Source organism: Haloarcula sp. CBA1127, assembly GCF_001485575.1.
GTDB lineage: Archaea > Halobacteriota > Halobacteria > Halobacteriales > Haloarculaceae > Haloarcula.
This window is the reverse complement of the sequence record NZ_BCNB01000006.1, coordinates 2,399,071-2,456,741: the sequence shown is the minus strand read 5'-3', so window position 1 is coordinate 2,456,741 and position 57,671 is coordinate 2,399,071. Positions and strand designations below refer to the sequence as shown.

Here is a 57,671-nt window from a genome sequence, read left to right as displayed (position 1 = left end):
ATCCCACCTGAGGCGTTCGAATCGTTCTCTGAACTGTCTGGTATCTGTGTATCTCCTGAACTCATACTTAGCTCCCTCCAAGCGAGCAGTTAGCCGCTGGACCGCTATCGCAGGCGTACTGTACATCCGCTGGCTCCCCAACTAGGCCGTAGTAGCTGCCATAGGACTGCCGTACCTCTGGCTTTCCTCTCACAACCGGCACTTGACGCATCGCCTGGTGATCACACGCTCGGAGCGTCTGCGGTCCAAGACCGGCGTCGTACTCGTGCCCTTCGAGCGCCCCGATGACATCGATCGGATTGAACGTTCCCGCCCGCTCGACTGCGCTGGCGTATTGTAACGTTTGCGTGTATGCGATGTGGGCTGCTCCTGATGGGGACGCCGATTTCGAGGCCCCCGTCGAATTACCGTACTCTTCACGGAACGTCTCTCGGAAAGTATTCGACAGCGGCGAGTTGATCTCCGGACTCCAGGCGACCGTTCCGATAACACCCTCTATCGCATCGCCTGCGGTCTGAGCAATATCTCTCGAGGCTACCGGAAGGACGATATTTGACTCCGGGAACTCCTCCCGGAACGCTCTGAGTGCGTTTACTGCGTCGAGGCCCCCGAGACCGAGCACGACCACGTCGAAATCAACCGACTCGAGGTCTTTTGCGTACTGAGAGTAGTCGGTCGTCCCGACCTGTGCAGTCGTGTCCCAAACAGGAGCCCAGCCGAGATTTCCGAGGACTGTATCCATATCATCCCGGAGCGTCCGTCCCCACTCGTTGTCCTGGGAGATTTTGACGTAATTGACGTCGTCTCCGAACTCGTCACTGAGGGCCGGGGCCAGCGCTTCGGCCGCCATGCGGTTGTTGAACATCTCGCGGAAGGAGTATCGGTTGCAGTCGGCACCCGTCAGCGAGTTCGCGTTAGCCATCGTCGCCATATACACGACCTGATTCTGTGCGGCAACCTCCTGGTTGGCCAGGCCGGAACTGCTGGACGTGCCACCAGCAAGCATAATGGCCTCCTCACTATCGACAAGGCGCTGTGCGTTACTCCGGGCGGTATCTGAATTACCACCCGTGTCTTCGACAACGAACTCGACATCCGTATTCAGAAGCCCGTCACCGTCCAAGGGCGAGTTGTACTTCTCGCTCGTTACCCATCCACCACCGTTGTTGATGTGCTTGACTGCGAGTTTGAAACCTCGTAGCTCCTGCTTGCCGGCCGTTGAGTACGCCCCCGAGGAAGCGACGTTGAAACCGAACGTCACCGAATCCCCGGACACCGGAAAGTTTCCAACTGGAGTTGGGGTCGGCGTCCCGTCCCCATCTGTCACACCCTCGCTGCCACCACAGCCCGCAAGTCCGGCCAGTCCGGCCGCACCAATCGAACGGAGTAGGTTCCGCCTAAAGACCGACGGTCCACCTCCATCTCTCCCTGAATCCATACTGGCGTGTCTAAATTACTATAGCACATAAACTTTTGGAGAAAACTTATACTGTCCATACTCTATGACGAAAAATACGAGCTAACGCCCTTCGCTCCAGTAGGGTGTGATTAACGGGGCCATTAGACGACTGGTTCTCCGGGATTTATACCAAGCCAGTGAGCAACGTCGGATATGACGGAGTTAGTTACGTTCGGTGAGACAATGTTGCGGTTGTCGCCGCCTGACGACGAGCGACTGGAGACCGCAGACCAGTACACCGTCAGGGCTGCTGGTGCGGAATCAAACGTCGCGGTCGCTGCGCAACGGCTTGGACTCGATGCATTGTGGGCCTCAAAGCTCCCCGACTCACCGGTCGGTCGCCGAGTTACGGGAGAACTCAAACACCATGGCGTATCGGTCGATGTCGCCTGGGACGACTCGGACAGCGCCCGACAGGGAACCTACTATCTGGAGCAGGGTAGTCCACCGCGGGGCAACGACGTTATTTACGATCGACAGAGCGCCAGTGTCACGACCGCCACACCGACGGAGCTTCCGACGGAGACCATCGCGGACGCTGCGGGATTCCACACTTCCGGTATCACACCGGCGCTCTCGGAGACGCTCGAATCAACCACTGCTGACCTCCTCTCGCTCGCACAGGACGCGGGCACGACCACGAGCTTCGACCTGAACTACCGCTCGAAGCTCTGGACGCCGGCGAAAGCCCGCTCGGTCCTGACCGAGCTATTCCCGTCTGTCGACGTACTCGTCGTCGCCGAACGCGACGCAAACGTCGTGTTGGACAGGACCGGCGACGCGGAAACGATTGCTCGGGACCTCGCCGCCGAGTACGGGTTCGAAGCGACAGTGATCACCCGCGGCAGCGACGGAGCGCTCGCGCTCGCCGACGGGACTGTAACGGAGCAACCGACGTTCGAGTCGACCGACGCGCATCCGGTCGGGACCGGAGACTCCTTCGTCGGCGGCTTCCTCTCGCAGTATCTCTCCGGTGGCAGCGTCGCGGACGGGCTCGCCTGGGGTGCTGCGACGGCTGCACTCAAACGGACGATCCCGGGCGATATTGCTGTCGTGTCACCCGACGAGATCCGTTCGATTCTCAGCGGCGACACGGAAGCGATTTCGCGGTAGCTACGCCGTCCAGCAAGCTTCTTATCCCTTCGCGGGGAACGGCAGGGTATGATTAACTATGAACGCTGTAAACTGTGGCTCCCCGGAGACGGAGGTCACAATGCGTAGCGCAAAGATCGTCTGTACGCTCGGTCCCGCGTCGGACTCGGTCGACGACATCGCGTCGCTTGCAAAGGCCGGTATGTCCGTCGCCAGACTGAACGCCAGTCACGGCTCGCCGGAACACCGCCGTGAAATGATCGACCGCATCCGTGAGGTAGACGAGGCGGTCGAAGAGCCGGTCGCGGCCATGCTCGATATGCCGGGGCCAGAAGTCCGGACTGCGGAGATCGACGCGCCGATTCAGCTCACAGAGGGGTCCACCATCCGGTACGTCGTCGGTGACGACGCGACGCCCGAGGAGGTCGGCCTCTCGCAGTCGATTACGGCAGTCGAGCCGGGCGACCGCGTGCTGCTTGATGACGGCCGCATCGAGACCACCGTGGAGCGCGTCGAGGACGACACAGTGTTTGCGACCGTCGAGAACGGCGGCGAGCTGGCCGCCCGCAAGGGCGTCAACGTTCCCGGCGTCGAACTCGACCTGCCGACCATCACGGAGAACGACAGGCAAGAACTCGACGTGGCCGCCGAGAAGGAGCCCGATTTCGTGGCCGCGTCGTTCGTCCGCGACGGCGAGGACATCTACGAGATCAGCCAAGCGCTCGAAGAGCGCGGCGTCGACATCCCGATCATCGCCAAGATCGAACGGGCCGGGGCCGTCGAGAATCTCGATTCGATCATCGACGAGGCCTACGGCGTGATGGTCGCCCGCGGTGACCTCGGCGTGGAGTGCCCGCTCGAAGACGTGCCGATCATTCAAAAGCGCATCATCCGTCGGTGTCACGAGGCCGGCGTCCCGGTCATCACGGCAACCGAGATGCTTGACTCGATGGTCCACTCCCGGCGGCCGACACGCGCGGAAGCCTCCGACGTGGCTAATGCCGTGCTCGACGGAACTGACGCAGTGATGCTCTCGGGCGAGACGGCGATCGGTGACCACCCGACTCGCGTCGTCGAGACGATGGATCGGATCATCCGCGATGTCGAGGGCAGCGAGGAGTACGCTGAGTCCCGCGAACAGCGCGTGCCAAACGCCGGTGACACCCGGACAGACGCGCTCGCGCGCTCCGGGCGGTTCCTTGCCCGCGACATCGGGGCGTCGGCGATTGTCGCCGCGTCCGAGTCCGGCTACACCGCCCTGAAATCGGCGAAGTACCGCCCCTCGATCCCAATCGTCGCGTCGACGCCGAGCGAGCGCGTCCGCCGGAAGCTCGCGCTTTCGTGGGGCATCACGCCCGTAACGACCGAGTACACCACTGAAGGGGCCGACGCCGTCATCCAGACGGCAGTGCAGGCAGCCCTCGACACCGAAGCCGCGGACAGCGGTGACACGGTCGTCGTTCTCTCCGGGATGATGACTGAACTGGAGGGGATGAACACGGCGAATATGCTGAAAGTCCACGTCGCGGCCGAAACGGTCGCCAGCGGTCGGTCCATCGTCGACGGCCTGGTGACTGGCCCCGTCCATCGGATTTCGACGGCCCCGCCCCGGGAGTCGCCAGGCGACCTCTCGAACGTCCCCGATGGGGCGATACTGGCGGTTCCGGAAGGGTTCGACGGCGAGTTCGTCGGCGACACCAGCCGTATCGGTGGCATCATCGACGGTCACGAGGGCGTCACGAGCTACGCAGCTATCGTCGCCCGCGAGCTTTCGATTCCGATGATCTCGAACGCGGACCTGCCTGATGCTGTTTCCGACGGGTCGACCGTCACATTGGATTCCGAGCGCGGCGTCGTCTACGAGGAGTCCGTTGGACGAGAGGACATCTCAGGGAGAGAACGAGACTACTGACCGCAGTAGAATCTGTGTAGTTAAGTATCGGTGGGGCAACCCTTCGACCAGCATGGGCGCTTACGCAGGGGTCGACCTCGGAGCGACACATATTCGCGCTGTCATCGGTGACGAGACAGGCTCGATACTCTCGTCACACAAAACTGAAACACCACGTGGACCGGCGGGTATTGCGGTCACGGAGGCGGTCCTCGACGCGATCCGGCAGGCCTGTGACGCCGCCGACATCGCCCCCACAGACGTGGTTGCCGCCGGTATCGGCTCCTTCGGCCCGATGGATCTGGCCGAAGGCGTCGTGGAAAACCCAGCGAACCTTCCCGACACCATCGACCGGATTCCGCTGACTGGGCCGGTCGAAAATCTCATCGGCAGCGAGCGGGTGTCGTTGCACAACGACGCCAACGCCGGGGTCATCGGCGAGCGGTTCTACTCGGACCGGAGCCCCGATGACATGGTGTATCTCACTATCTCATCCGGAGTCGGCGCCGGGGTCGCCGTTGACGGAAATATCCTGTCAGGCTGGGACGGCAACGCCGGCGAAGTCGGGCATCTGACCATCGATCCGCACGGGTTCATGACCTGTGGCTGTGGGCACGACGGCCACTGGGAGGCATATTGCTCGGGCGAGAACATTCCCCGATATGCCACACAGCTGCACCGAGAGGACCCCGTCGAGACGGCGCTCCCAATCGAGACTGAGGAGTTTTCGGCGGCAGATATCTTCGAATATGCTGGGGAAGACGAGTTCGCGTCACACGTCCTCGATCAGATCTGTCACTGGAACGCGATCGGCGTCGCGAACATCGTGCACGCATACGCGCCACTCGTCGTTTATGTCGGTGGGGCCGTTGCACTCAACAACCCCGAGCAGGTGCTAAATCCGATCCGCGACCGGCTCGATGACATGGTGATGTCGAACATCCCGGACATCCAGTTGACGCAGTTCGGCGACGACGTCGTGGTTCGCGGCGCACTGGCGTCCGCGCTGACTGGCGGCACAGGTGACCCGTCACAGCGCGTCTGAAAAACGTCGACCTGACCGCGGAACGTCGGGCTACTGTTGCAGGTCGTACAGCCGCCGGAAGGCCGTCGGCGGGAACCGCGGCTCGACACGACTCGGCGGGCGTCCCTGACCGTTGGTGGCCGTCGCCTCGACACGTTCGACGACACCGGACTCGGCCATCTCGTAGAGAAAACGCTTGACGGTCCCGGCCGAGAGATCGACTGATTGTGCCGACGCAATCGCCTCCGTCGTTGCCGTTACCGAGGAGCGTTCGCTCTCCTCTAAGTCGATGAGTTCCCTGAGAACGCTCTGTCGGTTCGTCGGCAGAGAGAGGACGACGCCTAACGAAACACAGGGGTCGGGCACCTCCGCGATGGCCGCGTCGACGTTAGCCTGTGTGATTCGGTCCTGACCCCGTTCCTCGGCCAGTTCTGCAGCGATAAACAGTGCGGCAAGGGCATCGTGGGCGTTTCCATCCGCCCAGTCGGCGATATGCCTCGCCTGACTGTGATCAAGTCCCTGCTGGGCCAGCCCGTTCGAGGTTCTGGTCATCAACACGTCGACGAGCATCTGCCGCTGATAGCGGTCGATACTGATCGACTCGGCGGTGTACCGCGTCAGTTCAGTCGTCGACGGGTCGTCGCGACCGATTGCGAGCCAGCTAACGTTGCTCGGTAAGCCAGCAAACAGGTCAACGAGGGCCGGGGCCTGGATGCTCTCCGGTTCGCTGATGTGGTCGACTGCAATGACGATGCCTGTGCGTTGTTCTCGGACCAGGTCATGAAGCCGCGACTTGAGCGTCTCCGTCCCGATCCCATGCTCCGGCACCGAGTCGTCAACGAGTGCGTCCAGAACCGCGTGGTAGAACGCGAACTCGCTTGCGGTCTCTCTGGCGTTCACGTAGACGAACGACGGAGAGGTCGGTGGCTGTGCACGGGTCGTCGTGTGGATGATCGCCTGTTGTTCCGTCGGGAGCTGTTCTAAATTGGCGAAAAGCGCCGTGATAACTGCGGACTTCCCTGAACCACAGGGGCCGTACACGTACGCGTTCGGCGGCAGCTGCCCGTCGAACACCGGATCAAGGTGGTCAAGAAGCCGTTCAAGCACCGGACCGCGGTCAGCCGGCTCCTCTATGTGGACGACCGGTGAGATCGACTCGTAATCCTGAATGAGCCGTGGCTCACCGTTCCGGCGTTGTCGACGCTTGATTCTCGCTTCGATGTCCATGCTTGGAAATTAGATCGTGTGTATATTCGATTGGACCTGTAAATAAAAAGCCGTATGAGTTCTTACGGCAGGGGGATAGCGGCGGACGTCGTGAACACTCCAGCCAGTGCCAGAATGCCCAGGATGAGGGTCGTCGTAATGATCGATGCGGCTGGCGGGTCAAAGTGCGTGTCCGAGTGCGCGTAGAAGATGCGCTGGTAGACCTCACCGAACAGCGCACCCAGGATACCGAAGAACGCGCCTAGGCCGAGCGCGACTAGGACACTCGCTCCGTCCGTCATCGCCATGCTGGCGACGAACGTCGCCGGGAGCGTCATGTGGTGTGTGACCGGGAATTTCTCCACGCCGAGGTTCAGGAACAGCAGACTCGCTGCTGAGATACCGAACGGGAGGAAGAGGCTCCCGGTCTTCGCGAAGATGTACGCACCGAGGATGCCGGTGATGAGCCCGAGCATTGCGACGTGGGTCCACTTGTACTGGTGTGGCAGCCACGGCTCGACAGCCGGTCGTTCGGCGGCCATTCCACCATCCGTTGCGACTTCTTCACTATTGCTCGACCGCATCTTTCCGCTCTCGAACGGCGACATATCAAGCAGGCCACTTCCGCGGGCACGGCCGATAACCGGGTAGCCAAAGACCAGACGGGCGATAACAGCCGTCAGGATGACACCTGCTGCAGGCGGGTCAATCGGAATCCCAAGTCCACCGGACGTCTGCCGGATTGCCATACCCAGGATACCGAAGACCCCACCGACAGCAAGGACATCCGGTCGAGTACCGAGGGCGTAGGCGATGTCCTTCGCTGGGTGGTAGTCACCGTCGTCCGGCTCGTACATACCGTCATATTTCGCGGCGTACGCGGCTGCTGCCACACCACCAGCGAAGGCAACGTGCGGTCCGAACACGGGACCGAAGGCCAGCGGGCCGACGATGCCGGCTCCGTACCCACCGGCGGCACCTGCAATGACGTCAGGAGAACCGCCAACGAACGACTCTGAGACGACGTTGCCGGCTTCTCCAATCAGCACCATGAAGCCGGTGAAACAGAACGCCGGGAGTGCACCGATAGATGCCCCGAACGCGCCGCCCGCGAACGCCGCGATGGCGAGGACGAGCATATCAACCGCCGTGAGTCCGAATGCGATTGCCATCTGTTATTCCTCCTGTGCCCAGTCGCGGGAACGGTCGACGGCGTCGTCCCAGCGATCGTACATCTTGTCTGCCTTCTCGGCGTCCATCTCCGGTGAGAACTCTTTGTCGACCTGCCAGTTGTCCCGGAGTTCGTCGACGGTGTCCCAGTACCCGACGGCGAGGCCGGCCGCATAGGCCGAGCCCAGCGCGGTGGTCTCGTCGACCTGCGGTCGAGCGATGTCGGTCTGGATGATGTCCGACTGGAGCTGACAGAGGAAGTTGTTCTTGACTGCGCCACCGTCGACTCGCAGCGTCGTCATCTCGACACCGGAGTCTTCCTCCATCGCCTCCGCGAGGTCGCGGGTCTGGTACGCGATGGATTCCAGGGTCGCACGCACGATGTGCTCTTTTCGCGTTCCGCGAGTCATACCGACAATCGTCCCACGGGCGCGGCCGTCCCAGTGCGGAGCGCCGAGACCCGTAAAGGCCGGCACCATGTAGACACCGTCGGTTGATTCAACCGAGCGGGCCAGTTCCGCCGTCTGGGCGGCGTTGTTGATGAGGTCGACGTCTTCGAGCCATTCGATGGCCGCGCCGGCGATGAAGATAGAGCCTTCCAGCGCGTACTGGACGGGCTCACCGGACATCTGGAAGCCGACGGTCGTCAGCAGACCGTTATCCGAGGCGACTGCTTCGGAGCCGGTGTTCATCAGGTAGAACGCGCCGGTACCGTAGGTGTTCTTCGCATCACCCTTATCGAAGCAGGTCTGGCCGAACATTGCGGCCTGCTGGTCGCCCAGCGCACCCGCAACGGGGACTTCCTCTTCGAGGAAGCCGTCCGCGTCGGTGTGTCCGTACAGGCTCTCATCGGAGGACGGACGGACTTCCGGAACCATGGACTCCGGAACGCCGAACTCTTCGAGGAGCTCGTCGTCCCACTCCATGTCGTGAATGTTGTACAGCATCGTCCGTGATGCGTTCGAGACGTCCGTGATGTGGTTGCCGGTGAGCTTGTAGATGAGCCACGCGTCGATGGTCCCCATCAGGAGTTCACCGTCTTCGGCCCGCTCGCGGAGGTCAGCACCGCGCGAGCTCTGCATCTTGAGCGGTTCCGCGTTGTCGAGAATCCATTCGGTCTTGGTCGCCGAGAAGTAGGCGTCACATTCCAGCCCGGTCTTCCCCCGGATCCACTCGACCTTGTCCTCTTCCTGGATCTCTTCGACGCGGTCGGTGGTTCGGCGGTCCTGCCAGACCAGCGCGTTGTGGACCGGTTTGCCGGTCTCCTTGTCCCAGACGATCGTCGTCTCACGCTGGTTCGTGATGCCGAGTGCCTCAAGCTGTTCGGCACCGACGCCTGCGTCAGCGAGCCCCTGCGTGACGACTTCCTGCGTGTTCTCCCAGATTTCGACGGGGTCGTGTTCGACCCAGCCGGGCTCCGGATAGATCTGTTCGTGCTTCTCGTAGGCGTTCGCAACGACCTGACCGCTATGGTCGAATACCATGAAGCGGGTCCCGGTCGTTCCCTGGTCGATCGCGCCAACGTATGTGTCTGCCATTGTTGTGTTCTCCGTGGTGGAGGTAGCTTATTTATGAAAGCTACCACCTTGACAGTAAACAACATAGTGAACCATTATAAAGATTACTAATGGTGATGTTTGGCTAGTAAAGAAAGGAGGGGACGGCGCTATCGGTCGGAATCGTACCGCTCAAGCTGCTTTGTGACCTGTGTGTCGAGTCGATCAAGTGCGGCCGGGACCGAATCGGGCCCATCCATACTGTCGACTGCGTCTTCGATGATCGTTCGCACCGTATCGAACAGACCGATCTGTGCGCCCCGTGTCGCCGTGGTATCGCGTGTGTCTATGAGCTGGTCGAACGCCGTCCTGTAATGTGGGTTCTGTTCGAACCAGTCCACCGACCGGAGCTGTGGAATCGCATCGGCGTGGACTGGGAAGTATCCGGTTTCCTGGTGCCAGCGGCGCTGCTGGGCCGGTTCGGTGAGCCAGGTGAGGAATTCGCCGACAGCGTCGTGTACGGCCTCGGAAACGGCATCGCCGACCCAGAGGGATGCGCCGCCGACGAGTACGCCGGTCCGGTCGTTGAGCACGGGGAACCGGCCGGTCCCGACATCGAAATCGGCACTGCTTTCGATGCTGTTCAGCGACGATGTCGAGCCGATCAGCATCGCGGCGTTCTCCTCAGCGAAATGGGTTCGAGCCGCCCCTCTGGCCTCAATACCGGGGTCGTGGTACAGGCCGTCCGCTTCGAGGCCCTGCCACCAGTCGAATAAGTTGTGGGCGAACTCGCCATCGAGATAGCTCTCCGTCGGTGCCCCGGACCGCCCGTTGTTCTTGTCTACGAGGAGTTGGTCGGCCTCGGCAAACCACTGCTCGACGAACCATGAGTAGTTCGCGAATGTGATACCGGTATCCACGCCGCCCCTGTTGACGAGCTGCGCAGCCGCGCTCCGAACGTCAGCGAGAGTTTCTGGCGGCGAATCAGGGTCAAGTCCAGCCTGTTTGAACGCATCGCGGTTGTACGCCATCACTGGATTCGACGCGTTGAACGGCAGCGAGTGGAGCGTCCCGTCGAACCGGTAGTAGTTCGTGACCGGGTCAAGCAGCGAGTCGATATGGGTTGCGGGGAGGAGTTCCTCGACGGGCGTAAAGTGTCCACTGTCGCGCGCACGCGTAGTGCCGATCTCGAAGATCTGTGCGATCGCGGGCGGGTCGCCGTTTTCGGCGGCGTTCAACGTTGCATCGAGGGTCCCGCGGTAGCTCCCTTTCGACCGCAGTGTGAGATTGATACCCTCGGTCTGTGATTCGAACTCGCGGACGAGTTCTTCAAGGAGTAACGCTTTCTCACCGCCCATTGCGTGCCAGAACTCGACGACGGTTCCGTCCGTGTTCGCCGCCGCCGAACCGGTCGCAAGTTCGAAAGAATCCATCGACGCGTCCAGTGATTCGGCCCGCTCGGTGAGCGTCGAGACCCGCGTCGAAACCTCCGCGAGTTCCGTCGTCTGGTCCGCTGCGGCGTCGGCGGCGATAGCCGCCTCTTCGGCTGTCCGGGCGCTGATGTCCTCGACGTCGTCGACCATCGACACGACTTCTTGCGTGGAATCGGCCTGCGTATCCGTCGCATCGTCGATCTCCTGGACGCTCGAATCGACCTCTTCGACCATCGACACGACAGAATCCAGTTCGTCGAGCGCGCTGGCGACTGACGAGCGGGTGTCTTCGACACTCTCCCGCGTATCGTACATCTCCGAAACCGTCGTGTCGGCCTGTTCGTGGACCTCCTGAATGGAGGCTGCGATCTCGTCGGTCGCCTCCTTCGTCTCGGTCGCGAGCGATTTGACCTCCTCGGCCACGACGGCGAACCCGTCGCCGGATTCGCCTGCTCGGGCCGCTTCGATGTTGGCGTTCAGTGCCAGCATATTGGTCTGGTCCGCGACATCCGTGATGAAACCCACAATCTCCTCGATGTCCGACAGCAGGTCGTTCAGCCGCTCAACCTTGTCGACGGTCGCTTCGGCGTTGTCGGTCAATCGGTCGAGCGTCGTCATCGCCGAAGACGCCGACTCCAGTGCGGATTCGCCTCGAACGCTGGCTTCGCCCGACGTGTCCGCGACCTCGTTTGCGGCGCTCGCTATCTCCTCTATCGTCGCCGAGAGGTTCCGCATCTCGTCGGAGATCGACTGTATCTCGTCGCGTTGCTCGTCCGAACCGGTCGAAATCTCCCCGACAGCGCCGCTCACGTCCCGACTGGCGGACTTGACCGACCCGAGGCGGGTGTCGACCTGTTCCGTCGCGGCGGTCACCTGGTCGCTGAACGATGCCATCCGGTCGACAGTGTCGGTCCATTCCCGGAGCAGTTCACCGTATGCGTCGTACAGCGGCTCAGCTGCCTCCGCTGGTGGCTGCCCCGGTTTCGCAGTGAGGTCGCCGTCGGCGTTCGCCCTAGCAACAGAAGTGAGACGGTCGACAGCGGTTTCGAGCGCTTCACGTTCCGCCCGCTCCTGTTCGAGTTCCGCCGCCAGTTGTTCACATCGTGCTTCCAGCTCCGCCTGTTCAGGGTCGTTTTCGGTCTCTGTGTCCTTCTGGAGGGCTCCTGCCGACGGCGGCTCAGTCTCCAATTCGTTTCCATCCCGTCCCTCTGTGACGCCGCCGTCGGTACGTTCTCCATCAGGCGGGTCGTCTTCTGCATCAAGTGGGTTCCATTTACTCATTGTCACTCCCGTTGGCCGAACGGCCAACACGTTCTCGGGAATAGTCCAGTATCAAAATATATAATAGTTACTGTCGAAACGGTAGGAGTGATAACCAGTGTTTGGGCACAGAGGAGTGCCAAGATCACTGTCTTGAATCTATAGAAATTGAAGATATGTGACTATTGATTGTATATAACAAAGTATGTGCAATCCCCTCTCTCAATAGTTAGTGAGACTTGTATGCTAACATCCCACAAGTAACAGTACGGGTTTGAGCTATCCCTCATGATTACTTAGAAAATTTACTACCCAAACACCAGCAACGGTAAAGTGAAGTGTGTGCGCTCCAAAATCACGGAAAGATAGATGGGACCGACACCACACATCGCCGTCATCGGTGGCGGCTCGACTGGGGCGGGCATCGCGCGGGACCTCGCGATGCGCGGGCTTGACGTGACCCTCGTAGAACAGGGAAATCTGACCCACGGGACCACCGGTCGAATGCACGGGCTACTCCATAGCGGCGGGCGGTACGCCGTTTCGGATCAGGCCAGTGCGACCGAGTGTATCGAGGAAAACCGAGTTTTGCGTGATATCGCAAGCCACTGTGTCGAAATGACCGGTGGCCTGTTCGTCAAGCGTCCTGAGGACTCTGAGGAGTATTTCCAGAAGAAGCTCAACGGCTGTGAGGAATGCGGTATTCCCGCCGAGGTCGTCTCGGGCGAGGAGGCACGCGCGATGGAACCACACCTGGCGAAGGACATCGACAAGGCCATCAGCGTTCCTGACGGGGCTATCGATCCGTTCCGACTGGTCGTCGCGAACGCCGCGAGCGCACAGGAACACGGCGCACGCATCGAGACCCACTCGAAGGTCACCGACCTCATCGTCGAGAGCGGCGAAGTAGTCGGCATCGAAGTCGAACACGACTCCGGTCCCGGAAAGCGGGTCCACGGCACCGAAGGCGGAACCGAGGAAATCCGCGCCGATTACGTCGTGAACGCGACGGGAGCCTGGGCCGGTCGCATCGGCGACATGGCCGGGCTGGACATCGAAGTTCGCCCCTCGAAGGGTGTCATGACCATCATGAACATCCGTCAGGTCGATACAGTCATCAACCGCTGTCGTCCCAAGGGCGACGCCGACATCGTCGTGCCCCACGAGACGACTGCGATTCTGGGCACGACCGACGAGGAGGTTGAAGACCCCGAGGACTACCCCGAGGAGCAGTGGGAGGTCGACATGATGATCGACACCCTCTCGGAGCTGATTCCGATGCTTGACGAAGCCCGGACCATCCGCTCATTCTGGGGCGTCCGTCCGCTGTACGAACCACCGGACGTCGGCAGTGACGACCCGACGGACATCACGCGGGATTTCTTCCTGCTTGACCACGACGAGCGCGACGACCTGCCCGGCATGACCAGCATCGTCGGCGGGAAGTTCACTACCTACCGGATGATGGGCGAACAGATCGCCGACCACGTCTGCGGGAAGTTCGGCATCGACGCTGACTGCCGGACCGCCGACGAGCCACTGCCGGGCAGCGAGGACTTCTCGGTGCTCCGGGACTACATGGACGAGTTCGGGCTCCGGTCGCCGATCGGCCGCCGGAGTGTCGAGCGACTCGGTTCCCGGGCCGACGACGTGCTCAAAACCGACGGGCCGAACCCGACCGTCTGCGAATGCGAGGGCGTCACCCGCGCCGAGATTCAGGACGCTATCGAGGGGTCGGGCTCGGACCTCAACGCCGTCCGTATCCGTACCCGGGCGTCGATGGGCAACTGTCAGGGCGGCTTCTGCTCGCACCGGATGGCGAGCGAACTCCACTCGGAGTACGACGAGCCGGTCGTCCGCGAGGCCTGGGACGAACTGCTCCAGGAACGCTGGAAGGGGCAGCGCCACGCCCTCTGGGGCGAACAGCTCTCTCAGGCGGCACTGAACTACGCACTGCACGCCACCACACAGAACCGCGATCAGGACCCGGCGGACGGCAAACCGGTCGACTTCTCGGCGTTCGATTCGGGCCGCGGACAAACAGGCGGCAGCGTCGACAGCGCGGACGTGGCCGCCGATGGAGGGACAGATGGCTATTGAGTCTGAGGTACTCGTTATCGGCGGCGGTCTCGGTGGGCTGACCAGTGCGCTGGCGGCCGCCCGCGAGGGAGCGGACGTGCGACTGGTCTCCTACAAACAGAGCACACTTCGACAGGCGTCGGGTCTGGTGGACGTGCTCGGCTACACGCCGGACGGCGACGGCCCGCTGACCGACCCGTACGAGGCGATTCCGTCGCTGCCGGAGACTCATCCGTACCGAAAGGTAGGCGTCCAGACGGTGCGGGACGCACTGTCGCTGTTCGACGATGCGGTTCCGACCTACGAAGGTGAGCACACGGACACGAACGCGCTCCTGCCGACCCATGGCGGGAGTATCAAACCGACCGCCCGCTACCCGGCTGGAGCCAGCGCCGGCCTGGCCAGCGACACCCGCGACACGCTGCTGGTCGGCATCGAGGAGATGGTCGACTTCGACGCGCCCCACGTCGCTGCCCATCTCGACGCGACGGGCGTGCCATTCGACGTGCGTGGCGAGACAATCCGATTCCCCGGGGACCTGCGCGCAGACGCGAAGGTCACACGGTACGCCAAACTGCTCGATACCAACAGCGAGGTGGCAGTTCGCGGGCGAATGGTTCCGGCCCGCGAGGCGCTGGCCCAGCGCGTGAACCCGCTGCTGGAGGATGAAGAGCGGGTCGGCTTCCCGGCGGTTCTCGGCGACGACAACCCCGGCGCGATCCGCGACACACTGAGCGACCACCTCGGCGTCGACGTGTTCGAGGTCCCGATGGGGCCGCCGTCGCTGCCCGGCCTCCGTCTCGAAGACGCGCTGTTTTCGGCGCTGGACGAGGCCGGAGCCAGCATCGAGACCGGTAACCCTGTCGTCGATTTCGATGGCGAGGACCGTATCGAGAAGGTATTTATCGAGAAGAACGGCGCGAAGATACCCAACAGCGCCGACCAGTACGTCCTCGCGACCGGCGGCTTCGTCGGAAAGGGCGTCGAGTCCGACCGCGATGGGGTGTACGAACCGGTGTTCGACTGCCACGTCCCCCACGCCGCGGACCGCTACGACTGGTTCGAGGGCGAACTGTTCGGCGACCACGAGTTCGCTCGCTACGGCGTGGCGACCGACGGCGACCTTCGACCCCTCGATGCGAGCGAGCACAACGAGTTCGAGAACCTGCGCGCTGCCGGCTCGGTGCTTGGCGGCTATGACTTCGCCGCCGAGAAATCCGGTAGCGGGGTCTCGATCGCAACAGGCTACGCGGCGGGCCAGCGCGCCGCACAGGAGGCACGATGAGTGACGCTGAAACCCCACCAGAGACAGAGTTTGACCCGGTAGCACCGAACACAGGCGAGGAGTTCGAACCAGTTGATGTCTTCCCCGACAGCGACGACTTCGACCTCCGGCCCGGCGCGGACTCCTGTTACAAATGCTCGACCTGCGACACGAACTGCCCCGTCGCGGAGGTCGACGACGACTTCCCCGGCCCGAAGTTCCAGGGCCCCGAACAGTGGCGGCTCAAGCAGTCCGACGACGACCACGAGATCGACGACTCGGTGATGGACTGCTCGAACTGCATGCGCTGTGACAACGCCTGTCCGTCGGGTGTCCCGCTCAGCCAGATGCACAACACCGCCCGCGGGGAGTACGTCAGCGAACAGATGGACAAGCTCTCCGTCGAGTACATCCGCAACCGCATCCTCGCGAACTACCGAACCTCCGCGTTCTTGGCGAGCAAGGTTCCCCGACTCGCGAACTTCGCCATGAACTTCGGGCCGGCCCGCTGGGTCATGGAGAAGACGCTCGGCGTTACCAGCGAGCGTGACTTCCCTGCCTTCGCAAAACAGACCTTCCGCGATTGGTGGGCCGACCGCGGCGGTCAGGTCCAGTCACGGGAGAACGCGAAGGCGGCACGAAAACGGCGTGGGCTCCCCGAGGACGCCGACAAGAAGGTGGCGTACTTCCACGGCTGTTACTCCAACTACAACACGCCGGAGGTCGGCAAGGCGATGGTCCGGGTGTACGAGGAGTTCGGCTACGAGGTCGTCGCGCCCGAACAGAAGTGCTCTGGAACGCCGATGTTCGCCAACGGGATGCTCGACGACGCCCGCCGCCACGCCGAGACGAACGTCTCGTCGATGTCCGAACTCGTCGACGAGGGATACCACGCCATTGCCTCCTGTACCTCGTGTTCGATGGCGCTCCGACAGGAGTACCCCGAACTGTTCGATATCGACGGCATCGACAAGGTCGCCGAGAACACCTTCGAGGCCGTCGAGTACCTCCGCATCCACGAAGACCTCAAAGGCGAAGTGCAGGCGGCCGACGTGGACGGTGACCTCGCCGAGGAGTTCGCCTACCACGCTCCGTGTCACTCACGGAATCAGGGGCTGGACCGCCAAGCCGTCGAACTGTTCCGTGACCTCGACGGCGCCGAAGTCGAGGACGTCGGCGACTCCTGTTCCGGCATCTCGGGGACCTACGGCTGGAAAGAGGAGAAATACGAGAAGTCGATGGAGATCGGCGAGGAGATGTTCGAGCACATGGAACACGCCGAAGGCGAAACCGGCATGACCGAGTGCCCGACCTGCGCGATGCAGATGGAACACGGGAGCGGCTACGAGATCCGACATCCGCTCGAACTCCTCGAAGCCGCGCTGGTAGAGTAACTGGAAAAACTCGTTTTCTGCGGTCTTAGTCTTCGCCGCGGACGAACGTGACCGGGCACGGCGCGTTCAGCATGACTTCCTGTGCGGTGGAGCCGAAGACGGCCTTCCCGGTCGGCGAGCGCTTGCGGCCGCCGACGACGACGAGGTCCGAGGTCGTGGCTTCGGCGAGGCTGACGATCTGCTCGCCGTGGTTACCTACGGCACCCCGGACCTGTGTCGACAGGCCGGCGTCGTCGAACCGCGAGACGAGTTCCCGGACAGTTGTGTGGCGGTCGGCGACCTCGTCGGGGTCGGCTTCGCCGGTCGATTCGAATTCGAGCCTGTCGACGACGCCGTCGTACTGGTCGTCGGTGAATACGTGTGCGACGATGACCGTCGCATCGGCCGGGCTCGCGATATCAAGCACAGCGTCAGCGAGTTCGTCAATTCGGTCGGCGTCGTTCGGTCCAACTGCGAGAAGAACAGTTTCGAGTGCCATACCGGCTACTCCGGGGGCAGACGCGTAAATCCTTCGATGGGTACTACTTTCGTAGTAAGTCGTTACAACGCCGCCTTAGCTGGCGTCGTTCAGTGGCTCACCCGGTGTTTTTCATTCCGGCCGCGATACCCTGAACGGTCAGCCGCAGGGTCCGACGCTCGGTTTCGGTCCGGTGGGACTGCTTGAGCAGGCGGACCTGCAACAGGTTGAGCGGGTCGACGTACGGGTTCCGGCGCTCGAGATTCTCCTGCAACCACTCACGCGAGAGCAGGCCGTCCTGCCCGGTGATTTCGAGCACCTTCTCGACGGTGTCCTCGTACTCCTCGACGATACGCGGATAGATGCGCTCGCGGAGTTCGGGGTCAGCGAGGTCGGCGTACTCCTCGGCGATTCCGAGGTCAGTACGGGCGAGCGCCAGCGACGCGTTGTCGAGTTTCGTCCGGAAGAACGGCCAGTTCTCGTACATCTCCTGTAGGGTTTCCATGTCGCCGCCGTTTTCGAGGTAGGCGTCCAGCCCGGTCGAAATCGAGTACCAGCCGGGGATGATACAGCGGGCCTGCGTCCAGGAGAACACCCACGGAATGGCACGGAGGTCCTCGACGCTGCGGTCCTCGCTTCGGGAGGCCGGCCGCGAGCCCATGTTGAGGTTCTCGATGACGGTGATCGGCGTCGCCTGCTCGAAGAACTCAACGAAGCCGTCGGTCTCAAGCAGGTCCTGATACTCGTCACGGGCGGCGTCGGCCGCCGTCTCCATCGCGTCCGCCCACTCGTCGGGAATCTCCTCGACGGGCTCATCAATTGCGTTTTGGCGCGCCCGAATCTGGGCGTTGAGCATCTGTTCGAGGTTCCGCTCGGCGATGTCGTGGTTGGCGTACTTCTCGGCGATGGCCTCGCCCTGCTCGGTGAACTTGATCTGGCCGGTCACCGTCTCGTTTGGCAGGGCCAGCATGGCGTCGTTCATCGGGCCGCCACCGCGAGAGATAGAGCCGCCGCGGCCGTGGAACAGGCGCATCTCCACGTCGTAGTCGTCGGTGATGTCCGCGAGTCGCTTCTGGTTGTTGTACAGCGACCAGTTGGCGGCGAGGAAGCCGTTCTCCTTGTTCGAGTCGGAGTAGCCAAGCATGATCTCCTGAATGTTGTCCCGGGCCTCCAGCGCCTGGGAGTAGGCCTCGTTCTCGAACAGCGTGCCCATGATGCGGCGGGCTCCGGAGAGTGCATACTCCGATTCCAGCAGCGGCACCACGTCGAACCCGCAGTAACCGGGCAGGTCGACGATGTCGACCTGGTCGGCCAGGAACAGGACCTCCAGCGCGTGGCTGGGCTCCTCACACCACGAGATGGCGTAGGTGTCGATGGCGTCGATGCCGAACTCGTTTTGCCAGTCGGCGGTCGCACGGAAGCGGTCGAGGACGCGGGTGGCGTCCTCCGAGAGACCCTCGGTGTCTTCCATGTCGATGACGGGGTTGTCCTGGAGGATCGCCTCGGTCAGGAACTCGACGCGCTCGTCCTCGTCCATCGACGCGTAGTCGATGCCTTGCCGGTCGACAGCCTCGGCGATGGCGTCGGTGTGCATCTTCCGGTGGTCGCGCAGGTCGAGGCTAGCGAGGGTGAAGCCGAACGTCTCGACCTTGCGGATCAGTGGGTCGACGTGGGCCTCAGCGATGACCTCGGCATCGTTTTCGCGGAGGCTGTCGGCGATGACGCGGAGGTCGGTCAGCAGTTCCTCCTCGTTCTCGTAGCCGCCCTGGCGAACGTCGCTGACCCGGATGACGGATTCGCGCATCAACCGGAGCTTCTGGCGGTAGGGCTCATCGGGATACCGTTCCTCGGCTTCCGTGGCGATGCCGGGGAGCCTAGACTTGTGGCGGTCCAGTCGCTCGTTGAACAGCGCGTCAGTCGCGATGTTCGAGGCGTCCTGGCTCAGCACGCCGGAGAGCTCTTTGAGCTTGTTGCGGTACAGCGGCAGCACGGTGTCGCGCTGGCGCTCCAGCGTCTCCTCGGTCACGTCGGTGGTGACAAAGGGGTTACCGTCGCGGTCGGAGCCGGCCCACGAGCGGAACTCGTAGAGCGTGTCGATGTCGATGTCCTCGTCGTACACGTCTTCGAGAGTGTGTTCGAGTTCGTCGTACACCTCGTCGATGACGTCGAACAGGACGTTCTCGAGGTACCACTGGACGTTCAGTGCCTCGTCGGTGACCTCGGGTCGGCGGTCACGGACCTGTGGGGTCTGCCAGAGACTCGTCACTTCAGCATCAAGGTCCCGTTCGATGCGCTTTTGCTCGCGGTCAGTGAGTCGCCGCTCGTCGAGTCGTTCGATGTCACGGGCAACCGACCGGAGTTTCGCTTTCACTGTCTTCCGGCGGGCCTCGGTCGGGTGGGCCGTGAACGTCGGCTGGATGAGCACGTCTTCCAGAACCTGCTCGAACTCTTCCGGGTCGGCCCCCCGTTCGGCCAGGTCCCGGACGGCTTCCTCGACGCTATCGGCCAGCACGCCCTCCTGACTGCCTTCCCGGATTTCGCGGACCCGTTCGCGTTCCTCGGCGAGATTGATAAGCTCGAAATACGTGGTAAACGCGCGTGCGACGATATCCTGCGTTTCCGGATTCAGTCGGTTCAGCGCCCGGTGGACCTCGTCCCGTGTTTCTGCGTCACCACGCCGGTAGTCGATACACGAGTTCCGGATAGTTTCTACCGTTTCAAACGCCTCGGTTGACGTTTGTGCCTCCAGCACTTCGCCCAGGAGCGCACCCAACTCCCGTACGTCCTGGTTTATCTCTCTGGCGTGCAAAGTCATACCACTTCATCCAGAACCGAGCCCTAAAACACTATTGAAACGGTGTATCAGGGATAGACGTTCGTGAAGAATCCGGTTTCAGGAGATGGCTGTTATTAATCGTGGGGTTCTTTACCGTATCACACGAATCACACAGGATACAGTGGACTGCCAATGATAGATATCGCTCTGGACATGGAGCAGTACGACTGCCCCTTCATCGACACGACGGCAGACCACGACGTCGCCTTTGCAGCGGTACACTGGGACTTCGACCAGCGCGCGCGGGAGTTGGAGACGCGGATGGTCGTCGAGGCCGAGGACGCGGGGGTACTCGATACGGGGCTAAACAGCTTGCAGGCCCACGAGAACATGAACGACTGTGCCCTGTTGCGCCGGGAAGACAACGCGGCTCACATCAGGACGACTATCGAAGAAACGGCGGCGATGCAGACCATCAGGGACAACGGCGGCTACATCACCGGGCCGTTCCACATCGAGGCGGGCAGCGAGACTTGGCACGTCGGCTTCGACCGCGGCCGGGACGCCGACACGACCCTCTCGGAACTTGACCGTGACAACGAGTACGACGTGGTCGAACGCACGTCGGCGACGCTCCCACAGCTGCAGGATCTCGTGCAGAATGCCGGCGCGGCGATGACGCTCGTGGACGGCTGTCGTGACCTCTCGGATACCGAACGCGAGACGCTGGAAACTGCCGTCTCCGAAGGGTACTTCGAGTCACCCCGTGATGCGACACTGGGGTCGCTGGCCGAGGACTTCGGCGTGTCCAAACCTGCCGTCTCGAAGAACCTCCGACGCGGCGAGCGGAAGATGATCGAACGCGTCGTCGAAGCGCTGGACGACATCGAGGACTGAGTTCGGTGTTCGCGCCGATATAGTCGCTTCTCCGCTCGGAGTGGCTACGAAGGATGGACCCCCACGGTATCCCGGTGGGTTCTCAGATATCCGGTTGCTCGACGTTCGATTCCCAGAACCGGTCTCGTAAGTACCGTTCGTCCATCGCGCTACGACCAGTCAGGCGCGCGATTCGGCCGACGGAAGCCCAGAGTAGCCGCTGAACGATCTGTGGCGCAACGGCAATCCGAGTCTCGTCGTTGACGTACTCGGCCAGCAACAGTCCCTGCACGAAACCGGGTTCCCCGTATTCGCCATCAGCACCAAGATATCCCTCGTGATCGAGTCCTGCAACCATGTATTGCGTGTCGATTGTCTTCGTCCATGGGACTTCCACCCGGAACGCAACGAAATCGTCAGTATCGTTTCTAAAGTAATGCGGGTCTCCCGGTTCAACCGTGAGTTCCTCTCCAGTAGCGAGGTGTTGGGGAGTGTCATCGACGACAACAGTCAGTTCCCCTTCGACCGGTCGAAAAGTCTCTGTGCTGCTCGTATGTACGTGCGCCGGCAGTGTCGTGGCCTCTGGACTCAGCCAGACAAGCATGGCGGGAGTGCCGTCCGCGCCTGATTCCGGGTACTGCAGTATCGTCGACCACATTCCCATGCCCGGACTCGATGCGAGTGCATGGGGAGAATCCGAAAACAGCCCCATAGCGCGTCCTTCCGGGTCAATTTCGAGCGCCGGCCCCGCAGTCGGCTTACCGGCGTCGCTAAGTGGTCGGCCTGTAATCTGAGAGGGCATGCTCCTATTTTTAATTTGACACACATATGACTAGTGAAAAGAGTCTCTGTTCTGCTTACTCGGTATGTAAGCGGGCTCAAATCTGTCACACAAGAACGCGGCTGTAGCGACTGGACCTGTAACATCTATTAGTAGGATCGAGATCGTGTTCCATCCCCGTTGATACCCACTGCGTTAACATGTTAACTCAGGACACTATGTGGCTGACAAGTCTATGATAATCTGTTATGCAGAATACGGCTACACGGAGGCGCGTTCTCGGCGCGCTCGGTGCCGGTGTTGTTGGACTCAGCGGCTGCGTCAGTGACGACTCATCCATGACTGAACAGGACGATTCGGACGGCGGCACGACGGACAGTGGCACAAACGGTGAATCAGGCGACGGTGGTTCCGCACAGACGGTCAACATCGGCGTCCTTCAGCCCCGCGCTGGTGATCTGAAATACTACGGCGACCAGTCCCTGTGGGGGTTCCTCTCCGGGCTGGCGTATAAAGGTGATACCGACCCGCCGACCGAGCCCGGCAGCGGCGAGGTGACCATCACCGCCGGTGACACGGAGTACCGCCTGCTAATACGGGACACGGAGTTCTCGGCAGACACGGCTCAGACGGCGGCGACGAACCTCGTCGAGAACGAGGACGTAGATATGCTCGCCGGCTGTGCGTCCTCGGCGGTCGCCAGCCGGGTCGTCACGACGGTCGTCAATCAGGCGCAGGTCCCCATCATGCTCGGGCCGGCGGCGTCGGCAGACATCACGTCAAACTCGGATACCTGTAGCGACCTCGTCTACCGAGCAAGCGAGAACACCGCAATGGACGCCCGCTCGGGTGGCAAGTACGTTGCCAGAGAAACGGACGTGTCGAGCGTCTACCTGTTCGGCGCGGACTACAGTTTCGGCCGCGCGGTCGTCAACAACTACCGGGACGTGCTGGAAGCCGAAGGGGTCGATATCGTCGGCGAGCGTTTCGTTGAACAGGGATACGCCGAGTGGGAGGGGCTGCTGGACAACGCCGAAGAAGCGGGTGCAGAGGGTGTTGTAGGCGGGTTCACCGTCGCGACGCTTCCCGCGATGTTCAACGCCTTCCTCTCGGGTGAGTACTCCTATCGGGTGTTCGGCGGGTTCGCCACCAGAATCACCAACAGCGTCGTCGGCGGGACAATGCAGAGCGTGCTCGGCGAGCCCCTGACAGCCGAGAAGATCAGGGACTCACATCTCGGGCCGTTCACGACCCGGTATCACTGGAACCAGTACGACAACCCAATCAACGATGCGTTTGTCGACAGCTACACCAGCGCCTACGGCGTCGTCCCGGACCTGTTCTCAGCGGGGACTTTCACCGGCGCGTCGGCGATCCATCAGGCGGTTCAGCAGAGCGGGTCGACCGAGGGCGCGGACATCGCCGACGCCCTGAAAGGAATGACCGTCACCGACACGCCGAAAGGCGAGGGCGGCTACACCTTCCAGGAATACAACAATCAGGCGCGCTCGGCCATGACCGTCGCGAACCCGATTCCCACGACCGACGAGTGGGCCGGCAACTGGGGCGCCGCCATCATGCCCGGCGAACCGCTCGCCCGTATCAGTGCCGACGAGACGACCATCCCGCAGGACAGCGACCAGATGGACTGTTCATTGTAGGTATGCTCAGAACACAGGGACTGACCAGAGAGTTCGGGGGACTTACCGCTGTCGACAGCGTCGACTTCGAACTCGAAGCGGAACTGTGCTCACTTATCGGCCCGAACGGGGCCGGCAAGACGACGTTCTTCAATCTCCTGACCGGGAGCCTCTCGCCCACCGAGGGGACGGTCGAACTCCGGCGTGACGGACAGTGGGAGGACATCACCGACGCGTCGCCTCACGAGACGGCCAGCAAGGGCCTCCACCGCTCCTATCAGGTGACGAATGTCTTCCCCAACAGCACGGTCTTGGAGAACGTCCGGGTTGCCGAGCAGGCCCACAGCGACGACGCTACAACGTTCTGGCGCAACGTCGACCACTACGACGAGTTCACCGAGCGGGCCCACGAGATTCTGGATCGGGTGGGGCTCTCCCACCGGGCCGAGGACCTCGCGAGCACGCTGAGCCACGGCGCAAAGCGCAAACTCGAAGTCGCCATCGCGCTGGCCGGCGACCCCGCGGTGCTCCTGCTGGACGAGCCAAACGCCGGCGTCTCTTCGGAGAGTGTCGACGAAATCCGGGGCCTCATCGAAGCGGTTGCGGAGGACTACCCGGTGTTGCTGGTCGAGCACAACATGGACATCGTGATGGGCGTTTCCGACCGCGTCGTCGTGCTCCATCAGGGTGCGGTCATCGCCGACGGAGCGCCGGCAGAGGTACGGGCTAACCCCGACGTACAATCGGCGTATCTCGGCGGCTACGAACCGGGCAGTCTGGACGGCGATACAACTCCGACCGGGTCAGAACCGGACTCGGAGGAGGGGACGGCGTGAGCCTCCTCGAACTCGGCGGCGTCCACACGTACTACGGCGACAGCCACATCCTCGAAGGCGTGGACCTCTCCGTCGAGGAGGGGGAGGTGGTCGCGCTGGCCGGCCGCAACGGCGTCGGCAAGACGACGACGCTCCGGACCATCCTGCAACTGACGCCACCTCGCGAGGGGTCGATTACGTTCCGCGGCGAGTCGCTGGTCGGGCTGGAGACACACGAGGTCGCGACTCGGGGACTGGGTTGGATTCCCGAGGACCGTCGGATGTTCAGCCAACTCAGTGTCGAGGAGAACCTCCGGGCGGCGATACCGGACCCGGACGACGTGAACGACGGTCTGCAACTGGCGTTCGATTCGTTCCCGATTCTCGAAGAGCGGCGGGGGCAGGACGCCGGCACGCTATCGGGTGGCCAACAGCAGATGCTCGCCATCGCTCGCGGGCTGGTCGGCGATAACGACCTGTTATTGGTCGACGAACCGAGTGAGGGACTGGCCCCGCAGATCGTCGCCGACGTTGCCGAGGCGCTGTCGAAGGCGAGCGAGGATGTGACGATGCTGCTGGTCGAGCAGAACCTCCCGCTGGCGCTCGATTTAGCCGACCGGTTCTACATCCTCGATAAGGGCCGCGTCGTCGACGACGGCGAGACGGCGGCGGTGACGGCTGACGACGAGCGGTTCAGGAGGTATCTGTCGGCATGATCGTCGAAGCGCTCGCGGAGTTTCTGACCCTCGGTGAACTCGGCGGTGTCATCGTCAACGGACTCGCCAAGTCGGCGCTGTACGTGATGATTGCCAGTGGCCTCACACTCATCTTCGGCCTCATGGGCGTGCTGAACTTCGCCCACGGGTCGCTGACGATGGTCGGGGCGTACCTCGGCGGCCTCCTGATGGTGGTCACAGTCACAGGCGGGACAGCGCCGCTGACCCGTCTCGGTCTGTTTTTTGTCGCTATCGTCATCGTCTTTGCGCTGTTGACAGTGCTGGGCGGGGCTATCGAGACAACCATCATCCGGCCGCTGTACGACCGGCCGCCGATATACCAGATCCTGCTGACGTTCGGCCTGACGCTCGTCATCGAGGAGGTCGTTCGCATTGTACTGGGAGTCTACGGCCTCCAGCCGCTGTCGGACTGGCAGGCCGCACTGGCGACCAAGCCACAGATCCTGCGCGAGCCAGTCGCACTCGGTCCCGTCAGCGCCGGCTGGATGTCGCTGTTCCAGATACTCCTTGGAACAATCACCGTGGTCGGCATCTGGGCGTTCCTCACCAAGACCCGTTATGGCCTGTACATCCGGGCCGGCAGCGAGGACACGGAGATGGCGTCGGCGCTTGGCATCGACGTTCGCCAGGTGTTTACCGTCGTGTTCGCGCTGGGTATCGGTCTGGCCGGCGCGGCCGGAACACTGCTGATGTGGGACCCGACGTGGGGTGCGAGCGTCCCGCTCGCGGCCGAGACGCTGCTGCCGGCGTTCATCGTCGTCATTGTGGGCGGCCTCGGAACGTTCCGTGGCACCGTCGTCGCCGCACTGGTCGTCGGGATGGCCGACGCGGTGACGACTTGGTGGTTCCAGAACGTCATCGAGTTCACGGGCCTGCCGGAACTCGTGCTGTTCCTGGTCCTCGTGGTGACGCTCATCGTCCGCCCGCAGGGCCTGTTCGGCGTCGAGGAGGTGGGGGGCCATTAGCGCCGAACCCGAGGCTGACGCCGAGGCGGCGTCCGAGCCACCGGCGACGACCGTGGGGATGGGATGGCCCCGGGAGTACCTGCGGGACCACACCGCCCATATCGTTATCATCGCCCTGCTGGCGCTGTACCCACCGGTGTACCACACGCTGTTGAACTCGGCGGTCAGCGCCGAGACGCAGATGCTCCTGCCGACGGTGGAGACGATGGTCGGCGTGCTGTACTTCGGCCTCTTTGCTATCTCGTTTGACTTCATCAGCGGTTACACCGGCTACCTCTCGTTCGGCCATGCGGTGTTCTACGGCACCGGCGCGTACACGGTCATCCTCATCGCCAACGGGAAGGTCCCGCTGCTCGGCCCTGGGACGCCGTTCATGCTGTCGCTGCTCGTCGGCGGCTGCATTGCTATCGTGCTGGCCATACTTGTCGGCCTCGTCTCGTTCCGCCTCTCTGGTGTCTACTTCGCGATGATCACCCTCGGCTTCGCGCAGGTGTTCTACGTGTTCGTCCGCGGCTGGGACTACGTGGCGACCAACCCCCGCGACGGTCCGGCGGTCGGGCCAAGCCACGCCGAGGGGTTCCAGATCGGGGTTCCAGCTATCGACCAGCTCTCGCTGTCGATCGGCGTCCTCACCGGCGACGAGGTGGCTCTGCTCGGGTCGATGCTGTCCGGCACAGAAGTGTCCTACTACATGATCGGCCTCGTCGTCCTGGCCTGCTACTTCGCTATGCAGCGCATCATCCACTCTCCCTTTGGCCGAGTAATGCTCGCCATCCGGGAAAACGAGGAGCGCGCCGTCGCCATCGGCTACAACACGTATCTGTACAAGCTCGGGGCCTTCGCCATCAGCGGCTTCTTCGCTGCCGTCGCCGGTGGCCTATTCGCCGGCTTCAAGCGCTCGGCAAGCCCGGAGAACTCCTTTTACTTCCTGGTGACCGGTGACGCCCTGCTGGCGAGCATCATCGGTGGCTTCGGGACGCTCGCCGGTTCGCTGTACGGCCACCTGTTCGACGAGACAGTTCGGGAGTTCCTCTCGAAGGCCGGGCAGGGCGGCGGCCTGTTGCCCTATCTCCGTGCGCTGCTGGGCCAGGAAACCCTTGACGCGACGCTGGTCGGGGACACGACCATCGGCGGCCTCATCGATCTGCTGTTGAACGGCCACGCGAGCCTCTACGTGGGTCTCGTGTTCGTGCTGTTCGTCCTCTACGTCCCCGACGGCCTGCTCGGGACGCTTCGGGCGCGTCTCGGCGGGACGTTCGCCGAGGCGTTGCCGGCGAAGCTCTGGGGTGATTCGGAATGACGAAACCAGTGAAAACGACCGTCGAACCGCCTGACAGAACGACGACCTGGGCGTGGGGCGGCCGCTCTCCACCGGGTCGGCCCACGGCGGCGCATCGACAGCAAGACGACACGCGGTGTGACCACCCGAACACGGAGCCAGTAGAGCAATGACTGCGGAACCGGATTACTTGAAGGATATCCAACCAGAATCAGTCAGTATGCAATACGCGACTAACGACGGCGTCGACATCGCCTACGAGCGCGAGGGGCCGTCGGACGCCGAAACCGTCGTCTTCGTCGAAGGCATCGGCTACGGCCGCTGGATGTGGCTGTGGCAACAGGAGGCGCTCGTCGAGGAGTATCAGACAATCGTGTGGGACAACCGCGGAACCGGGGACTCCGACGAACCCGAGGGACCGTACACGATGAGCCAGATGGCGAGTGACTTAGAGGCCGTACTCGACGACGCCGGCATCGAACAGGCCCACGTCGTCGGGGCCAGCATGGGCGGGATGATCGCCCAGCAGTACGCCCTGGAGTACGACCGGGCGCAGTCGCTGACGCTCATGTGTACCTCACCGGGCGGGCCGGAAGCCAAGCCTGTTCCAGAGAAGACACAGCAGCGGATGTTTGCCGTCCCCGACGACCTCGACGAGCGCGAACTCCGGCGGTACAAGATGCAGCCAGCGCTCTCAGAGTCGTTCATGGACGCCCACGAGGACCTCATCGAGCGCATTATCGACTGGCGCATCGACAGCGACGCCAGCGACCGGGCACTGGAATGGCAAGGCGCGGCGGTCCAAGCGTTCGATGCGTCGGACCGCCTCAGTGAGATCACAGTTCCGGCTCTGGTCATCCACGGGACTGCTGACGAGGTAGTCCCCTACGAGAACGGGAAACTGCTGGCGCGGGGCTTGCCAAACGCCGACTTCATCACCGTTCACAGCGGCCCGCACTTGCTGTTCATCGAGGAATACGAGCGCGTCAACACACAGATACGGGAGTTTATCGGCGATGTCTGAAAGGACGCCACAGGAGTGGGTCGGTGCCTGGAGCGAGCGCCGGGCCGCGCTCACCCCGGACCGCGAGGGATTGGTGGATGCGACGACCGGCGAGCGGTTCACCTACGCCGAACTGGACCGGCGAGCGAACCGGACCGCTCGCCTGCTCCGGCAGTGTGGGGTCGGTGCGGAGGGCGAGGGGGTCGGCACTGTCGCCGTCGTCTCGCGGAACCGTCCTGCCGTCGTTGACCTGTTCTTCGCCACCGCAAAAATGGGGAGCCGACTGGCCCCACTGTCCCACCGGCTCGCGTCCCCGGAACTCGCCGAACTCCTTGACCGCGTGGACCCGGAACTCCTCGTTGTTGAGGCTCCCTTCGCCGAGACTGTCTCGACTGCTCTGGAGACAGCCGATGCGACGGCTCCCCAACTCATCCATCTCGAAACCGCCACCGACGGCGCGTCTTCGGCTCCCACGCTCGACAGCACGCCCTACGCTTCGGCCCTCCCCGAGGACGACACACCCGTCGAGACAGCAACGCCGGCCCCCGACGACACGCACCTCCTCCTGCACACCGGTGGATCGACGGGGACGCCAAAGGAGACGGAACTAACCCACCGCGGCATCGTCTGGAACTCCCTGAACACGATTACGGCCTGGGGACTGCGCGAGGACGACGTGACGCCGATGGTGTTCCCGATGTTTCACACCGGTGGCTGGAACGTTCTCACCGTCCCGCTGTGGCACATGGGCGGGACAGTCGTCATCGCCAGGGAGTTCGACCCCGGCGATGTGCTGGCGGCCATTGATACTGAGGGCGGGACCGTCCTTGTCGCCGTCCCCGCAGTCCTCCGGATGATGACGGACCACGACCGCTGGGCGGAGACGGACCTCTCGTCGCTCCGCTTCGCCAAATCCGGCGGCGGCCCCTGTCGCAAAAGTGTGATGGAGGCGTGGTGGGACCGTGGTGTCGACCTTTCGCAGGGATATGGCCTCACCGAGTGCGGCCCAAACAACTTCGCGATGCCCGAGGACTGGCCCCGTGAAAAGGCCGGTTCAGTCGGCAAGCCAGTGTTGCACGTCGACGCCAGAGTCGTCGAACCCGAAGACCGTGACGACGAAGGCAGCCCCGCCGGTTCACGGGACCCGGTCGACCCCGGCACCGTCGGCGAACTCCAGTTGCGCTCGCCCCACGCCGCGACGGGCTACCTCGACAACCCCGAGGCCACCGCTGAGACGTTCGGCGACGGCTGGGTGTCGACCGGCGACCTCGCCCGTGTTGACGCGGACGGCTACTACTACATCGAGGGCCGCACCAAGCATATGTTCGTCAGCGGCGGCGAGAACGTCTTTCCCGCGGAGGTCGAGGACGCTATCGCCGACCATCCAATGGTCGGTGAAGTCGTCGTGATTCCGGTCCCCGACGACAGGTGGGGACAGGTCGGAAAGGCCGTCATCGAGCCCGCGTCCAGCGCCACGACCGACAGCGCTGGCGACCGGCCCCTGACGCTCGACGACCTCCGAACGTTCCTCGACGACCGCCTAGCACGGTACAAGCACCCCCGCGATATCGCGTTCGTCGAGGCGATGCCGACCAACGGTCCAGACAAGATCGATCGGGGTGCGGTCTCGGACCGCTTTGTGCCGTAATGCATCACTGCAGGCATATCTTCAAGAGGGGTGATGCATTTTTACTTACACAAGATGTCTGACACATATGCGACCCCGGATTCGATGCACGTGTTGCAAGTAGACGACAGGCCGCTACTCGACGAGACTGTCGAGTTCCCGGATAGTCGGGGCCCGAACTCGCTGACGCTGACGACGACCGACCGGGCAGACAGTGCGCTCGACCGTTTCGAAGGCACCGCTATCGATGGCATCGTTGCCGCGGATGACCTTCCGGACCGGTCCGGCCGTGCGTTCGTCGACGCGATCCGCGAGCGGGACAGTAATGTCCCGGTACTGCTGCTGACCGAGTCGGAATCCGTCGCCAGCGACGCAATCTCCAACGGAGTCACCGACGTTTTCAGAAGAGACACAGCCGTTGACTGTAGCGACCTCCTCGCCAATCGGGTTCGGTTGCTCGTCGAACATCACCGGTCGACAGAACTCGCAAGTCGGACCAGACAGCGCCTCACAGAACTGGCAGAACAGTCGAACGAACTGCTGTGGGTGTTCTCCGGGGACTGGACCGAGATACAGTTCGTCAATTCGGCGTACGAAACGCTCTACGGCCGCTCCGTCGAGTCGTTGCAGACCAGCCCCGATGAGTTCATGGCGGCGATTCATCCCACGGATCAGGATAGAGTTGTCCAGTCGATGCAGCGCGTCTCAGCCGGCGAATCCGTCGACCTCGAATTCCGAATCACCAGACCTGATGGCGAACAGCGCTGGGTGCGAGCCGAGGCACAACCCATTATTGAGGATGGGACGGTCGCCAGAATCGTCGGCGCCTCGCGTGACATCACCGAGCGGAAGCGACGCGAGTCGGAATATGTTACGGAAATAGACCGCCCTGACGCACCGGTTGATGCAGTGCCGGATCTGTTCTATGAACTTGATGAGAACGGCGATCTGGCTGGCTGGAACGATGCGCTGGCGGCAGCCACCGGGTACGCAGACGCTGATCTCGCGCCGATGGCGCTGACAGCACTCTTCGCCCCATCAGATCGCGAAACCGTTCAACAGGGTATCGAGACCGCTTTTGAGGCGGGTGAAACGTCGTTCGAAGCCGATCTGCTGACTGCCGATGGCACGACAGTGCCGTACGAATTCACTGGGGGCCGGATAACGGCTGCTGACGGCTCGACAGCCGGCGTGGCCGGTATCGGACGTGATGTCTCCGCTCGCGAAAGCCGCCAACAGGCGCTTGAACAGCAAAACAAGCGTCTTGGAGAGTTTGCCAGCGTCGTCAGTCACGACCTCCGGAACCCGCTGGATGTTGCCCGGGGCCAGCTAGAACTCGCACGGATGGAACAAGATAGTGAGCATCTCGACGCGGTCAAGCGAGCTCACGGCCGTATTGGACAGCTCATCGACGACCTCCTGACGCTGGCCCAGAACGGCGAGACAGCGCTCGACAGCGAGCCAGTGCCACTCCAGACAGTCGCTGAGCAGTGCTGGCAAACTGTCGAGACCAGTGACGCAACACTGGAACTACAGACCTCGGCTGTGGTCCGGGCGGACCCCAGCCGGCTGCGACAACTGTTCGAGAACCTCATCCGCAACAGTGTGGAACATGGACAAGCGCCAGACGCCGAGAGACAGGAAGACACCGGCGAGCAGCGTGCGACAACCTCGCTATCACAGTCGCAGGGTGCGGTCACCGACCTGACGATAACTGTCGGCGAACTGGACGACGGCTTCTACGTCGCGGACGACGGTGTCGGGATTCCGGCGGACGAGCGCGAGGACGTGTTCGAGGGCGGCTACTCGCTGGCTTCGGGTCCCGGGTTCGGCCTCCGAATTGTCGATGAAATCGTCGATACCCACGGCTGGTCGATAACGGTCGCAGAAAGCGACGCCGGCGGTGCTCGCTTCGAGATCACCGGCGTCGAGTTCGAGACGGCGTAACTATGCCGCCGTGAGTACTATCGGGTGACCACCACGTCACCCGGTGCCGCCCCAGTCAACACCAACGATGGGGGCCGAACCTTACGCTTCGTCGAAGACGGTGTCGCCCTCGACAACGTGCTCTTCGACAGCGTCGAGATCGAGCGTCAGCCCGAGACCCGGCTCTTCCGGAATCTCGATGTAGCCGTCCTCGATGACGGTCTCCTCGACCAGATCGTCCCACCAGCCGAGTTCGTAGGAGTGGTACTCGACGGCCAGTGAGTTCGGAACTGCAGCCCCGACGTGTGCGCTCGCCATCGTCGCGATCGGCGAGGAGACGTTGTGCATCGCGACCGGGATGTAGTACTGGTTCGCCACGTCGGCGACCTTGCGCGTCTCGCGCATCCCACCGACTTTCGGCATATCCGGCGCGATCATGTCGACGGCCTGATTCTCGATGAGCCGTCGCTCCTCGGTGACGCGGTAGCGGTTCTCGCCCACGGTGATCGGCGTGGTCGTGGACTTGGTGACCTCCTCCTGCACTTCGAGGTTCTCCGGCGGGACGGGGTCTTCGAGCCACCAGACATCGTACTCCTCGATGGCGTCCGCGAGGCGCTTCCCGGAGCTGCCCGAGAACGTCCAGTGACAGTCGAAGGCCACGTCGGCCTCGTCTTTGACCTCCTCGGTGACTTTCTCGACGATCTCGGCCTTGTGACGGATCTCGCCCGGGCGGAGGTGGCGGTTCGCACGGTCCTTTTCGAGGCCGCTCGGGACATCGAGGTCGAACTTCAGGGCGTCGTAACCCAGTTCGTCGACGACGCGGCGGGCCTCCTCGGCACAGGCGTCGGCGTCGGCCTCCTCCTCGGTGTGGCAGTCACAGTACACGCGCATCTCGTCGCGGTACTTCCCACCGAGCAGCTGGTAGGCCGGCACTTCAAGGATCTTGCCAGCGAGGTCGTGCAGTGCGACTTCGATGCCAGCGATAGCCGTCACGGTGACACCCTCGACGCTCCCCTCGCCACTCATCTTCTGGATGAGGTGCTCGTAGAGTCGATCGATGTCCAGCGGGTTCTCGCCGACGACGAACGGCTTCATCCGCTCGATGAGTTCCGGGACGCCCGCGCCCCAGTAGGCCTCGCCCGTGCCGACGATGCCTGCATCGGTGTAGATTCGAACGAGTGTCCACGGGAAGTTCCCGTCAACCATCGTCGTCTGAACATCGGTGATCTCCACGTCGCGGCCGCCGCCGCGTTTGGCGGTAACACCCATTGTCTCCGCAGAGAGCTCCCGCATCGTGTACTCTGCGTTCGGGTCGTGCAGGTCAGCGTAGTCTACGTCGTTTGCCTTTCCCATACCCCTCGCTTGCTATCGGCGTTACAAAAGTGTAGAGGAAATCGGTTTCACTCTGTGACCACGCTACGCGGTCACTGCCGCCTGCCTTCGCTTCGTAATCGCTACCGAGATATTCGAACCTACCTGTTCCGTATAAGTTGAAGTGGGACCGCCGAGTGCCGCGGTTCGTCTCTAGATTCGTTCATCCGTGGGTTGTCGTGGTTGTGACTCATGGGTACTCTGTGGACTGCGGTTAGTCGATGTAGCTACGGCGCGATTCCATCCGCTTCAGCAGGTCCGGCTGGTCGTAGTGCGTGCGAATGACCTCTGGAGTCGCGTTCACACGCTCGGCCAGCACCTCGGGCGGCCAGCCTTCATCACGGTGATGCGTAATCGAACCAGTCCGTATCCGGTGCGGAGACCGGGCAGACGGGCAGCGCGATTCATAGCCGTGGTCCAGCGCCTCGCAGGTGTCCGTATCGCGGTCGTGTGGACACGTCCCGAAACGGCACGGCTGGGTGACGATGTTGAACCGCGAACGAATCGCGCCCTTCGACATCCGACCGGTTCCGCGCTTGCTGGAGAACAGCGGTTTACGCTCGTGTTCGTCCTCGACCTCGACGCGGGTCACTTCGATGTAGTCTTCGAGCAGCTGCCCGATCTCTTCCGACAGGCCGACCGGACGCTCACCGTCCTCCTGATTTTTCAGCGGAGTGTCTGTCTCAGGCCGGTGGCGGAAGTAGACAAACGGAACATCGAACTGGTCGAGTTCCTCATCGGTGAGTCCGTCCCGGTGGGCGAGTCGGTCGAGATCGTCGTCGGTCAGGTAGCAGTCGTCCAGGTCAAGCGCACGAAGCGCACCGAGCCGAGCGCCAGTATGCCACGCCAGCGCGAACAGCATGTGGTCGCGGCTGGCGTAGTCGAACTGTTCCAGCTTGTGCAGAATCGTTTCAGCACGGTTCGCCGTCAGTTTCTCTTCGTTCGCTCGTTCTGCCTTCGACAGGGTCGGCACATCGACTTTCGCGGGCAGTACCGGCGGGACAGCTTCTACGTCCACGCAGAAGTCCAGAAACAGTTTGATCGTGCCGAGTTGCGTGTTCAGGGCGTTCTTCGTCAGCCCGTCAGCACGGCGGTCGGAGTCGTACCGGAACACGTCGCGCCCGGTGAGGTCGTTCAGGTTGTCGATGCCCTCTTCGTCGAGCCAGTCGACGAACTGCCGAACGCGGTAGTAGTAACTCTGGACCGTCTCGTCGGCTTTTTCGGCTTTCTGCCGGTCTATCCACATCTCCAATGCTTGCCGCGGGGCAAGCGGTTGGAGATCGTCGCTCATCGGTGCCCCTCTCGGACGGGGCATCCGGTACTGATTCGACGGCGGACGAGCGAATCCGATTTCAGGTTTGACGGGGCAGTCATCCACTCGTGACTGCTGATTGCAGGTATAAACCGGACCGTCTCGGTGGGGTGAAAGTGGAACCGTGGGGCTAGGCCCACTGATTACTGCGTTTATCCGGCTTTCTGAATCCACTCTTGAGAAACTAACACGGCTACCGGACAACCTCCGGCGGGGTCGAGCGAGGGGTTTAATCCTCGCGGTTGTTTTCGCTAACATGCTTCCGTGGGTGCAGCACGGGAGCCACAGCGGGCCGGTGTTGCAGCACCGGGTCCGCGTTTTCCGAACTGTTGCAGCAGTCCGTGTGACCTCCGTAACTACAAATCAGCCTGTAACACAATAATGGTTTCTAAACCTGTAATGGGCCTAATCATAATAATACCGCAGACCAGAGTTTATTTGACGCATACAACCGATAGACGGTACAATGGCGGGACGAAAACCAGACGTAACTGATGAAGAAATCATCGCTGTTTTAGAACAGGCTTCCGATCCCGTTCTGTCTACAAATGAAGTCGTTGATCAGCTCCCGATCAAATCTAATGCAACACAAGTGCGACTAAAGCAACTCCGGTCCGAAGGCCGCATCAACGGCAAGCAGGCCGGTCGTAGCTGGGTCTGGTGGACTGACGACGAATAACGCTCTCCCATCGGGGACTCGGTCGCCGTCAGCACGTCGGGGACTCGTTTGACGGTCGCTCGATCTCGCTGGTTTCGTTCTCCCATCGGGTACTCGGTCGTCGGTTTCGCATCGGGGACTCGTTTACCGAACACTCCACAGGCACGACCCGAAGCGCCGGGGTTCACTCTCCCATCGGGGACTCGGTCGCCGATGGCGTGTCGGGGACTCACTTATCGGTCGTTCACACAATAGGCGGCACGTTCTCCTATCGGGATTCGATCGTTGACTGCGTATAGAGGACCACTTATTGATCGATATTTTCTCACTATACGATATTGCCAAGATTATACACTTATTGTTCTTTTAAACTAATTACCAGATCCATAAGCGCAACAAGGTGAGTCTTGGTGAAATAAGAGGGGTTTGATTCATTTGGTTCAAAGTCAGCTTCTTCTGCAAGATATGAGACTATCTGCTCATTCGACAGGTCCTCTGGGTTTTGAATATTGCACTTGGGACAAGGATCAAGCGCATCACCTGGGTTTGACACGTCCTTTGTCGAATGGCCGTCTAATTCAATTCCACAAACCGTTGTATCACCATCTCGAATGTGGTATGTCAGATCTGCTCGGTCCCTAATCGCAATAAATGATTCTTTCTCCGAGTCCGACTCGTTCTCTTGCTGGCTCTCATCGATTGTGTCGACGGACTCTTCTTCTTGATCATATTTGGATACCCAGAACTGCACGCTATTACCCACGTTCAACGACAGCTCTCTTCTTTGATCGATCGGTAGGACAAATGTCCGTCCGTTCCCGTGCAGGTCAGCAACGTATTCAATCTCTGTTCCATTGGATTCTGCTCGTGCCCAGATTTTTTCACCACCATCGACTTTCATCGCTTCTCGTGCCCACTTTGGCACAGTCATTTGGAGTCGGAGGCTATCACCAACTGTCCGTTGTGTCGACTCTTTAGCCTCTGTAGAGCCGATCAAGTGCATATCTTCCTTTGATGGCGGTCCTTCGGAGTTGTTAGCGTTAGTCACGTTAATTATTGAGCTCCTTACGGGGGCTGTGATCGCACAACGAACCAATTTTGCTTCATGCGGCCACAATACATGTCCCGTAGCCACTCTATTGTTTATTATCTCTATTAAAATCTGCGGTGCAAAGTTTTGTTTTTCTCCGAATTCTATCAAAGACATATGCCGCGCAAATCATATCCTACGAAGCCTCCTTCATATTACTGTGGTGCCGATTTTCACGACCACACATCAACAATCGGAGGGTCTTTTTCTCGGTCTACGACCGGCTCGTTGTCACCATCATCGGCGCAATCCTCGACAGCTTCGAGGTCGTACTGACTGTCGCCCAGCTCGTCGCTGGGGAGGTCCCAATACGCATACGCACCGATGTAGTCGACGACACAGCGGAAGGTCGCTTTCTCAGGCAACGTCGAACGCACCTGCGGCTGTTCCACATCGGAAATCGCCCGCTCTACGGCGGCGTCGAGATCGTCGAGGTCGTCCCACTGCCGACGCGCCAAGTCGTCGCGTATCTCGCGCTCGCTCGCGGCCTGAACTGAGTCGAGCGAACACCAACGAACGGCTTCACGCACGTCCGGGTCTTGCAGGTGGTCGTTCGGGTCGATTCCTTCTGTAATCGACTCCGAGCAAGACCAGAACCGTCGGTTCGTCGCCCAGTACAGCGCGAGCTTCCATGTCGCCGCTTTGTCCGCGTACGTCTCTCGGTTGTCATCGCCCTGCTCGAAGGACTCTGTCGCGTCGAGCAGCGAGCCGAACGTCGCGCTCAGGTACTTCCCGAGATACGCGCCAGCGGTCGACTCCATTTCATGGCCGTCGTCGCCGAACTCGATCAACTCGTGCGAGCGGGTCCGTTCTCTGACCCACTCTTCGCCGTGATCGTGGTCGCCGAACCTGTACCAGTCGACGAAGCCTTCGTCGCTCTGGAACTCTGGTTCCAGCTCGTCAAGGTCATCGCGGTACGTCAGCGGGTACACGTCGACGATCTCGCCTTGGCCGTAGTCGGCCCATTTCGCGGCTACTTCCGGCTTGTCGCACAGCCACGGCAGTCCGTCTTTCTCACGGGTCGGCACATCGAAAAACAGCACGTGCAGGTGCGGGTATCCTTTTTCAGTGAACTCCAGCGACTTGATGTAGTCCGGTCGGTCACGCGGTCGTCCGGTCACGTCGTCGTCGAGGTCAGAACGCCAGCCGGGGACATCTGGGTCGCGGGTATCAGCTTTCGTCGACGGGTCCGAATCGAAATACGACAACAGCCGGTTGAAATTCTCGTTTATCGAATCTATCCCGTCGAGCAGCGAGTCTTGGCGCTTCGGGTCGGTCGTCAGCGTCACCAGCACGGCGTTCTCAGCGTTCTCGTAGCCGTATTCCAACGCATCATTGAACCGGGCGAACTGCTTGGAAACGCGGCCCTGGTCATTGAAACGGGTCTTGTAGTCTTTCGTCATCCGCTGCATGGATTCGCCGCCGCGCCGGTCGACGAAGTGGACATCGAACAGCAGTTTGTAATCCTTGATGCGGTTCAGGTAGGATGTAAAACCGTCCTTCAGCAACTCGCGCAGGTCATCATCCACAGAATCGACGCGTGAGAGGTAATTACGCAGGAACTGACGATCATACGTTACACCCTCTGTCTGGGTTGTTTGAGTAATGCCTTCTGTAATCAAGTCAAGAAGCCGCAGTGTCGGGGTCACGAAAAGAACGCCTGACGACCGGGATTTCCGCACGTACGGGTCGTCGGGGGCTACGAGGTCGTCGATGAAACGGTATGCAAACTGGTAATCCGGGTCCGAGCCGTCGACGCGCTCACACGTCTCTGGCGACACTCCCTTCACAGCATACGAGACGACGTGCGACAGCGGCGTACCCTCCGGATGCGCCGCAATGAACTTCGCAATGCGTACGCGGTCTTCATCGCGTTCGGTCAGTGTGCCGTCGAGCAACTGGCCGTGGCCGAGGAGATCACGCTCTTCCAGAAGGTCTGCTAAGACGGGAGTGTTACATCTATCCGCAAGGTCGAGGCCGCCCAAGTGTCCCGGCGGGTCCACACGGCACGTCATGCGTGGGACCCCGCACAGGCAGAAACAGCATTGGTCGGACAGGTGAACGCGGTAACGATTCCCCTCACCCGCCGGGTTCGGGGGAAACGCTCGGGCTTCCGGGTCGACCCGCAAGGGGCCGCTTCCGGCTGGTCGAGCAGGTGCGGGCCGCGATTGGCGCTCGCGGCCCGGTCCGGGCTGCTCGCTCCGCTGCGCTGCCGGGCGTGCCAGCTCTCCCGCACCCTCGCTTTCGGTGGGCTGTGGGGGCTGGCAGATACGCGCAGCTGCGAGGTCGAGTCAACCCCCGCAAGGGGGGTTTCCTCTCCCGGAACGCGAACTCGTGGGGTCGAGCCGCCGACACACTGGGTTGGTCGGTCGGTGGGTCGGCTACCTACGGCGGGTACTCCCCTGTCCTCTCCTCGGCACATCGTCGGACAGGGGAGTTACCGATCAAGCGCCGGATCGTCGGTACTGTGTCGGTCGAGTGCCGGAACTGCGTAGCAGTGGCGGCACTCTCTCGCCCGAGCGTAGTCCGAGTCGATCTTGTTGATGCAGTTGTCTTGGCAGATGCAGCACCGATAGGCCGTGTACTGCGACCAGTCGGTACTCTCGCCATCCGCAACGTGTGGGAGGTTTGGCCTGTGTTCCTCTGGCAGGTTGTCAGGGGTTGCACCACGTCTTGCCGGGCTTGGGCCGGAGTTCGGTATCTCGCTCTCGTCGCTATCCTCAGGCGGCTCTACGTGGTTCTCTGCATCACTCATCGGAACCACCTCGAACGAGTTCGTCGTCGACCTCTTGGACTGCACGGCGCACCTCTGCATCAGTCGCACCGTCCTCGACGAGTCGGCTTGCAGGAACGAACGCACAGGGTGGGTACGGCCACTGCTGACGACGCCGAATTTCGGTCAGAAGCCGTAGCTTCTTGACAGGATTCTTATGGTTCTCAGCGGTATTTAAAGAACGACTAAATTTCAGCCGAATACGCGAAGGAAGTTGACCGCTCGCACACCTAAGCGTACAGGTGTCGGCATCTGTGAAAACGGAGTATGGGACCGCCGAGATTCGAACTCAGGTCCGACGCACCCCATGCGCCGAGGATACCGCTACCCCACGGTCCCGCACTTCGTGAGAGGAGGGTGGTTTAATTAAGGGCTTCGTTTTCTCGACGGCCAAATAGGATGAAACCAGTGACAGCGAGGGGGTTCAACGGGCGCGTATCAGTCGGCGACTTTGATATCGGGACTGTCGATAGTGACGTTCTCAAGCGACCAGCCCTCGGTCGCGGACCGAGCGTCGATACCGATGGCATTCTTTTCAGCAGTCACAGAGATAGTCGATTCAGAGACAGTCCACGACGCGTTGGTCTTGACGGCGTGGATTCCTTGCTGCCGACTCTCGATGGTCGTGTTCTGGATGGTCCACGCACCGGTCGTTCGTGCGGTGAAGACCCCGATATCGCGAGTGTTGAGAGTGGAATCTTCGAGTGTCCACGCGCCGCCGGAAAAGGCGGTCACGAGGCCGGTGTCGCTCCGGCTAACCGTCAGGTCGGTGACCGTCCAGTCGCCATCACTATTGATGGCTTTGACGCCCGTATCGCTCCGTTTGACCTCCGTATTCCGGACCGTCCAGTCGCCAGTTGTCCCGGACGCGTCGACGCCGTCCGCGCCGGACCGATCGACGACGACCGTTGCGACCGTCCAGTCGCCAGAGGATTTCCGGACGTCGGCGCCGTCACCGCCGACCTCAACAAAGCGGGTATCACGAATCGTCCAGTCGCCGCTGGTCCCGCGGGCGAACACGCCGCTGTAGGTCGTGCTGGCGACGGCGGCGTCCTCGATTGTCCAGCTCCCGGTCGTATTCGGCGCGTAGACGCCGACATCGGCAGCGATAACGGTCGTATCAGTGATCGTCCAGTCGCCGCTGGTTCCGTTGGCGGCGACGCCAAAGCGGTAGTTCCGCACAGTAAATCCGGTGATGTTCGGTTCGGCTGTGCCGGCCACAGTGACGCCGGTCCCGTTGACGAACCGCGAGCCGTCCAGTATCGCTCGGTCGGGGGCGACGAGAGTGATGCTCTCGTTGACACTGACCGCTTCGTAGTAGGTACCCGGCTGGACTTCGACAGTATCACCGCTGTCGGCGACATCCACAGCGCCCTGTATCGACCGGTAGTCGGCACTCCCGTCTTTATCGACGGTCAGCGTCTCCTGTGCCGTCTGTGTTCCTGCTACGCTCGCCGGTAGCATAGCCAGGGTCAGTGCTACCGACAAAAGGAGGGCAGTTACTGCTGCGCGCGCGTCGTCCATACTAAGAATAGTGGGTGCGAACGGACGTAAACTGTATTGTTATTTTACCCGGTGGTGCTCGTAATGGAGCGGCCCGCGAAAGCGTTATCGGCCGGACCGGCGAACTCCGGAGTGTGCTGGAGCTGACGTACGAGTCGGGCACCATCCGCGTGTCGGGGGACCCACCATCGAACCTGCCCGGCGTCGAGTACGACCAGCGTTCACAGACAGGGCGAGCGCCGGCCTACCGGTACGCCGAACTGATTGCCGAACTCGATGAGCGTGGGGTTGCATATGAGGACCACATCGGTGCGTTCCCCTCGCTGTCGCTCTCGACGGCGTACGACCTCAGAGACTACCAGCAGGCGGCACTGGACGCCTGGCGAGGGGCCGATGACAGAGGCTGTCTCGAATTACCGACGGGGAGCGGCAAGACCGTTATCGGCATCGCGGCGATGGTTGCGCTGGGGACACCGACGCTGGTCGTCGTCCCGACCATCGATCTGCTGGAGCAGTGGCAAGGCGAGCTACAGCAGGAGTTCGACCGGCCGATCGGCCGTATCGGCGGGGGCGAACAGCGTGTCGAAGATATCACGGTCTCGACGTACGACTCGGCGTACCTGCGGGCTGACGAACTCGGGGACCGCTTCGGACTCGTGGTGTTCGACGAGGTTCACCACCTTGGCGGGGAGGGGTATCAGGACATCGCTCGGCTGCTCGCTGCGCCGGCTCGACTTGGGCTGACAGCGACTTTCGAGCGCCCGGACGGAGCCCACGAGGCAATCGAGGACCTCGTCGGGCCGCTCGTCCAGCGGGTCAGCGTCGACGAGCTGGCTGGCGAGCACCTCGCTGACTACGATATCAAGCGACTCGAAGTTTCACTCACGCCGGACGAACGGGACCGCTACGAAGAGCATCAGGGAACGTTCACCGACCACCTCAAGCAATCCGACATCCAACTCCGGTCCGGCAGCGATTATCAGGAACTCGTGAAGCGGTCCGGCAACGACCCGGCGGCCCGCGAGGCGCTGCTGGCGAAACAGCGCGCCCGCGAGGTCATGATGAACGCACAGCGGAAGGTCGACCGGCTGGCGACGATTCTGGACCGCCACCGCGAGGACCGCATCATCGTCTTCATTGCCCACACTGACCTCGTGTACCGCCTCTCAGAGCGGTTTCTCATTCCGGCGATAACGCACGAGACTGGGGCGAGCGAGCGCCGAGAGATCTTAGAGCGGTTCCGTGACGGAACGTACACTCGGGTCGTGACGGCGAACGTCCTCGATGAGGGTGTTGACGTGCCAGACGCGAACGTCGCCGTCGTCCTCTCGGGAAGTGGCTCAGAGCGGGAGTTTACCCAGCGACTCGGCCGGATTCTACGGCCGAAAGCCGACGGCGGGCGGGCACTGCTGTACGAACTCGTGACCGAGGAGACCGCCGAAGAGCGGGTCGCCAGGCGACGCAGATAGCGGGCGGTCCGTCGTCGTCCAAGCGTTCTCCCACGCTGACCGGAATTACCTCCTTGATAACTATGGCTCTCCCTGGCGAGAAGCAGAGAAATGCTCGATGCTAGTCGTCAGTGTTGCGGGTCGAGAGGTGCGTCCGAGTGCGGTTGATACACATCCGTGTTCCCGACGCTGTCCTCAACAGCGTCTGCGGCGTGCTGGACGACCGTGATATCAGCTACGTTCAGACCAAGGAGACGAGCGACGACGAGGCGGCGTGGCTGTTGCAGTTTCCGCTCCCCCCGGAGGCCGTCGACGAGGTACTCGACGACCTCAAAGCGACCGGGCTCGACGCCGACCGGTACACCGTTGTCGGGAACGCCGAGACCGCCCGGCCGGACCAGTCGAACTCCGCCCGCCGCCACGAGGACCGCATCTCCCACGACGAACTCCGCGGTCGTGCGGTCGGCATGAACCCCGGACAAGGGACTTACTATGGAATGACGGTCCTGAGTGCAATCGTCGCGACGGCGGGTCTGCTTCTTGACTCTCCAGCTATCGTCGTCGGCTCGATGGTCATCGCGCCACAGGTCGGCTCCGCGCTCATCGCCAGCGTCGGGACGACGCTCAGCGACCGCCGGCTCATTGTCGATGGCGTCCGCGACCAGTTGCTCGGGCTCGCCGTCGCCATCGGGAGCGCGGCCCTGTTCGGACTGTTCATCCGGTACAGCGGGTTCGTCCCCGGACAGCTCCGTGTCACGACAGTCCAGCAGATCGCCCAGCGCATTTCGCCGGGGTTTCTCTCGCTTGTGGTCGGCCTCTGTGCGGGAGCCGCCGGGGCGTTTGGACTGGCAACGGCACTACCGGTCTCACTGGTCGGTGTGATGATTGCCGCCGCGCTCATTCCCGCCGCCGCGGCCATCGGGGTCGGTATCGCCTGGGGACTGCCGGCCGTCGCACTCGGGGCGGGTATCCTCCTGCTGGTCAACGTCGCGTCAATCAACCTCACCGGCGTTCTCGTCCTCTGGGGCCTCGGATTCCGGCCGCTAAACTGGGCGGCTGACCGCCCGCCGAGCGAGACGGTCCGGACGTACGCACCGACCGTCGTCGCCGTCCTGACGCTGCTGGTCGCGTTCGCCGGTGCCGGGACGGTCACTGCCCAACAGATGCAGGTCGAAACGTCCGTAAACAACGCTGTTACCGAAGCATTGTCCAACGAATCATACGAACGACTCCGATTACAGTCGGTCCAGACCCGGTTCGGCGGCGTCTCAGTGTACCGGCTAGACCGGGTGGTCACCGTTACGGTCAGTCGGCCCGCCGACCGGCCGTATCCGGCTCTGGTCTCCGACCTTGAACGTGCCGTCGGCCGGTCGATAGCGGACGACACAACTGTCGAAGTCACTTTCGAGGACAGACATCCGACGGAATGATGCTGGCTGCTACGGGCGTCTCGACCGGGGGCGTCGTCACTCCCCGTATTTTTGTCGCTCCGTGGCGGAGATAGGCGCGTGCTGACGAAAGACCTCCTGCGGGTGTCCCGCGCTGGCGGCGGCTATCACCTGCAGTTCGCCGACGCCGACGCGGAGCGACTGGCGGCCCGCGTGCTCGGTATCTATCAGGGCCACGTCGGTGAGTCCCGAGAGATGCTGGAAACGGCACTTGCGGACGTCGAACGGGAGGCCGACGATTTCAAGCTGGTCCGCGGGCTGGCGAAACTTGTCGAACGGGAGGCAACATTTGAGACGCACGCCCCGATCGACCCTGTTCGAGCCCGTCGTCGGGTGTTCGAAGCCGCTGCAGACGTTGGCGTCGTGACCGAAGCCGAACGCGAGCAGGCACTCGCCGAGGCGGCCGATCACTTCGGAACGGACGCCGCGTCGCTATCCGACACGCTGTACGCCGACCGGGACTCGCGCCAGATTCTCACTGTGGTGGACTCTCGCTGGGGCCCGGCCGAACTGCGGACCCAGTACAACCTCTCGCTGGCGCAGACGGCGCTGTTCGATGCCACCGAGCTACGAGTCCGCTCCTCCGACCCGAAGGCACTCGTCTCGGCGGTCAAACGCTGCCGGCTGATGTACGAAATTCGCCGAACAGAGAACGGTCGAGAGGTTGTTATCACGGGACCGGACGCGCTGTTCTCGAACACACGCCGGTACGGGACCCGCTTCGCTCGACTTCTGCGAACGGTCGCGACTGCGAGCGAATGGGAACTGACGGCAACCATCGATGACCGAGGCACCGAGCGGGAACTCACCCTTTCAGATGGGGATGTCTCCGTGCCTGGTGTCGAGCCCGTAACCGAGGTCAGCTACGATAGCGGCGTCGAAGCCGACTTCGCCGGCCGGTTCGCCGCGCTGGACCTCGACTGGGACCTGATACGCGAACCGGAGCCGTTACCGGCCGGCGAACACGTCGCTATCCCGGACTTCGCTTTCGAGTGGCGACCCGGCGCTGACACCGGGGTGCGGGAGACGGGGCGTGGGGGAGGCTCCGCCGGGACTGTCGGCGACGCACCTTTCCGGGTCTTCTTCGAAATTATGGGTTTCTGGACACCGGAGTACGTCGAGAAGAAACTCGCCCGCCTCGACGCGCTGGCGGACGTCGAAATGCTGGTCGCCGTAGACGAATCGCTCGGCGTCGGGGAGGAAATCGAAGCGACGGACAACCGAGCAATCCCGTATGCTGGGACAGTCAGCGTGAAAGACGTGCGGGACGCCCTGCGACCCTATGAGGAGCGACTCGTGCGTGAGAGCGCCGCGGAGATACCCGACGAACTGCGGCCGGATGCTGACGTTATCTCGCTCGCCGACCTTGCCGTGGAGCACGGTGTCAGCGAGGAAGCGCTGGAAGACGTGACCTTTCCAGCCCACGAGCGCGTCGGGCGCACGCTCGTTTCGCCTGCCGTGTTAGACGACCTGGCAGAGGAGATCGAGGTTGGGATGGCGTACGAGGCGGCGAGCGACAGACTGGCCGACTACGGTATCGAGGACGACAGCGCTGCGCTCGCGCACCTTGGCTACCGCGTCGCCTGGGACGGACTGGGTGAGGGGACAATCCAGCCACGGGAGTGAGCCGCCTGTGGGACACCGCTGAGAATCAGCCCCCAGATACGGCAGATCGTCGGCGGAACGAAGCGAGCGACTCGGCGTTCAGGTCGCTTCGTCAAGTGGCTCTTCGGACCGCTGTCGCTGCCACTGTGGCACTTCGAGGAGAAGTCGGAGCGGCCAGATGACGTAGTACAGCGGATGCAGCGGACCGGGGAGCGGACAAAACTGGTACTCCGAGTAAGTCGGGTGAAGTGACGAATGCAACAGTAGGAGCGGTACCAGCGCAGTTACCGAATCGCTGGCAGCCAGGTAAAACCGAGCGGCCTCGAACTGCGTGGGTGCCTGTGGTGTCCCGTCGGCCAGCGACTCGACGACGGCCTCTGCTAATTCGGTGACGCGGTCGTCCGTTCGCAGACGGTCCAGAATTGGGGCTGGGAGAGCGTACCCGAAGACAGCATGGGCGAGCGCAGCCCCGAGCAGTAGGTTCCGCTCGACACCAGTTTCCCGCGCCCGAGCGAGGACGTGTGACCAGTCGGTTTCCGTCGACTCCAGCGCCGCAACGAAATCACAGAGCCACTTCAGGAGATACCAGCGGTGCTTGGTTCCGTGGAACGCTAACACGAGTAGCCGATCTGGCTGTGCAAGTGCTGGAAGCGGTTGGCCGCCGACCGCTACGGTGTCACGACGATCCCAGAGTTCACCGAACGGTGTGGAAAACGGTCGCTCGGCGTCGCCCACGCGCCAGCGGAGTTCCACGTCGAACTCCGGACCGCGCATCTCGTACTCGTGAACGATTGCCTTCGTCACGGGACCGCCCAACAGCGCGGCGTCGTCCAACCGCGGCGTGCCCCCGCGCCACTCGTATCCTCGCTCTTCGAGAATATCCGCAGCGGCGGGGATATCTTCCGGATGGACGAGCAGATCTAGGTCATTATATTCACGCACCGTTGCGTCGTCGTAAGCAGCGGCCGAAAGCACCGGTCCCTTGAACGGTACCGCGCGGACACCGCGTGTCTCGAAGCGTTCTAGTATCTCCTGTAGCTCGGTCGTGAACGCGAGATTCCGCATCCGTTTTCCCTGCACTATGCTGCCAAGTCGTGTCAACACAGTCTCTGGTACGGTGAACGCAGCACTGCTCTCGCGTGCCATCGCTTCCAGCCCCTCATAGAGGAATTGCACGACGCCGTGATACCGGGCGAGTTCAACGACGCGGTCCCAGTCCGGCGTGTCATCCAGCGGGGGAGGATCGGGGGAAGCGCCGGTGACGATCGCGGTCCGAGCACAGTCGACCACCACCTGCAGTTCGGGTTCCGCCTCCGTCAGCATGAATCACTCTCGATATCAGACTGAATCCGGGCTACGACATCCGGAATCGTATCGAGATTTCGTGGCCGGCGGAGCCGTTTTATATCTGTCATGTCGACAATCTCCCCGCAGGCACTGAAATTGGACACGGCCTGTCCGTTGGCGTCCAGCGCGCCCAGCGTGTACGTGTTATCGACGAGCGCCATGACCTGTTCGTTCGGCCTGACTGAGTCCACCCCGATAGATTCGCCGTCTTCGAGGAGGTAGATGCGTTCTAGCGGAACCGGAGTCGCGGGCTGGTCGTGTCTGAGCCCGTAGAAGTGTCGCGGGCGCCCGCTGTGGACCTCTTCCGGCGGTTCGACCGGAGGGTCAAACGCCGCAACTGCCTCTGGGTCGAGTTTCATCGATGGGTAGCCGCTCCGGACGACCGGTCCCGAATCAGCCAGCGCTATCGCGGCCACGTCGTCGCTCAGGACACGATGCCCGTCAAGCAAGCAGCCCATCGCAGTCGTCGTTTTTCCGACCCCCGACTCCCCGACGAACGCCACTGCACGCCCGTCGATGCTGACAGTACTGGCGTGCAGCACGAAGTAGCCCCGCTGGTCCAGCAGGTGGTTCAACGCCGGGCCGACCAGTACGTGGCGGAGGACTTCGCTTGGCACGTCCGAGGCCGGATCTACAGCGATGGACTTCCCGTCGAGAATTCTGACCGTTGCGGCATCGTATAGAAGGTAGTATTCGCGCTCGGTTACCGCGTGAAAGGTCGATCCAGACGCAGCAGACAGTGGGCGAGGAATCCGTTCCTCAGTGATGGTGACATCAGCCCGCCCGTCAGGCGCTGTCTCAGCGGGCGGAAGCTCCGGCACGTCGAAGGCCGAGCGGACTGTCAGTCCAAAGGCTTCGTACGTGGCTGTGTTTGCCGTCGCCATCTGACTAGTGTCCTCCCCGCATAGTTGTCCATCGATTCCGTCTGTGCTGAGACACACCCCAGCTACGACACCCCTGGTTCATACCAGACCGCTTGACTGCTGTGGTGGATAAGAATGGACTCTCTACTTCGACACGCAGCCACGGAACCGTCACGACGTAGCCACTGACCGGTGCCAGTGTCGAGGAATGATAAAAGAAGGATCAGTTAGATACGTGAACCGACTGTGGACGCTAGCTCCACTTCCCGTATCCGTCGTCGTGGTCCCACCAGTTCGTCTTTTCTTCGACAGTTCCGTACGTTTCGACCGACGGCGTTTCGTATTCCTTCATGGGTTACCCCCGTATCTGTTTTCAGATGTCATTGTATTTGTTATATTATCTATTACTGTTGAATTTCTACAGAATGGGGTGTTTACTATCCGTTAGCCACGTACTTCGCGTTCCGTGAGTGCTCGGAAACGCCCAAAGTCGTCGACATCCCCGATAAGGACATCACCGTTTGACTCGATCCAAGCGTGAGCCTCGAACGTCTCGGACTGGGTGTCCACGCCGAAGCGGAGACGATGCGGCAGGTCGTTGACTACCAGCAGTGTGCTACCAGTGAGTGCCCGGTCAAGACAATCGTAAGTGCCCGGAAGACGTGATCCCGCTGTCAGAACCGCCCACCGCACTGACTCTGGTGACCCGGACTGACGATGACACGGGAGGTACTGAGACACCATACCGAAATAGCGCTCTGCGTCCTCCAGCCCAGCGACTGCAAGCAGGACCTTGCTCGCAACGATTAGTACCACTGCTTCACAGAGCAATAGCTTCTGCGCCCGTGACAACGCCCTGAACTCACGGAGTCGGGCTCGAATCGACATTGATGAGTTGCTCCGCGGCAAGCGTTTCCAGAAAGCGTTCCACGTCATTTGCCGCTCGGTCTCTCTCGACATCGTACTCCCCGACCAGCGCCGAGACAATTTCCACTGGCTCAGTCGGTTCCTGAATTCGCTCCCAGATATCCGGTCCGACCCCTGACAGGCCCTGATACCGCCCCGTCTCGTTGTTGAGCAGCACGATTTCGCCGTCGATAGTTGTGGTGACACAGTTATCAGTTGCGACGACAGTCGACCCAGAATCTATCGCGACCATATATGGCCCCGGGGATACTCGCACTATTTGTTATGGCCTCTTTTCGTCGCCGTCGCAACCCAGACTGGCGGTAGACGCTCCCTTCGCTCCAGAACTAACCGACCGTAGTGAGTCGGTAACTACGTTACATAGAACCCGCATCCGGAACAATGACTGATAACCCCTCCGTCAGTGAAAAATACGCATCGTTGCGCCGCGTGGCGCTGTATCGGCCGGCGCTGACGGGGAGTATCGTTGCCGCCAGCCTCTTCGTAATGCTACTGGAGGGTGTTGGCCTCTCGTTCCTGTTTCCGATACTCGACGCCGCACAGGCGGGTCAGAGTATCCCGCTTCAGGCAAACGGCGTCACCGGTCGATTCCTTTCCGCGTACGCCGCTGCAGGACTCCCGCGCACACTCGAATTCCTGTTGGTCGGCCTCGCGTGCGTGATGGTTGTCCGGTACACAGCGTCGTTTACAGTGAAATGGCTCGCAGCAAAGCTTACACAGACGTACGAACGTGACCTCAAAGACCGGGCCTACGAACTGGCGATGGGCGCATCAGTCGCCTACTACGACGACAAGGGGTCCGACGACATCATGAACACGATTCTGACACAGACCCGCTACGCCGGGCGTGTCATCGGCCGGATTATCCAGTTCTTCCAGCAGGCAATCCTCTGTCTGGTGTATATCGGGGTCGCACTCGCTATCGCTCCGGTGCTGGCAGTCGGTGCAGCTGTCGCTCTCGGCGGTGTCACGGCGATCATCAGATACGGCATCGAGCCCGGGTACGCCGTTGGCGACCGTGTGGCGACGGCAAACGAACAGCTACAGGAGACAACACAGGCGGGGACGCAGGGTATCCGTGACGTGAAGCTGTTTGGTATGCGCGGCGGACTGCTTGCCGAGTTCCGGTCCACACTTGACCGGTACACCGCGACTAGCGTCGCCGTTCGCCGGAACCAGGTCGCAATCGGAAGCCTCTATCGGCTCTCGGTCTCGCTGCTCCTGTTTGGCCTCGTCTACGTCGCCATCAGTTTCCGGGCGTTGTCCATCGCGGAACTCGGCGTGTTCCTGTTCGCGATGCTCCGACTCGCCCCCCGGCTGAGTTCGCTCAGTTCCACCATCTACGCGATCGAGGGAGAACTCCCACATCTGGTCCGAACCCACCAGTTCATCGACCGTCTTGAAGCCCAGCAGGAGCCAACTGGCGGACAGTCGGTCCCGGACCGCATCGAGGAAATCGCGTTCGAGAACGTCTCGTTCGCCTACGAGGACGAACCAGTGCTTGCGGACTTTTCGATGGCCGTCGACCGAGGGGAGTTCGTCGGCATCGTCGGCGAGTCCGGCGGCGGCAAGTCGACAGTCGTCTCACTGCTCACGCGACTCTATACCCCGGATAGCGGTGAGGTTCTGGCGAACGGGACACCGATTTCGGCCTATGCGCTTGAGGAATGGCGTGAGACTGTTGCGATGGTTCGGCAGGACCCACATATCTTCAACGACACCTTGCGGTACAATCTCACTGCCGGCCGCGATATCTCCGACAAGACGCTCTACGAAGTCGCTGAGAAGGCACTCGTTCTCGAGTTTCTCGATGACCTTCCGCAGGGGCTCGACACGGTGTTAGGCGATGACGGCGTGAAACTCTCCGGCGGGCAGCGCCAGCGCGTCGCACTGGCCCGCGCACTTCTGGCCGATGCGGAGGTGCTCGTGCTCGATGAGGCCACCAGCGACCTCGACTCGAATCTGGAACGGCAAATCCATCGTACCGTCGAGACGCTTGATGGAGACCAGACCGTGATCGCGATCGCCCACCGACTCTCGACGGTTTCGAACGCCGACCGAATCTACACTGTTGAGGACGGGCAGGTCACAGAACAGGGCAGCCACGCCGAACTGCTCGACGACGACGGGACGTACGCGGAGCTGTACGCGATGCAGGGAACGGCAGCCGCGAAGTCTTCCAGCGGTTGAGCCGCTCTCGTCCGGGCGGTCGTACCGCCCGGTTCAGACCTCGCGCCGCCGGCCCTTCGGCACCTGTGATCTGAGTTCGCCGTAGACGTACAGGCCGACGCCGACCGGTTCGGCCGCACCAGCGAGATCGTGGGTGACGACGAGATACCCCCAGTCGCCGCCCCAGTCGAGTTCCCGGTCCTCGCCAGCCACGAACGCCCGGGCGGCGTCCTCATCGAGGTGGATGACGTTCTGGCTGGCGTGCTCGCCGAACCGCTGGACGGCCTCCAGCGTCGGTTTCCAGTGTTCCTGGCGCGTTCGCAGGAAGGTCATTCCCAGCCCTTCGATGTCTACCGGCGAGGGCGGGCGACCCCGATACAGCCATAGTTTGCCAGCACCGCGCTCCCAGAAGGTGTACCCCTCGAAGGTCTCCGGCGGGACGCCAAAGCGTTCAGCCCAGAAGTCGAGCACTTCCTGTCGGGTCGCTCGCTCGGGGTCTTCGCGCGCTTCGTCCGTCTCTGGGAGTCGCGTGAACTCAGTGCTCTGGTCGCTCATTCCGCGGGCACCTCCAGTTTCGCACAGAAGAACCCACCCGTATCGTTGTGATGTGGGTAGATGCGCTTGGCGCTAGTCACGCTCGGGTCGAAGCTCTCGTCCTGCCACTCGGTGATCCCCGAGGCGTGATCGAGCGGGAGGTCGTAGTCCACGATTTCACAGGCGACCTCGTCGAGCACGTAGTCCAGCACGGCCTCGTTTTCTTCCGGTGCGAACGTACAGGTGGAGTAGACGACGGTTCCGCCGGGCTCGGTCACTTCGACGGCTCGTTTGAGGATGCCCTTCTGCACGCCGGAGATGCCTTCGACGTGTGAGAGCGACCAGTCCTCCAGCGTGTCGGGATTCTTTCGAATCGTTCCCTCACAGGAACAGGGGACGTCGACGAGCGCCCGGTCGTATCCCTCGCCGCCGAATGGCTTGAGCGAGTGGTTGCGGCCGTCCTCGTGGGTAACGGCCACCGTCGTCGCACCCAGCCGCTCGGTGTTGGTCCGCAGCGCCGAGATACGTCCGAGATTGTTGTCGGTTGCGACGACTTCGCCGGTATCCTCCATCAGCGCGGCGAGCTGGGTCGTCTTGCTCCCCGGTGCCGCACAGGCGTCCCAGACTCGCTCACCGGGCTCGGGGTCCAGTACGGTCGCCGGAATCACGGACACTTCCTCCTGACCGTGAATCCAGCCGTGGAAGTACGGCCAGTTCGCACCCGGTGAATCTTCGGGCAGGACGAACAGACCGTCATGCCAGTCGACGGGGTCGTAGGCGATGTCTGCCTCCGCAAGCGCCGTCCGGACCCGCTCGACGGTGGCTTTGATCGTGTTGACCCTGATAGCCGACGGCAGCGGGCGTTCACACGCGTCGATGAACGCCTCGAAGTCGTCGATGATGGGTCGGTAGCGGTCGAGTGGTTCCATTGTCCGGCGTTCGCTGGCGGTCGGTTTGTGGGTTTCGAACGGCACCGGCCCATGGCTTTCAAGCCGCCGGCGGCCGATACCCCAGACATGGCACACATACAGGTCCACCGCGACGACATTTCGCTTGACTCCCCGACACTGGTCGAGGGGCTCCCGGGTGTCGGACTCGTCGGCAAGATAGCTGCCGACCACCTCGTCGATGTCTACGACATGGAGTACTACGCGTCGGCCCACTGCGAGGGGTTGCCAGAGATCGCCGTGTATGGAGCGGACGACCCGGAGGTTCGCCCGCCGGTCCGGCTGTATGCGGACGAAGAGCGTGACCTTCTGGTCCTCCAGAGCGATGCCCCGATCTCCCCGTCCGGCGCGAAGGAGTTTGCCGGCTGTATGGTCAGCTGGTTCGAGGCCAACGACGCGACACCGATCTACCTCAGCGGCCGTCCCGCCGAGAAAGACGGCGTTCCGGACGTGTACGGCGTCTCGACGGGTGACGGGGCGGCGATGCTGGAGGAGGCGGACGTGAACTCGCCCTCGGAGAACGGCGCGATCACCGGGCCGACCGGCGCGCTGATCCACGAATCACAGCGGGTCGGGCTGACGAGCATCGGGCTCATCGTCGAAGCCGACCAGCGGTTTCCTGACCCGGAAGCGGCGCGGGCGCTCCTGCAGACCGCCATCAGCCCGCTGGCCGACTTCGAGGTCGAGACCGAGGCGCTGGTCGAGCAGGCCGAGGAAATCGGTCGCGCCAAGGCGCAGCTCGCACAGCAACTTCAGGAAAATCAGGAGGAGAGCACGAGCGCACAGCCGCTCGGGATGTATCAGTAATGGCGGGCACAGATGACATCGTTCGTGGGTTACTGATCGTACTTGTCGTCGGCATTGGCACGGTCCTGGGCTGGGTGCTGTTCGTCAGAACGCCCGACAACCTCGCCCAGTTGCTCGGCGTCCTGTTGGTCGTCGCTGTCGCCGTCGCCACGGCCCGTATCGGCAGCAGCGTCGCCGGCTCCCTCCTCCCGGCACACAACGTCGCGGAGGTCGCCGTCGAAGGGCCGATTACCCGCGACGGCGGTGGCGGCATCACCAGCCCACCGGTCGGTGCATCGGCCGACGACATCGTCGAACAGATCGAACGCGCCGACAGCGACCGCGGCTCCGAGGCGCTGCTCCTGAAGTTGAACACGCCGGGCGGTGAAATTGTCCCCAGCGAGGATATCCGCATCGCCGCCGAGCAGTTCGACGGCCCGACCATCGCCTATGCGACGGACGTCTGTGCCAGCGGCGGCTACGACATCGCCGCTGGCTGTGACGAACTGTGGGCGCGTGAGGGCTCTATCGTCGGCTCAATCGGCGTCGTCGGCTCGCGGGTCAACGCCAAAGAACTGGCCGACCGTCTCGGCCTCTCCTACGAGCAGTTCACCGCCGGTGAGTACAAAGATGCCGGCGTGCCGTTGAAGGAGATGACTGCGGACGAGCGCGAGTACCTCCAGGGTATCGTCGATGACTACTACGACCAGTTCATCGATACCGTCGCCGAGGGCCGCGAAATGGACTCTGAGACGCTCAAAGACACCGAAGCGCGCATCTTCCTCGGCGACGAGGCGGAAGAACGTGGGCTCGTCGACCGGCTCGGAACGCGGGACGACGTCGAGGCGAGCCTTGCACAACGGCTGGGTGAGGATGTGACGATCAAGGAGTACGAGCCCGAGCGCGGACTGGCAGGGAAACTCCGCGGAGGCGCACAGCAGGTCGCCTTCGCCCTTGGCGCGGGTATCGCTGGCGTCGCCGACGGCGATATCGAGGGCCTCTCCTTCCGGCGATAGCTCGGGAGGTTTTTTATTCGGGGACCGCCTTCGCCGTAGTGTGACTACGCTGGTGGTGTGTATCGACAGGGACAGTCCAGCCGCAGCGGCGTGTCCCGTCGTCGGCCGCGACGCCGTCGAGTCACTCATCACCCAGACAGGCGTCGTTGACCCGGAAGACAGCCGGGTCAACTGCTTCCTCGAAGGGCTCGCGGTCGCGGACGAACTCGAAGCCGAGGGGTCCTCGCCGGTCCTCGCCGTCGTCGGCGGCGGAAGCGACAGCGTCGGCTCGGACCGGGAGATCGCCGGCCAGATCGACAGCTTGGTCGCCGAGCACGACCCCGACTCCGCGGTCGTCGTCGTCGACAGTGCTGACGATGAGCGGCTGGTCCCCATCATCGAGAGCCGCGTTCAGGTCGATGCCGTCGACCGCGTCGTCGTCCGCCAGGCCCGTGACATCGAGTCGACGTACTACCTGCTCAAGCAGTTCCTCGCCGACGAGGAACTGCGCAAGACGGTGCTGGTCCCCGTCGGGATCATCATGCTCGCGTTCCCGCTGTTGCTTGTCGTCACCAGCCCGACCATCGCCGTCGGCGCTATCGCGGCCGCCATCGGCGTCTTCCTCATCTACAAGGGACTGGGTATCGACGCGTACCTTTCGCGACTCCCCAGCCAGACCCGGGAGGCGCTGTACTCAGGGCAGGTGTCGCTCGTGACCTATGTCGTCGCCGCTGGCCTCTCGCTCGTCGGCATCTTCGCCGGCGTGCTGGGCGTCTCTGCGGTCGGCGATATCAGTCCTTTCCTGCTGGCGAACCGCTTTGCCTTCGCCTCTGTGCCGTGGCTGACCGGCGCAGCGCTGGCCGCCTCGCTCGGCCGCCTGCTGGACGAACTCATCCAGCAAGAGGGGGTCCGGAGCGCGTACGTGAACCTCCCGTTCGGTGCGGTCGCGGTTGGGCTCGTCGTTCGCGGCTTTTCTGCGTACTTCCTCGAACGCGGTGGCGTGTTCGAGCCGTTTCAGGTGCCGGAAACGAACCTCGGCATCGTTCAGGTCCATGGGTTCACCCTAGAAGCTGGTACCCGCCTCGCGCTGTTCATCCTCGCAGGCATCCTCATCAGCCTCGTCGGCGTCCGGGTAGCGACCTACGTCAGCCACACCGATATCGAGGACGAACTGGTGGAATAGACAGCGATTTACGCCGCCGACGGCTACCGGCGGCTATGACAGACGGCGCGTGGGTTTCGCTGTTCTCCGGCGGCAAAGACTCCTCGTGGGCGCTGTACCGGGCACTGGAACGGGGCCACCCCGTCGAACGCCTGGTGACGGTTCACCCGGAAGGCGATTCCTACATGTACCACGTTCCAGCGACCCGATTAGCCCGCCTAGCTGCCGAGAGCATCGGTATCCCACTGGTCGAGGTCGAACCTGATGACTTCGAGGCCGACGACGTGCCTGACTCGGGCGAGCAGGGCGACGCCGAACTCGAACCGCTGGAAGAAGCACTGCGTGAACTCGACGGTGAACTGGACGGTGGCATCACCGGCGTCACCGCAGGCGCTGTCGAAAGCGAGTACCAGACGACCCGCATCGAATCGATGGCCGACCGCCTCGAAGCCAACGTGTTCGCGCCGCTGTGGCAGGAAAACCCCCGCGACCTCGCTGACGCGATGCTCGACGCTGGCTTCGAGATACAGATTATCCGTGTTGCCGCCTACGGCCTCGACGAGTCCTGGCTGGGTCGCACGCTCGACGCCGACGCGCTCGACGAACTGGAGGCACTCAACGACGAGTACGGCGTCCACATCCTCGGCGAAGGTGGGGAGTTCGAAACGCTCGTCACCGACGGGCCACACATGGATCGCCGGATCGAATTGGAGTACGAGACGCAGTGGGACGGCAGTCGTGGGACGGTACAGATCGAAGACGCGTGGCTGGCGTAATCAGGAAAGACAAAACGGCTGGGCGGGACTAGTCGCCGTTCGTCAACTGCGTGTGCGCGCCAATGAGCGCACCGGCGAGGTCCAGACTCTCGACTTGCGTATCCCGGTCGATAATCGACTGTCGGATGTCCGAATCGAGGATGGTCGTGTCCGGGAACACGATGGTACCGTCGAGGCTGGAGTTGACGATTTCGGCCCCCGAGAGGACGTGGACGTTCTCGCCGAGCGTGGTGTTCTCGATGGTAGCGTCCTCCGCAACGACGTTGTCCCCGTCCAGTTCCCACGCGACGGCCTCCAGATAGCTCTCGGGCGTCCCGATGTCGTACCAGGCGTCGTCAAACGTGAACGCACGGACCGGCCCGTCATCGACGAGCCACTGGATGAACCAGCCCGGTTCGTCCGGATTGTTCCCGTCTTCGAGGTACTCGTCGAAGCGTATCGCATCGGCTGGGAACGCGTAGCAGGCAATCGAGACGAGCGTGCTGTTGGGGTCGTCGGGCTTCTCCTGGAAATCCGTGACCTCCTCGCCGTCGAGTTCTATGAGGCCGTAGGAGCTGGCCTTTTCCAGGGACCCGACATCGTAGGCGGCGAGCGTGGGGTCGTCGTACTGCTCGAAGTAGTCGATGAACTCGGCGATGTCGAAGCTGATGAGGTTGTCGCCGGCGATGACCAGCAGGTCCTCGTCGCCGAGTCCCTCCCGGTCGACCAGTTGGGCGAGCGCGCCGACGACGCCGAACTTCTCGTCTTCCTCGGCAGTTTCCTCGACGGTCAGGGACGCTTTCTCGAAGCGACTCGCGGCGATGTGGTCTCGGAAATCGCCGGCAAATCGCTGGTTCGTACTGACGAACACGTCAGTGATGCGATCGTCCTCCTCTAATTCCCCGAGAATCCGGTCGATGACAGTCGTCTCACCGACAGGGAGCAGCATCTTGGGCCGGTGCTTGGTGACAGGCCAGAGCCGGGTGGCGTACCCGCCTGCGAGGACAATCGCTTTCATGTCTGGAAGCAGACAACCAGAATACAAGTTCTTTTTCATCGGCTGGACCACGGCACTTATCGGTGCCCCGGAGTACAACCCCGTATGACTGACGACGCCGATAGGCAGGGGACCGCGGATGCGAACCTCACGGAGAAGATCAACCAGACGAACGTCGACGAGCGTATTTCGAGCCTGGAAGCGGCCTACGACGAGGTTCCGGTCACCGAGGAGACCTTCGAGCTATCGCCCGACGAATACGCCGACGTGTTCGCTGCGACACGCGGGACTGGGTACTCCGGGAACAGCGTCGTGTTCGTCACCCGAGACGGCTCAGAGTTCCCGGAGCTAAGTGACCAGATACCAGAGCAGGCAGCCGGCGATACCCGCCACCGGGTCCTACTGGTGCTGGGCCGCGGCGCTGACATGTGGGCGCTGCCCGGCGGCGGTAAGGGGGACGAGTACGAGTCGGTCCAAGGGACTGCCGTCCGCCGCGTCAACGAACAGACCGGCATCCGCTGTACGGTCACCGGCATCGCGGAGGTCGTTCACTCGAAGTACTATCCGGACACCGATGCACAGGGGTCGGTGCACACGCTAGACATCTTCCTTGAAGCAGAGTACAAGAAAGGAAGCCTTGATGTGGACGAATCAGAACTCGTCGGCGCGGCGTGGTTCGCCGAGCCGCCAGAGCAGCTCACTCCCGGGGCCGAAGAACGGTTTGCGGCCTTCCTCGACGACGAGTGAAGCCGGGACCGGAACGGGCTCTCGCTCAGTGTTCGACTAACTCCACGAGCACGCCACCGGTCGTCTTCGGATGGAGAAAGGCCACGTCGTGCCCCCACGCGCCCGGCCGTGGCTCCTCGTCTATGAGGTCGATGCCGCAGTCGCTAACGGTCTCTAGCGCGGCGGCGATGTCGTCTGTCTCTAGAGCCACGTGATGGATGCCCGGCCCATTACTGTCGAGATATCTGGGAATCGCGCCGTCGGCGTCTGGTAGCGGTTCTAGCAGTTCGAAGTAGCCGTTGTCCATCTCCAGAAACGTCACCTGTAGCCCGTCGAATGTCTCCTCGTGGACGACCGGTGTTCCGAAGGCGTCGGCGAACAGTTCCGCGAGCGGGTCGGCGTCGTCCGTCGCGATGCCAGCGTGGTCGAATTGCATGGACGGCCGTACACCGGGATGGGTTATAATTCTGGGAGCATGGATGACTGGAAAACAGGCTGTGGTTCGCGTTTCGACCGACCTTACATCGACGAACCGGGCTGGTACTCGCCGAACACGTCCCGGAGCACGTCACACACCTCGCCGGTCGTGGCGTACACCTTCACAG

49 protein-coding genes and 1 tRNA gene (2 of these 50 only partly in view) are annotated in these 57,671 nt (G+C 62.3%); 25 read left to right on the top strand and 25 right to left on the bottom strand.

Going from position 1 to position 57,671, the window contains the following annotated elements:
* Positions 1–65: the beginning of a HAMP domain-containing protein gene (locus AV059_RS16885; protein WP_058996305.1), read on the bottom strand. The gene continues 1,858 nt to the left of window position 1, outside the view; the window shows 65 of its 1,923 coding nt (coding positions 1–65); it begins with the start codon at positions 63–65; the stop codon falls past the left edge of the window.
* A gap of 2 nt (positions 66–67) precedes the next feature.
* Positions 68–1,276: an ABC transporter substrate-binding protein gene (locus AV059_RS16880; protein WP_058997664.1), complete on the bottom strand. Its 1,209-nt coding sequence runs from the start codon at positions 1,274–1,276 to the stop codon at positions 68–70.
* A gap of 336 nt (positions 1,277–1,612) precedes the next feature.
* Between AV059_RS16880 and kdgK1 the strand changes: the two genes are divergently transcribed.
* The 3 genes from kdgK1 (at position 1,613) to AV059_RS16865 (ending at position 5,487) form a co-directional block, all read left to right on the top strand.
* Positions 1,613–2,572, top strand: coding sequence for a bifunctional 2-dehydro-3-deoxygluconokinase/2-dehydro-3-deoxygalactonokinase (gene kdgK1, locus AV059_RS16875; RefSeq protein WP_058996304.1), 960 nt, complete (start codon positions 1,613–1,615; stop codon positions 2,570–2,572).
* 100 nt (positions 2,573–2,672) lie between these two features.
* Entirely contained in the window at positions 2,673–4,463 is a 1,791-nt protein-coding gene (pyk, locus tag AV059_RS16870) for a pyruvate kinase (protein ID WP_058997662.1), read from the top strand.
* Positions 4,464–4,515: 52 nt separating this feature from the next.
* The gene (locus AV059_RS16865) at positions 4,516–5,487 is read left to right on the top strand and encodes an ROK family protein (RefSeq protein ID WP_058996302.1); all 972 of its coding nucleotides are present in this window, start codon (positions 4,516–4,518) and stop codon (positions 5,485–5,487) included.
* A 30-nt stretch (positions 5,488–5,517) separates the two neighbouring features.
* Here AV059_RS16865 and AV059_RS16860 read toward each other — a convergent pair whose 3' ends face one another.
* From AV059_RS16860 to AV059_RS16845, 4 genes are all read right to left on the bottom strand, one after another.
* Positions 5,518–6,693 (bottom strand): Cdc6/Cdc18 family protein, encoded by a 1,176-nt coding sequence (locus AV059_RS16860; RefSeq protein ID WP_058996300.1) that lies wholly within the window; start codon positions 6,691–6,693, stop codon positions 5,518–5,520.
* Positions 6,694–6,755: 62 nt separating this feature from the next.
* Entirely contained in the window at positions 6,756–7,844 is a 1,089-nt protein-coding gene (locus AV059_RS16855; RefSeq protein WP_058996297.1) for a hypothetical protein, read from the bottom strand.
* A 3-nt stretch (positions 7,845–7,847) separates the two neighbouring features.
* Complete coding sequence (glpK, locus tag AV059_RS16850; RefSeq protein ID WP_058996295.1) at positions 7,848–9,380, bottom strand: glycerol kinase GlpK; 1,533 nt, start codon at positions 9,378–9,380, stop codon at positions 7,848–7,850.
* Positions 9,381–9,508: 128 nt separating this feature from the next.
* Positions 9,509–12,052, bottom strand: coding sequence for an extracellular solute-binding protein (locus tag AV059_RS16845; RefSeq protein ID WP_058996293.1), 2,544 nt, complete (start codon positions 12,050–12,052; stop codon positions 9,509–9,511).
* 348 nt (positions 12,053–12,400) lie between these two features.
* On the opposite strand from AV059_RS16845, the gene glpA reads away from it, so the two are divergent.
* Genes glpA through AV059_RS16830 form a run of 3 tightly spaced genes read left to right on the top strand, consistent with a single transcriptional unit; the run spans position 12,401 to position 16,768 of the window.
* Complete coding sequence (gene glpA, locus AV059_RS16840; protein ID WP_058996291.1) at positions 12,401–14,131, top strand: anaerobic glycerol-3-phosphate dehydrogenase subunit GlpA; 1,731 nt, start codon at positions 12,401–12,403, stop codon at positions 14,129–14,131.
* Positions 14,121–15,395 carry a glycerol-3-phosphate dehydrogenase subunit GlpB gene (glpB, locus tag AV059_RS16835; RefSeq protein ID WP_058997661.1) on the top strand — a complete coding sequence of 425 codons (1,275 nt, stop codon included), beginning with the start codon at positions 14,121–14,123 and terminating at the stop codon, positions 15,393–15,395. Before glpA ends, glpB begins: the two co-directional genes overlap by 11 nt.
* Positions 15,392–16,768 (top strand): anaerobic glycerol-3-phosphate dehydrogenase subunit C, encoded by a 1,377-nt coding sequence (locus tag AV059_RS16830; protein ID WP_058996289.1) that lies wholly within the window; start codon positions 15,392–15,394, stop codon positions 16,766–16,768. Before glpB ends, AV059_RS16830 begins: the two co-directional genes overlap by 4 nt.
* A gap of 25 nt (positions 16,769–16,793) precedes the next feature.
* Here the strand turns inward: AV059_RS16830 and AV059_RS16825 are convergent, their stop codons facing one another.
* Positions 16,794–17,246, bottom strand: coding sequence for a universal stress protein (locus tag AV059_RS16825; RefSeq protein ID WP_058996288.1), 453 nt, complete (start codon positions 17,244–17,246; stop codon positions 16,794–16,796).
* A gap of 97 nt (positions 17,247–17,343) precedes the next feature.
* Positions 17,344–20,040, bottom strand: a complete 2,697-nt coding sequence (gene ppc, locus AV059_RS16820; protein WP_058996286.1) for a phosphoenolpyruvate carboxylase — start codon at positions 20,038–20,040, stop codon at positions 17,344–17,346.
* A 153-nt stretch (positions 20,041–20,193) separates the two neighbouring features.
* Here ppc and AV059_RS16815 point away from each other — a divergent pair, with 153 nt between their 5' ends.
* Positions 20,194–20,898: a helix-turn-helix domain-containing protein gene (locus AV059_RS16815; RefSeq protein ID WP_058996284.1), complete on the top strand. Its 705-nt coding sequence runs from the start codon at positions 20,194–20,196 to the stop codon at positions 20,896–20,898.
* 82 nt (positions 20,899–20,980) lie between these two features.
* Here the strand turns inward: AV059_RS16815 and AV059_RS16810 are convergent, their stop codons facing one another.
* Entirely contained in the window at positions 20,981–21,679 is a 699-nt protein-coding gene (locus AV059_RS16810; protein WP_058996282.1) for a cupin domain-containing protein, read from the bottom strand.
* Between the two features lie 227 nt (positions 21,680–21,906).
* Here AV059_RS16810 and AV059_RS16805 point away from each other — a divergent pair, with 227 nt between their 5' ends.
* From AV059_RS16805 to AV059_RS16770, 8 genes are all read left to right on the top strand, one after another.
* Positions 21,907–23,319 carry an ABC transporter substrate-binding protein gene (locus tag AV059_RS16805; RefSeq protein WP_058996281.1) on the top strand — a complete coding sequence of 471 codons (1,413 nt, stop codon included), beginning with the start codon at positions 21,907–21,909 and terminating at the stop codon, positions 23,317–23,319.
* A 2-nt stretch (positions 23,320–23,321) separates the two neighbouring features.
* Positions 23,322–24,134, top strand: coding sequence for an ABC transporter ATP-binding protein (locus tag AV059_RS16800; protein ID WP_058996280.1), 813 nt, complete (start codon positions 23,322–23,324; stop codon positions 24,132–24,134).
* Entirely contained in the window at positions 24,131–24,829 is a 699-nt protein-coding gene (locus AV059_RS16795; protein ID WP_058996278.1) for an ABC transporter ATP-binding protein, read from the top strand. The genes AV059_RS16800 and AV059_RS16795 overlap by 4 nt, the downstream gene beginning before the upstream one ends.
* Positions 24,826–25,815: a branched-chain amino acid ABC transporter permease gene (locus AV059_RS16790; protein WP_058996276.1), complete on the top strand. Its 990-nt coding sequence runs from the start codon at positions 24,826–24,828 to the stop codon at positions 25,813–25,815. Before AV059_RS16795 ends, AV059_RS16790 begins: the two co-directional genes overlap by 4 nt.
* Positions 25,816–25,951: 136 nt before the next feature.
* A complete protein-coding gene (locus AV059_RS16785; protein ID WP_079990819.1) occupies positions 25,952–27,115 on the top strand; it encodes a branched-chain amino acid ABC transporter permease in 1,164 nt (387 codons plus the stop codon).
* Positions 27,116–27,263: 148 nt separating this feature from the next.
* Positions 27,264–28,118, top strand: coding sequence for an alpha/beta fold hydrolase (locus AV059_RS16780; protein ID WP_079990795.1), 855 nt, complete (start codon positions 27,264–27,266; stop codon positions 28,116–28,118).
* Entirely contained in the window at positions 28,111–29,745 is a 1,635-nt protein-coding gene (locus tag AV059_RS16775; RefSeq protein WP_058996268.1) for an AMP-binding protein, read from the top strand. Before AV059_RS16780 ends, AV059_RS16775 begins: the two co-directional genes overlap by 8 nt.
* 54 nt (positions 29,746–29,799) lie before the next feature.
* Positions 29,800–31,671, top strand: a complete 1,872-nt coding sequence (locus tag AV059_RS16770; RefSeq protein WP_058996266.1) for a PAS domain S-box protein — start codon at positions 29,800–29,802, stop codon at positions 31,669–31,671.
* Positions 31,672–31,752: 81 nt separating this feature from the next.
* Here the strand turns inward: AV059_RS16770 and AV059_RS16765 are convergent, their stop codons facing one another.
* Complete coding sequence (locus AV059_RS16765) at positions 31,753–33,003, bottom strand: mandelate racemase/muconate lactonizing enzyme family protein (protein ID WP_058996264.1); 1,251 nt, start codon at positions 33,001–33,003, stop codon at positions 31,753–31,755.
* 232 nt (positions 33,004–33,235) lie between these two features.
* Positions 33,236–34,312 (bottom strand): site-specific integrase, encoded by a 1,077-nt coding sequence (locus AV059_RS16760; RefSeq protein ID WP_058996262.1) that lies wholly within the window; start codon positions 34,310–34,312, stop codon positions 33,236–33,238.
* A 487-nt stretch (positions 34,313–34,799) separates the two neighbouring features.
* Here AV059_RS16760 and AV059_RS16755 point away from each other — a divergent pair, with 487 nt between their 5' ends.
* Complete coding sequence (locus tag AV059_RS16755; RefSeq protein ID WP_058996260.1) at positions 34,800–35,012, top strand: hypothetical protein; 213 nt, start codon at positions 34,800–34,802, stop codon at positions 35,010–35,012.
* A gap of 334 nt (positions 35,013–35,346) precedes the next feature.
* On the opposite strand, the gene AV059_RS22120 is transcribed toward AV059_RS16755, so the two are convergent.
* From AV059_RS22120 to AV059_RS16730, 5 genes are all read right to left on the bottom strand, one after another.
* Positions 35,347–36,198, bottom strand: coding sequence for a hypothetical protein (locus AV059_RS22120; protein ID WP_154021040.1), 852 nt, complete (start codon positions 36,196–36,198; stop codon positions 35,347–35,349).
* A gap of 56 nt (positions 36,199–36,254) precedes the next feature.
* Positions 36,255–38,096, bottom strand: coding sequence for a hypothetical protein (locus AV059_RS16745; protein ID WP_058996256.1), 1,842 nt, complete (start codon positions 38,094–38,096; stop codon positions 36,255–36,257).
* 422 nt (positions 38,097–38,518) lie between these two features.
* Positions 38,519–38,836, bottom strand: coding sequence for a hypothetical protein (locus tag AV059_RS16740; protein WP_154021039.1), 318 nt, complete (start codon positions 38,834–38,836; stop codon positions 38,519–38,521).
* Positions 38,837–39,122: 286 nt separating this feature from the next.
* Positions 39,123–39,193, bottom strand: a tRNA-Pro gene (locus AV059_RS16735).
* A 99-nt stretch (positions 39,194–39,292) separates the two neighbouring features.
* The gene (locus AV059_RS16730; RefSeq protein WP_058996252.1) at positions 39,293–40,378 is read right to left on the bottom strand and encodes a nitrous oxide reductase family maturation protein NosD; all 1,086 of its coding nucleotides are present in this window, start codon (positions 40,376–40,378) and stop codon (positions 39,293–39,295) included.
* A gap of 113 nt (positions 40,379–40,491) precedes the next feature.
* Between AV059_RS16730 and AV059_RS16725 the strand changes: the two genes are divergently transcribed.
* The 3 genes from AV059_RS16725 to AV059_RS16715 all read left to right on the top strand — a co-directional run bounded on the left by AV059_RS16725 (position 40,492) and on the right by AV059_RS16715 (position 44,879).
* Positions 40,492–41,826 (top strand): DEAD/DEAH box helicase family protein, encoded by a 1,335-nt coding sequence (locus AV059_RS16725; protein ID WP_058996250.1) that lies wholly within the window; start codon positions 40,492–40,494, stop codon positions 41,824–41,826.
* A 137-nt stretch (positions 41,827–41,963) separates the two neighbouring features.
* On the top strand, positions 41,964–43,235 hold the full coding sequence (locus tag AV059_RS16720; RefSeq protein ID WP_058996249.1) for a TIGR00341 family protein: 1,272 nt from the start codon (positions 41,964–41,966) through the stop codon (positions 43,233–43,235).
* Positions 43,236–43,313: 78 nt separating this feature from the next.
* Positions 43,314–44,879 (top strand): DUF790 family protein, encoded by a 1,566-nt coding sequence (locus AV059_RS16715; RefSeq protein ID WP_058996248.1) that lies wholly within the window; start codon positions 43,314–43,316, stop codon positions 44,877–44,879.
* Positions 44,880–44,957: 78 nt separating this feature from the next.
* Here AV059_RS16715 and AV059_RS16710 read toward each other — a convergent pair whose 3' ends face one another.
* From AV059_RS16710 to AV059_RS16695, 4 genes are all read right to left on the bottom strand, one after another.
* Positions 44,958–46,181: a nucleotidyltransferase family protein gene (locus tag AV059_RS16710; protein ID WP_058996244.1), complete on the bottom strand. Its 1,224-nt coding sequence runs from the start codon at positions 46,179–46,181 to the stop codon at positions 44,958–44,960.
* Positions 46,175–47,089 (bottom strand): hypothetical protein, encoded by a 915-nt coding sequence (locus tag AV059_RS16705; RefSeq protein ID WP_058996242.1) that lies wholly within the window; start codon positions 47,087–47,089, stop codon positions 46,175–46,177. Before AV059_RS16705 ends, AV059_RS16710 begins: the two co-directional genes overlap by 7 nt.
* Before the next feature lie 423 nt (positions 47,090–47,512).
* Entirely contained in the window at positions 47,513–47,956 is a 444-nt protein-coding gene (locus AV059_RS16700) for a lasso peptide biosynthesis B2 protein (protein WP_228841827.1), read from the bottom strand.
* On the bottom strand, positions 47,931–48,227 hold the full coding sequence (locus tag AV059_RS16695) for a PqqD family protein (protein WP_058996240.1): 297 nt from the start codon (positions 48,225–48,227) through the stop codon (positions 47,931–47,933). The genes AV059_RS16700 and AV059_RS16695 overlap by 26 nt, the downstream gene beginning before the upstream one ends.
* 149 nt (positions 48,228–48,376) lie before the next feature.
* On the opposite strand from AV059_RS16695, the gene AV059_RS16690 reads away from it, so the two are divergent.
* Positions 48,377–50,185, top strand: a complete 1,809-nt coding sequence (locus AV059_RS16690) for an ABC transporter ATP-binding protein (protein WP_058996239.1) — start codon at positions 48,377–48,379, stop codon at positions 50,183–50,185.
* 33 nt (positions 50,186–50,218) lie between these two features.
* On the opposite strand, the gene AV059_RS16685 is transcribed toward AV059_RS16690, so the two are convergent.
* A complete protein-coding gene (locus AV059_RS16685; protein WP_058996238.1) occupies positions 50,219–50,719 on the bottom strand; it encodes a hypothetical protein in 501 nt (166 codons plus the stop codon).
* A complete protein-coding gene (locus AV059_RS16680; RefSeq protein ID WP_058997657.1) occupies positions 50,716–51,627 on the bottom strand; it encodes an RsmB/NOP family class I SAM-dependent RNA methyltransferase in 912 nt (303 codons plus the stop codon). Before AV059_RS16680 ends, AV059_RS16685 begins: the two co-directional genes overlap by 4 nt.
* A gap of 51 nt (positions 51,628–51,678) precedes the next feature.
* Here AV059_RS16680 and AV059_RS16675 point away from each other — a divergent pair, with 51 nt between their 5' ends.
* The 4 genes from AV059_RS16675 to AV059_RS16660 are packed head-to-tail and all read left to right on the top strand — an operon-like array spanning position 51,679 to position 55,364.
* Positions 51,679–52,452 carry a proteasome assembly chaperone family protein gene (locus AV059_RS16675; protein WP_079990794.1) on the top strand — a complete coding sequence of 258 codons (774 nt, stop codon included), beginning with the start codon at positions 51,679–51,681 and terminating at the stop codon, positions 52,450–52,452.
* Positions 52,452–53,447 (top strand): signal peptide peptidase SppA, encoded by a 996-nt coding sequence (sppA, locus tag AV059_RS16670; protein ID WP_058996237.1) that lies wholly within the window; start codon positions 52,452–52,454, stop codon positions 53,445–53,447. The genes AV059_RS16675 and sppA overlap by 1 nt, the downstream gene beginning before the upstream one ends.
* Positions 53,448–53,487: 40 nt before the next feature.
* Positions 53,488–54,609 (top strand): DUF373 family protein, encoded by a 1,122-nt coding sequence (locus AV059_RS16665; protein WP_058996235.1) that lies wholly within the window; start codon positions 53,488–53,490, stop codon positions 54,607–54,609.
* A gap of 35 nt (positions 54,610–54,644) precedes the next feature.
* A complete protein-coding gene (locus AV059_RS16660; protein WP_058996233.1) occupies positions 54,645–55,364 on the top strand; it encodes a diphthine--ammonia ligase in 720 nt (239 codons plus the stop codon).
* Between the two features lie 28 nt (positions 55,365–55,392).
* On the opposite strand, the gene AV059_RS16655 is transcribed toward AV059_RS16660, so the two are convergent.
* Positions 55,393–56,361 carry a sugar phosphate nucleotidyltransferase gene (locus tag AV059_RS16655; protein ID WP_058996232.1) on the bottom strand — a complete coding sequence of 323 codons (969 nt, stop codon included), beginning with the start codon at positions 56,359–56,361 and terminating at the stop codon, positions 55,393–55,395.
* A gap of 84 nt (positions 56,362–56,445) precedes the next feature.
* Between AV059_RS16655 and AV059_RS16650 the strand changes: the two genes are divergently transcribed.
* Positions 56,446–57,087, top strand: a complete 642-nt coding sequence (locus tag AV059_RS16650) for an NUDIX hydrolase (protein WP_058996230.1) — start codon at positions 56,446–56,448, stop codon at positions 57,085–57,087.
* Between the two features lie 25 nt (positions 57,088–57,112).
* Here the strand turns inward: AV059_RS16650 and mce are convergent, their stop codons facing one another.
* Together mce and AV059_RS16640 are read right to left on the bottom strand one after the other, a co-directional pair.
* Positions 57,113–57,502: a methylmalonyl-CoA epimerase gene (gene mce, locus AV059_RS16645; protein WP_058996228.1), complete on the bottom strand. Its 390-nt coding sequence runs from the start codon at positions 57,500–57,502 to the stop codon at positions 57,113–57,115.
* A gap of 83 nt (positions 57,503–57,585) precedes the next feature.
* Positions 57,586–57,671 carry the end of a methylmalonyl-CoA mutase gene (locus tag AV059_RS16640; RefSeq protein WP_058996226.1) on the bottom strand. The gene runs 1,597 nt beyond the window's last position, so only the last 86 of its 1,683 coding nucleotides appear in the window; its start codon lies beyond the right edge, outside the window; it ends in the stop codon at positions 57,586–57,588.

Excerpts from the sequence above, each read along its gene's own strand:
- pyk (WP_058997662.1), top strand. The coding sequence starts at position 2,673 with ATGCGTAGCGCAAAGATCGTCTGTACGCTCGGTCCCGCGTCGGACTCG.
- AV059_RS16830 (WP_058996289.1), top strand. The coding sequence starts at position 15,392 with ATGAGTGACGCTGAAACCCCACCAGAGACAGAGTTTGACCCGGTAGCA.
- AV059_RS16700 (WP_228841827.1), bottom strand. The coding sequence starts at position 47,956 with ATGTCGATTCGAGCCCGACTCCGTGAGTTCAGGGCGTTGTCACGGGCG.
- AV059_RS16650 (WP_058996230.1), top strand. The coding sequence starts at position 56,446 with ATGACTGACGACGCCGATAGGCAGGGGACCGCGGATGCGAACCTCACG.
- AV059_RS16770 (WP_058996266.1), top strand. The coding sequence starts at position 29,800 with ATGTCTGACACATATGCGACCCCGGATTCGATGCACGTGTTGCAAGTA.
- AV059_RS16695 (WP_058996240.1), bottom strand. The coding sequence starts at position 48,227 with ATGGTCGCGATAGATTCTGGGTCGACTGTCGTCGCAACTGATAACTGT.
- AV059_RS16780 (WP_079990795.1), top strand. The coding sequence starts at position 27,264 with ATGACTGCGGAACCGGATTACTTGAAGGATATCCAACCAGAATCAGTC.
- AV059_RS16855 (WP_058996297.1), bottom strand. The coding sequence starts at position 7,844 with ATGGCAATCGCATTCGGACTCACGGCGGTTGATATGCTCGTCCTCGCC.
- AV059_RS16660 (WP_058996233.1), top strand. The coding sequence starts at position 54,645 with ATGACAGACGGCGCGTGGGTTTCGCTGTTCTCCGGCGGCAAAGACTCC.
- ppc (WP_058996286.1), bottom strand. The coding sequence starts at position 20,040 with ATGACTTTGCACGCCAGAGAGATAAACCAGGACGTACGGGAGTTGGGT.
- sppA (WP_058996237.1), top strand. The coding sequence starts at position 52,452 with ATGGCGGGCACAGATGACATCGTTCGTGGGTTACTGATCGTACTTGTC.
- AV059_RS16765 (WP_058996264.1), bottom strand. The coding sequence starts at position 33,003 with ATGGGAAAGGCAAACGACGTAGACTACGCTGACCTGCACGACCCGAAC.
- AV059_RS16760 (WP_058996262.1), bottom strand. The coding sequence starts at position 34,312 with ATGAGCGACGATCTCCAACCGCTTGCCCCGCGGCAAGCATTGGAGATG.
- AV059_RS16775 (WP_058996268.1), top strand. The coding sequence starts at position 28,111 with ATGTCTGAAAGGACGCCACAGGAGTGGGTCGGTGCCTGGAGCGAGCGC.
- AV059_RS16680 (WP_058997657.1), bottom strand. The coding sequence starts at position 51,627 with ATGGAACCACTCGACCGCTACCGACCCATCATCGACGACTTCGAGGCG.
- AV059_RS16685 (WP_058996238.1), bottom strand. The coding sequence starts at position 50,719 with ATGAGCGACCAGAGCACTGAGTTCACGCGACTCCCAGAGACGGACGAA.
- AV059_RS16810 (WP_058996282.1), bottom strand. The coding sequence starts at position 21,679 with ATGCCCTCTCAGATTACAGGCCGACCACTTAGCGACGCCGGTAAGCCG.
- kdgK1 (WP_058996304.1), top strand. The coding sequence starts at position 1,613 with ATGACGGAGTTAGTTACGTTCGGTGAGACAATGTTGCGGTTGTCGCCG.
- AV059_RS16860 (WP_058996300.1), bottom strand. The coding sequence starts at position 6,693 with ATGGACATCGAAGCGAGAATCAAGCGTCGACAACGCCGGAACGGTGAG.
- mce (WP_058996228.1), bottom strand. The coding sequence starts at position 57,502 with ATGCAATTCGACCACGCTGGCATCGCGACGGACGACGCCGACCCGCTC.
- AV059_RS16825 (WP_058996288.1), bottom strand. The coding sequence starts at position 17,246 with ATGGCACTCGAAACTGTTCTTCTCGCAGTTGGACCGAACGACGCCGAC.
- AV059_RS22120 (WP_154021040.1), bottom strand. The coding sequence starts at position 36,198 with ATGTCTTTGATAGAATTCGGAGAAAAACAAAACTTTGCACCGCAGATT.
- AV059_RS16710 (WP_058996244.1), bottom strand. The coding sequence starts at position 46,181 with ATGCTGACGGAGGCGGAACCCGAACTGCAGGTGGTGGTCGACTGTGCT.
- AV059_RS16730 (WP_058996252.1), bottom strand. The coding sequence starts at position 40,378 with ATGGACGACGCGCGCGCAGCAGTAACTGCCCTCCTTTTGTCGGTAGCA.
- AV059_RS16705 (WP_058996242.1), bottom strand. The coding sequence starts at position 47,089 with ATGGCGACGGCAAACACAGCCACGTACGAAGCCTTTGGACTGACAGTC.
- AV059_RS16800 (WP_058996280.1), top strand. The coding sequence starts at position 23,322 with ATGCTCAGAACACAGGGACTGACCAGAGAGTTCGGGGGACTTACCGCT.
- AV059_RS16745 (WP_058996256.1), bottom strand. The coding sequence starts at position 38,096 with ATGACGTGCCGTGTGGACCCGCCGGGACACTTGGGCGGCCTCGACCTT.
- AV059_RS16740 (WP_154021039.1), bottom strand. The coding sequence starts at position 38,836 with ATGAGTGATGCAGAGAACCACGTAGAGCCGCCTGAGGATAGCGACGAG.
- AV059_RS16805 (WP_058996281.1), top strand. The coding sequence starts at position 21,907 with ATGCAGAATACGGCTACACGGAGGCGCGTTCTCGGCGCGCTCGGTGCC.
- AV059_RS16675 (WP_079990794.1), top strand. The coding sequence starts at position 51,679 with ATGGCTTTCAAGCCGCCGGCGGCCGATACCCCAGACATGGCACACATA.
- glpK (WP_058996295.1), bottom strand. The coding sequence starts at position 9,380 with ATGGCAGACACATACGTTGGCGCGATCGACCAGGGAACGACCGGGACC.
- AV059_RS16655 (WP_058996232.1), bottom strand. The coding sequence starts at position 56,361 with ATGAAAGCGATTGTCCTCGCAGGCGGGTACGCCACCCGGCTCTGGCCT.
- AV059_RS16865 (WP_058996302.1), top strand. The coding sequence starts at position 4,516 with ATGGGCGCTTACGCAGGGGTCGACCTCGGAGCGACACATATTCGCGCT.
- AV059_RS16845 (WP_058996293.1), bottom strand. The coding sequence starts at position 12,052 with ATGAGTAAATGGAACCCACTTGATGCAGAAGACGACCCGCCTGATGGA.
- AV059_RS16690 (WP_058996239.1), top strand. The coding sequence starts at position 48,377 with ATGACTGATAACCCCTCCGTCAGTGAAAAATACGCATCGTTGCGCCGC.
- AV059_RS16790 (WP_058996276.1), top strand. The coding sequence starts at position 24,826 with ATGATCGTCGAAGCGCTCGCGGAGTTTCTGACCCTCGGTGAACTCGGC.
- AV059_RS16755 (WP_058996260.1), top strand. The coding sequence starts at position 34,800 with ATGGCGGGACGAAAACCAGACGTAACTGATGAAGAAATCATCGCTGTT.
- glpA (WP_058996291.1), top strand. The coding sequence starts at position 12,401 with ATGGGACCGACACCACACATCGCCGTCATCGGTGGCGGCTCGACTGGG.
- glpB (WP_058997661.1), top strand. The coding sequence starts at position 14,121 with ATGGCTATTGAGTCTGAGGTACTCGTTATCGGCGGCGGTCTCGGTGGG.
- AV059_RS16815 (WP_058996284.1), top strand. The coding sequence starts at position 20,194 with ATGATAGATATCGCTCTGGACATGGAGCAGTACGACTGCCCCTTCATC.